47 protein-coding genes, 1 pseudogene and 1 riboswitch (1 of these 49 running past the window's edge) are annotated in these 57,671 nt (G+C 44.8%); of the genes and pseudogenes, 35 read left to right on the forward strand and 13 right to left on the reverse strand.

The genetic code is table 11. The annotated features are described in order from the left end of the window. The first annotated feature begins 220 nt into the window (after window positions 1–220). Complete coding sequence (msrB, locus tag ACESLK_RS18245) at window positions 221–1,201, forward strand: peptide-methionine (R)-S-oxide reductase MsrB (RefSeq protein ID WP_373231129.1); 981 nt, start codon at window positions 221–223, stop codon at window positions 1,199–1,201. A 51-nt stretch (window positions 1,202–1,252) separates the two neighbouring features. Here msrB and ACESLK_RS18250 read toward each other — a convergent pair whose 3' ends face one another. After that, a complete protein-coding gene (locus ACESLK_RS18250) occupies window positions 1,253–2,152 on the reverse strand; it encodes a DNA-3-methyladenine glycosylase family protein (protein ID WP_373231130.1) in 900 nt (299 codons plus the stop codon). A gap of 190 nt (window positions 2,153–2,342) precedes the next feature. On the opposite strand from ACESLK_RS18250, the gene ACESLK_RS18255 reads away from it, so the two are divergent. The 4 genes and pseudogenes from ACESLK_RS18255 to ACESLK_RS18270 all read left to right on the forward strand — a co-directional run bounded on the left by ACESLK_RS18255 (window position 2,343) and on the right by ACESLK_RS18270 (window position 5,330). Then, entirely contained in the window at window positions 2,343–3,275 is a 933-nt protein-coding gene (locus tag ACESLK_RS18255) for a manganese-dependent inorganic pyrophosphatase (protein WP_373231131.1), read from the forward strand. A 46-nt stretch (window positions 3,276–3,321) separates the two neighbouring features. After that, a pseudogene (locus ACESLK_RS18260) lies at window positions 3,322–3,675 on the forward strand (MsnO8 family LLM class oxidoreductase); the annotation flags it as partial. 191 nt (window positions 3,676–3,866) lie between these two features. Then, window positions 3,867–4,373, forward strand: coding sequence for a metallophosphoesterase family protein (locus ACESLK_RS18265; RefSeq protein ID WP_373231132.1), 507 nt, complete (start codon window positions 3,867–3,869; stop codon window positions 4,371–4,373). A 78-nt stretch (window positions 4,374–4,451) separates the two neighbouring features. After that, entirely contained in the window at window positions 4,452–5,330 is an 879-nt protein-coding gene (locus tag ACESLK_RS18270; RefSeq protein ID WP_373231133.1) for a radical SAM/SPASM domain-containing protein, read from the forward strand. A gap of 298 nt (window positions 5,331–5,628) precedes the next feature. Here the strand turns inward: ACESLK_RS18270 and rsgA are convergent, their stop codons facing one another. Beyond that, the gene (rsgA, locus tag ACESLK_RS18275) at window positions 5,629–6,741 is read right to left on the reverse strand and encodes a ribosome small subunit-dependent GTPase A (RefSeq protein WP_373231134.1); all 1,113 of its coding nucleotides are present in this window, start codon (window positions 6,739–6,741) and stop codon (window positions 5,629–5,631) included. Between the two features lie 354 nt (window positions 6,742–7,095). On the opposite strand from rsgA, the gene ACESLK_RS18280 reads away from it, so the two are divergent. Both ACESLK_RS18280 and ACESLK_RS18285 read left to right on the forward strand, forming a co-directional pair. Next, window positions 7,096–8,148 carry a M42 family metallopeptidase gene (locus ACESLK_RS18280; RefSeq protein ID WP_373231135.1) on the forward strand — a complete coding sequence of 351 codons (1,053 nt, stop codon included), beginning with the start codon at window positions 7,096–7,098 and terminating at the stop codon, window positions 8,146–8,148. Between the two features lie 113 nt (window positions 8,149–8,261). Then, complete coding sequence (locus tag ACESLK_RS18285; RefSeq protein WP_373231136.1) at window positions 8,262–9,503, forward strand: DUF445 domain-containing protein; 1,242 nt, start codon at window positions 8,262–8,264, stop codon at window positions 9,501–9,503. A gap of 59 nt (window positions 9,504–9,562) precedes the next feature. Here the strand turns inward: ACESLK_RS18285 and ACESLK_RS18290 are convergent, their stop codons facing one another. Continuing rightward, window positions 9,563–10,423: an AraC family transcriptional regulator gene (locus ACESLK_RS18290; protein ID WP_373231137.1), complete on the reverse strand. Its 861-nt coding sequence runs from the start codon at window positions 10,421–10,423 to the stop codon at window positions 9,563–9,565. 135 nt (window positions 10,424–10,558) lie between these two features. Here ACESLK_RS18290 and ACESLK_RS18295 point away from each other — a divergent pair, with 135 nt between their 5' ends. The 5 genes from ACESLK_RS18295 to ACESLK_RS18315 are packed head-to-tail and all read left to right on the forward strand — an operon-like array spanning window position 10,559 to window position 16,362. Continuing rightward, window positions 10,559–11,389: an amidohydrolase family protein gene (locus ACESLK_RS18295; RefSeq protein WP_373231138.1), complete on the forward strand. Its 831-nt coding sequence runs from the start codon at window positions 10,559–10,561 to the stop codon at window positions 11,387–11,389. Next, the gene (locus tag ACESLK_RS18300; RefSeq protein WP_373231139.1) at window positions 11,386–12,879 is read left to right on the forward strand and encodes a tagaturonate reductase; all 1,494 of its coding nucleotides are present in this window, start codon (window positions 11,386–11,388) and stop codon (window positions 12,877–12,879) included. The genes ACESLK_RS18295 and ACESLK_RS18300 overlap by 4 nt, the downstream gene beginning before the upstream one ends. Beyond that, entirely contained in the window at window positions 12,876–14,369 is a 1,494-nt protein-coding gene (locus tag ACESLK_RS18305) for a UxaA family hydrolase (RefSeq protein ID WP_373231140.1), read from the forward strand. The genes ACESLK_RS18300 and ACESLK_RS18305 overlap by 4 nt, the downstream gene beginning before the upstream one ends. Continuing rightward, on the forward strand, window positions 14,369–15,310 hold the full coding sequence (locus ACESLK_RS18310) for an aldo/keto reductase (protein WP_373231141.1): 942 nt from the start codon (window positions 14,369–14,371) through the stop codon (window positions 15,308–15,310). The genes ACESLK_RS18305 and ACESLK_RS18310 overlap by 1 nt, the downstream gene beginning before the upstream one ends. Before the next feature lie 38 nt (window positions 15,311–15,348). Continuing rightward, window positions 15,349–16,362 (forward strand): zinc-binding alcohol dehydrogenase family protein, encoded by a 1,014-nt coding sequence (locus tag ACESLK_RS18315; RefSeq protein ID WP_373231142.1) that lies wholly within the window; start codon window positions 15,349–15,351, stop codon window positions 16,360–16,362. A 47-nt stretch (window positions 16,363–16,409) separates the two neighbouring features. Here ACESLK_RS18315 and ACESLK_RS18320 read toward each other — a convergent pair whose 3' ends face one another. After that, a complete protein-coding gene (locus tag ACESLK_RS18320) occupies window positions 16,410–17,321 on the reverse strand; it encodes a DMT family transporter (RefSeq protein WP_373231143.1) in 912 nt (303 codons plus the stop codon). A gap of 173 nt (window positions 17,322–17,494) precedes the next feature. Between ACESLK_RS18320 and ACESLK_RS18325 the strand changes: the two genes are divergently transcribed. The 7 genes from ACESLK_RS18325 (at window position 17,495) to ACESLK_RS18355 (ending at window position 31,064) form a co-directional block, all read left to right on the forward strand. Continuing rightward, window positions 17,495–19,441 carry an ATP-dependent DNA helicase gene (locus ACESLK_RS18325; protein ID WP_373231144.1) on the forward strand — a complete coding sequence of 649 codons (1,947 nt, stop codon included), beginning with the start codon at window positions 17,495–17,497 and terminating at the stop codon, window positions 19,439–19,441. A gap of 116 nt (window positions 19,442–19,557) precedes the next feature. Further along, complete coding sequence (locus ACESLK_RS18330) at window positions 19,558–20,298, forward strand: YheC/YheD family protein (protein WP_373231145.1); 741 nt, start codon at window positions 19,558–19,560, stop codon at window positions 20,296–20,298. A 227-nt stretch (window positions 20,299–20,525) separates the two neighbouring features. Further along, the gene (locus ACESLK_RS18335; protein ID WP_373231146.1) at window positions 20,526–22,163 is read left to right on the forward strand and encodes a response regulator; all 1,638 of its coding nucleotides are present in this window, start codon (window positions 20,526–20,528) and stop codon (window positions 22,161–22,163) included. Between the two features lie 32 nt (window positions 22,164–22,195). Then, the gene (locus ACESLK_RS18340) at window positions 22,196–27,901 is read left to right on the forward strand and encodes a HAMP domain-containing protein (RefSeq protein ID WP_373231147.1); all 5,706 of its coding nucleotides are present in this window, start codon (window positions 22,196–22,198) and stop codon (window positions 27,899–27,901) included. A 161-nt stretch (window positions 27,902–28,062) separates the two neighbouring features. Then, window positions 28,063–29,802 carry an ABC transporter ATP-binding protein gene (locus ACESLK_RS18345; RefSeq protein WP_373231148.1) on the forward strand — a complete coding sequence of 580 codons (1,740 nt, stop codon included), beginning with the start codon at window positions 28,063–28,065 and terminating at the stop codon, window positions 29,800–29,802. Between the two features lie 75 nt (window positions 29,803–29,877). After that, complete coding sequence (locus ACESLK_RS18350) at window positions 29,878–30,774, forward strand: glycerophosphodiester phosphodiesterase (RefSeq protein ID WP_373231149.1); 897 nt, start codon at window positions 29,878–29,880, stop codon at window positions 30,772–30,774. Between the two features lie 17 nt (window positions 30,775–30,791). Further along, entirely contained in the window at window positions 30,792–31,064 is a 273-nt protein-coding gene (locus ACESLK_RS18355) for a YqkE family protein (protein WP_373231150.1), read from the forward strand. A 13-nt stretch (window positions 31,065–31,077) separates the two neighbouring features. On the opposite strand, the gene ACESLK_RS18360 is transcribed toward ACESLK_RS18355, so the two are convergent. Further along, window positions 31,078–31,263 (reverse strand): uracil-DNA glycosylase, encoded by a 186-nt coding sequence (locus ACESLK_RS18360; RefSeq protein WP_373231151.1) that lies wholly within the window; start codon window positions 31,261–31,263, stop codon window positions 31,078–31,080. 94 nt (window positions 31,264–31,357) lie between these two features. On the opposite strand from ACESLK_RS18360, the gene ACESLK_RS18365 reads away from it, so the two are divergent. The 4 genes from ACESLK_RS18365 (at window position 31,358) to ACESLK_RS18380 (ending at window position 36,948) form a co-directional block, all read left to right on the forward strand. After that, on the forward strand, window positions 31,358–32,110 hold the full coding sequence (locus tag ACESLK_RS18365; protein ID WP_373231152.1) for a M15 family metallopeptidase: 753 nt from the start codon (window positions 31,358–31,360) through the stop codon (window positions 32,108–32,110). A 29-nt stretch (window positions 32,111–32,139) separates the two neighbouring features. Further along, window positions 32,140–33,108, forward strand: coding sequence for a ring-cleaving dioxygenase (locus tag ACESLK_RS18370; protein WP_373231153.1), 969 nt, complete (start codon window positions 32,140–32,142; stop codon window positions 33,106–33,108). A gap of 207 nt (window positions 33,109–33,315) precedes the next feature. After that, window positions 33,316–35,589: an ATP-binding protein gene (locus ACESLK_RS18375; RefSeq protein WP_373231154.1), complete on the forward strand. Its 2,274-nt coding sequence runs from the start codon at window positions 33,316–33,318 to the stop codon at window positions 35,587–35,589. Window positions 35,590–35,967: 378 nt separating this feature from the next. Next, entirely contained in the window at window positions 35,968–36,948 is a 981-nt protein-coding gene (locus tag ACESLK_RS18380; RefSeq protein ID WP_373231155.1) for a glucosaminidase domain-containing protein, read from the forward strand. A gap of 48 nt (window positions 36,949–36,996) precedes the next feature. Here ACESLK_RS18380 and ACESLK_RS18385 read toward each other — a convergent pair whose 3' ends face one another. Further along, entirely contained in the window at window positions 36,997–38,928 is a 1,932-nt protein-coding gene (locus tag ACESLK_RS18385) for a heavy metal translocating P-type ATPase (RefSeq protein WP_373231156.1), read from the reverse strand. A 128-nt stretch (window positions 38,929–39,056) separates the two neighbouring features. Here ACESLK_RS18385 and ACESLK_RS18390 point away from each other — a divergent pair, with 128 nt between their 5' ends. The 3 genes from ACESLK_RS18390 to ACESLK_RS18400 all read left to right on the forward strand — a co-directional run bounded on the left by ACESLK_RS18390 (window position 39,057) and on the right by ACESLK_RS18400 (window position 42,271). Further along, entirely contained in the window at window positions 39,057–39,422 is a 366-nt protein-coding gene (locus ACESLK_RS18390) for an ArsR/SmtB family transcription factor (RefSeq protein ID WP_373231157.1), read from the forward strand. Between the two features lie 424 nt (window positions 39,423–39,846). After that, complete coding sequence (locus ACESLK_RS18395) at window positions 39,847–41,085, forward strand: outer membrane protein assembly factor BamB family protein (protein WP_373231158.1); 1,239 nt, start codon at window positions 39,847–39,849, stop codon at window positions 41,083–41,085. 45 nt (window positions 41,086–41,130) lie between these two features. Then, a riboswitch (purine riboswitch) is annotated at window positions 41,131–41,241 on the forward strand. A 76-nt stretch (window positions 41,242–41,317) separates the two neighbouring features. Beyond that, complete coding sequence (locus ACESLK_RS18400; protein WP_373231159.1) at window positions 41,318–42,271, forward strand: EamA family transporter; 954 nt, start codon at window positions 41,318–41,320, stop codon at window positions 42,269–42,271. A gap of 336 nt (window positions 42,272–42,607) precedes the next feature. On the opposite strand, the gene ACESLK_RS18405 is transcribed toward ACESLK_RS18400, so the two are convergent. Then, a complete protein-coding gene (locus ACESLK_RS18405) occupies window positions 42,608–43,051 on the reverse strand; it encodes a hypothetical protein (protein ID WP_373231160.1) in 444 nt (147 codons plus the stop codon). Window positions 43,052–43,267: 216 nt separating this feature from the next. Here ACESLK_RS18405 and ACESLK_RS18410 point away from each other — a divergent pair, with 216 nt between their 5' ends. From ACESLK_RS18410 to ACESLK_RS18420, 3 genes are all read left to right on the forward strand, one after another. Then, the gene (locus tag ACESLK_RS18410; RefSeq protein ID WP_373231161.1) at window positions 43,268–43,684 is read left to right on the forward strand and encodes a DUF2203 domain-containing protein; all 417 of its coding nucleotides are present in this window, start codon (window positions 43,268–43,270) and stop codon (window positions 43,682–43,684) included. A 44-nt stretch (window positions 43,685–43,728) separates the two neighbouring features. Then, on the forward strand, window positions 43,729–44,451 hold the full coding sequence (locus tag ACESLK_RS18415) for a hypothetical protein (protein ID WP_373231162.1): 723 nt from the start codon (window positions 43,729–43,731) through the stop codon (window positions 44,449–44,451). Between the two features lie 104 nt (window positions 44,452–44,555). Then, window positions 44,556–45,317: a MerR family transcriptional regulator gene (locus tag ACESLK_RS18420; protein ID WP_373231163.1), complete on the forward strand. Its 762-nt coding sequence runs from the start codon at window positions 44,556–44,558 to the stop codon at window positions 45,315–45,317. A 4-nt stretch (window positions 45,318–45,321) separates the two neighbouring features. Here the strand turns inward: ACESLK_RS18420 and ACESLK_RS18425 are convergent, their stop codons facing one another. From ACESLK_RS18425 to ACESLK_RS18440, 4 genes are all read right to left on the reverse strand, one after another. Next, window positions 45,322–46,749 (reverse strand): sensor histidine kinase, encoded by a 1,428-nt coding sequence (locus ACESLK_RS18425; RefSeq protein WP_373231164.1) that lies wholly within the window; start codon window positions 46,747–46,749, stop codon window positions 45,322–45,324. Window positions 46,750–46,865: 116 nt separating this feature from the next. Continuing rightward, the gene (locus tag ACESLK_RS18430; protein ID WP_373231165.1) at window positions 46,866–47,384 is read right to left on the reverse strand and encodes a DUF3231 family protein; all 519 of its coding nucleotides are present in this window, start codon (window positions 47,382–47,384) and stop codon (window positions 46,866–46,868) included. 92 nt (window positions 47,385–47,476) lie between these two features. Next, complete coding sequence (locus tag ACESLK_RS18435) at window positions 47,477–49,147, reverse strand: ribonuclease J (RefSeq protein WP_373231166.1); 1,671 nt, start codon at window positions 49,145–49,147, stop codon at window positions 47,477–47,479. Window positions 49,148–49,288: 141 nt separating this feature from the next. Further along, window positions 49,289–50,353: a permease gene (locus tag ACESLK_RS18440; RefSeq protein ID WP_373231167.1), complete on the reverse strand. Its 1,065-nt coding sequence runs from the start codon at window positions 50,351–50,353 to the stop codon at window positions 49,289–49,291. A gap of 142 nt (window positions 50,354–50,495) precedes the next feature. On the opposite strand from ACESLK_RS18440, the gene selD reads away from it, so the two are divergent. Both selD and mnmH read left to right on the forward strand, forming a co-directional pair. Further along, window positions 50,496–51,548 carry a selenide, water dikinase SelD gene (gene selD, locus ACESLK_RS18445; protein WP_373231168.1) on the forward strand — a complete coding sequence of 351 codons (1,053 nt, stop codon included), beginning with the start codon at window positions 50,496–50,498 and terminating at the stop codon, window positions 51,546–51,548. A gap of 20 nt (window positions 51,549–51,568) precedes the next feature. Further along, window positions 51,569–52,609: a tRNA 2-selenouridine(34) synthase MnmH gene (gene mnmH, locus ACESLK_RS18450; RefSeq protein WP_373231169.1), complete on the forward strand. Its 1,041-nt coding sequence runs from the start codon at window positions 51,569–51,571 to the stop codon at window positions 52,607–52,609. A gap of 189 nt (window positions 52,610–52,798) precedes the next feature. Here the strand turns inward: mnmH and ACESLK_RS18455 are convergent, their stop codons facing one another. Next, window positions 52,799–53,815: a cytochrome d ubiquinol oxidase subunit II gene (locus ACESLK_RS18455; RefSeq protein WP_373231170.1), complete on the reverse strand. Its 1,017-nt coding sequence runs from the start codon at window positions 53,813–53,815 to the stop codon at window positions 52,799–52,801. Window positions 53,816–53,827: 12 nt separating this feature from the next. Then, complete coding sequence (locus ACESLK_RS18460) at window positions 53,828–55,162, reverse strand: cytochrome ubiquinol oxidase subunit I (RefSeq protein WP_373231188.1); 1,335 nt, start codon at window positions 55,160–55,162, stop codon at window positions 53,828–53,830. Between the two features lie 309 nt (window positions 55,163–55,471). Between ACESLK_RS18460 and ACESLK_RS18465 the strand changes: the two genes are divergently transcribed. From ACESLK_RS18465 to ACESLK_RS18480, 4 genes are all read left to right on the forward strand, one after another. Next, window positions 55,472–56,011: a cupin domain-containing protein gene (locus tag ACESLK_RS18465; RefSeq protein ID WP_373231171.1), complete on the forward strand. Its 540-nt coding sequence runs from the start codon at window positions 55,472–55,474 to the stop codon at window positions 56,009–56,011. A gap of 205 nt (window positions 56,012–56,216) precedes the next feature. Continuing rightward, complete coding sequence (locus ACESLK_RS18470) at window positions 56,217–56,375, forward strand: hypothetical protein (RefSeq protein WP_373231172.1); 159 nt, start codon at window positions 56,217–56,219, stop codon at window positions 56,373–56,375. Next, on the forward strand, window positions 56,372–57,259 hold the full coding sequence (ligD, locus tag ACESLK_RS18475) for a non-homologous end-joining DNA ligase (protein ID WP_373231173.1): 888 nt from the start codon (window positions 56,372–56,374) through the stop codon (window positions 57,257–57,259). Before ACESLK_RS18470 ends, ligD begins: the two co-directional genes overlap by 4 nt. A 202-nt stretch (window positions 57,260–57,461) precedes the next feature. Continuing rightward, a protein-coding gene (locus ACESLK_RS18480; RefSeq protein WP_373231174.1) for an ArsB/NhaD family transporter crosses the window boundary here: on the forward strand, window positions 57,462–57,671 show its 5' portion. It continues 1,071 nt past the right edge of the window; the window shows 210 of its 1,281 coding nt (coding positions 1–210); its start codon is at window positions 57,462–57,464; its stop codon lies off the right edge, out of view.

Below are 57,671 nucleotides of genomic sequence, written 5' to 3' on the forward strand. Positions count from 1 at the left end.
CCATCTGCAAGGGTTTTATCCGTTTTTCACGGTTTTCTTTGCATATGAATTCGACGAAAAGTGCCGGAAACCCTTGTGGATACAGGGATTTTTGTTTGTTCAGCAAGCCCTAAATAGGTGATACTCGAGCACTCTCGCTTCCGAATTGGAATCGGGAGTGTTTTTTATTACAATGGAGGAAGGCAAACGATTATCGAATTCGAGAGGTAGGGGAATCTGAATGAACGAGATGCAGGATAACAAAGGATCAACTCAATTAGCTACGTTCGCTGGAGGATGTTTCTGGTGCATGGTTACACCGTTCGAAGAGCTTCCTGGTATTAAAGGAATTGTGTCCGGGTATACAGGAGGACATACGATAGATCCAACTTATGAAGAGGTATGCTCAGAGACGACCGGGCATGCAGAAGCGGTTCAAATTACGTTTGACCCTGAGGTATTTCCCTATAAGAAGCTCCTCGATATTTTCTGGCGTTCCGTGGATCCTACGGATGCCGGAGGACAGTTCCATGACCGAGGCTCATCTTATCGACCTGCAATATTCTATCACAATGAAGATCAGCATAGGGAAGCAATTACCTCGAAGGAAGCCTTACAGAATAGCGGCCGTTTCGACAAGCCTATTGCTGTTATGCTGGAGCCCGCAGCTGTTTTCTATCCAGCCGAGGAGTACCATCAAGATTATCATCACAAGAATCCGCTTCGTTATAAATACTACCGCAGCGGCTCCGGTCGGGAAGCATTCCTTCAGAGAAGCTGGAATACCAAGAAAGACATGGAAGAGCTGCGTAAACGGCTGACTCCCATGCAGTTCGAGGTAACACAGAATAAAGGGACCGAGCCGCCGTTCCGTAATGAATTCTACAACAATAAGGAGCAGGGACTCTATGTCGATATCGTCTCAGGGGAACCGTTGTTTAGCTCCCGCGATCAATTCGATGCAGGCTGCGGCTGGCCTAGCTTCTCGAAGCCGCTGCACGGCGGCATAATCAAGGAGCATCAGGATGCTACTCATGGCATGATCCGTACCGAAGTGAGAAGCAGAGAGGCTGACTCGCACCTTGGACACGTATTCGACGATGGGCCAAGAGAGACAGGCGGTTTACGGTACTGCATCAATTCCGCTTCCATGCGTTTCATCCCGAAGGACCAAATGGAGCAAGAGGGTTATGGCAATTATTTGCCGATGTTGAATGATTAAATATAACAAAGAGCAACCGCTTGCTGGCTGCTCTTTTTATTGTTAGCTTCACTAATAAAGTACCCGCCACAGGTAGAAAGTCGCGTAGGCTTCCCAGTTTTTCCAGCCGGTCGAGAGCTCGCGAATTTCAGCCAAGGTCGGCTTTTGTTGTAGCTCTAATACAGATTTGATGGCATTGTGCAAGCCAACATCATCTATGGGGAACGCAGCGGGGAACCTCAAGCAACGCATGAGCACGTAGTTAGCCGTCCAGGGTCCGATACCCCGGATCGAGACGAGCATTTTCTCCGCAGACTTAAAGCTATTTGCCTCTAGCAGCATTTCCTTGTTTAGCTTCCCGTCTACGATCAGACGGGCTACGCCAATCAAATACTCCGATTTCTTAGTAGTCAGCTGTAAACACGACAATTCCTGAACTGTTAAAGAGGCAATCCTCTGCGGAGTCGGGAACAACCAACAGGATATCCCCTCCTTGCGGACTTGTACTCCGAACGATTCAACGAATCGTCTCTTAAGAACATAGGCGAAAGCTAAGTTAATTTGCTGACCCATAATTCCCCAGCATAAAGCCTCGAACAAATCAGGAATCCCCATTGTGCGAAGTCCATATAAGCGTTCGACGACTTTGTTTAGTATGGCATCCTGCTTCGACATCGCGTAGAAGGGCGTTAAGTCGGTATCGAGATCAAACCATTCTCTTACATATTCAATAACGTCAGCTTGAATGTCAGGATTCCAAGACCCCGTATCATCCATTGATCGGATTCCAAGGAATCCAGGTTCATCGCCGCTGATTTCAAACATGAGTTGGTTTAATCCTGCAGAAATGGCTTTATATAGCTTGGCATTCTGAATGTGATATAAACATTCATCAGGCGATCTAGATAAATAGTTTAGATTTATGGCAAAATCGAATTCAATGGGCACAGCAACTTTAATTATAGGATTCATTGGATTTGTGCTCCTTTGCTTAAAAGCTCACTATATAGTTGTATCATAAATAGGATAAGATGGACTTTTGTTTTCTTGCTGTTTCATTCTGAATAGCTAAGATTGTGGTTTAGTTACTGAATTTCTTGATTATACCCGCCCATTTGAGTTATACTTTTCTCGCCAAAATAACTAAATAAGGAGCAAGAAAATGAGCAAAGTACTTATCTTCGGTCACAAGAATCCAGATACGGATACGATTTGTTCCGCTATTACGTATGCAGATTTAAAAACAAAGCTGGGTGTAGATGCCGAGCCGGTACGTCTAGGTTCCGTCAGCGGGGAAACGCAATTTGCACTCGATTATTTCAAGGTTCAAGCTCCTCGCCTAGTAGAGACTGTCGCGAATGAAGTGAAGGACGTTATTCTGGTCGATCATAACGAGCGTCAACAAAGCGTATCCGATATCGATCAAGTGCGCGTCATCGAGGTTATAGACCACCACCGGATCGCCAATTTCGAAACAAGCGGACCTCTTTATTACCGCGCAGAACCGGTTGGTTGCACGGCTACCATCCTTAACAAACTATACAAAGAGAACGGCGTTTCGATTTCCAAGGAAATTGCCGGTCTTATGTTATCCGCTATTATCTCGGATTCTCTGTTGTTCATATCTCCGACCTGCACCGCTGAAGATGTAGCTGCTGCTCGTGAGCTTGCCGAAATTGCTGGTGTTAATGCAGATACTTATGGATTAGACATGCTGAAAGCCGGAGCTGATCTGAGCGACAAAACAATCGCACAGCTAATCTCGCTAGACGCTAAAGAATTTCAAATGGGCAGTGCTAAAGTGGAGATTGCACAGGTTAACGCCGTTGATGTGAATGACGTTCTCTCCAAGCAAGGAGAATTAGAGGACGCTCTTACAAACATCATCAATGAAAAAGGGCTGGATCTGTTCCTTTTCGTTGTAACGGATATTCTGAACAATGATTCCGTCGGCCTTGCGCTTGGTCGTGCAGCAGATGCCGTTGAGCAAGCTTATAATGTTAAGCTTGAGAATAATAAAGCGGTTATGAAAGGTGTCGTATCGCGCAAATCGCAAATCGTACCTGTTTTGACTGATATTTTCAACAAACGCTAAAGAGTTGCTCGATACCCGCGTCTGATCGCGGGTATTTTTTTACTCCTCGAGCCCGGAGGTGCTCATCGCGCATTTAGCCGCTCACACGAAGCAGATTCGTGTGGGTTCCGGAGGCGTCATGCTGCCCCACTACAGCTCTTATAAAGTCGCTGAGAACTTTAAGTTGCTTGAGGCCTTACACCCTGGTCGGATTGATGTAGGTCTTGGACGTGCACCGGGCGGCTTTCCCATTGCAACGCGTGCCCTACAAGAGAACAAACGGGTCGATATCGACCTTTATCCCCAGCAGGTATCGGATCTGAATGATTATTTGCATGATATCGATCCCACTAAACATCGTTTCGCCGGCTTGCGTGCTTTCCCGGAGACGGAGACGATTCCAGAGCTGTGGTTACTCGGATTTCGAAGCTCGATTAAAGTCTTTTCGGTATGTCGCCGAAGCTTTTGGTCATTCCTAAGCCTAAGGATCATCAGAATCGTTCTTGGAGGCGAATTTTTATTTTGGCATTAAATGTTGTCTCGTTGGTCTATATGATGAATAAATGAAATACGGATTAAGGATAAAAGGTTAAGGAATCGAGGTCGGTGAGGATGAAAATCGTCGTCGTATCCGATACGCATATGCCTAGAATGAACAAGAAGCTCCCTGATCGATTGCTTCGTGAATTAAAAACATCGGACGCCATCATTCATGCTGGTGATTGGACGAACCTATCCGTGTATGAAGCATTGGCTCATTTTGCCCCAACCTATGGAGTTGCCGGGAACAATGATGGAGCAGACATCAATCGTAAGTTTGGCTTGCGTAAGCAGCTGGTGTTTGAGGAGGTTCGAATCGGAATCGTCCACGGACATGGCGATGGGAAACGAATGGATACTGAAGCACGGGCGATAGAAGCTTTCAAGAATATTCACTTGGACGCGCTTATTTATGGACATTCGCATATTCCGGTTCATAAGCGTACCGCAGGTATGCTTATATTTAATCCCGGTTCGCCAACGGATAAGAGGAGGCAACCCTTATATTCATTTGGAATTTTTAAGGTTGCTGAAGGCTCATTGGTTGCCAAACACATCTTTTACGAGGACAAATCGTAGGAACTGTTCACCTTCTGTATGGTATAATAACTCCAACTTAATCCTATATGGCTTTATCGATTGGAGTATTTGAATATTATGAAGAAATTCAAGAAATTTTATATTGAGATAACGAGCATATGCAACCTATCTTGCACCTTCTGCCCGCCAACGAAGCGACAAGCGAATTTTATTAAGGTCGATGCTTTTACGAACACGTTGGATCAGATCAAGGGGCATGCCGAGCATATTTATTTTCATGTTAAAGGGGAGCCATTGCTGCATCCTAAGATCGATGAATTACTGGATATCAGTCACGACAAAGGGTTCAAGGTTAACCTGACGACTAACGGGACGTTGCTGCACAAAGCTAAATTCAAAATTCTAGGTAAACCGGCGCTCAGACAGATCAACTTCTCTTTGCATAGCTTTGATGGACATGAAGGATCGGTTGACAAGGAAGGGTATGTTAATAGCGTGCTTGACTTCGCTAAGGAAGCTGTGGCGACCTCAAACGTTCTTATTTCCTTAAGGCTATGGAACCTTACCCAAGATAATGCAACGAATATGGATCGGAATCGAAATCGCGAGATTTTAGAGAAGATCGAGAAGGCGTTTGATCTGGATTATCGAATCGAGGAGAAGTTCGTTCGGGGCAGCGGGTTAAAGCTGTCAGATCGGATCTACCTGAACCAAGACCATGAATTTCAATGGCCGGACTTGAAGGAGAAGGAAGACGAGAGCAAGGGCTTTTGCCACGGTCTACGGAATCAAGCCGGCGTACTTGTTGATGGCACGGTAATTCCTTGCTGCCTAGATGGGGAAGGCGTTATTAACTTAGGTAACATCAATAAAACACCTTTCTCCGAAATCGTGGAGGGCGAGCGCGCAAATAACCTGTACGATGGATTCTCCAGAAGAGAGGTTGTCGAGGAGCTTTGCAGAAAATGCGGCTACCGCCAAAGGTTCAGCGTGTAAATACAAAGAGCCGCCGAAACGCGGCTTTTTGTATTTATCCACCATCAACTAAATACATCCCGCCTCTAACACGCTCCGAGCGTCATAATCCACCCAGACTAGCTACATCTACTCCTCTAACACGCTGACAGCGTCTTAATCAACCTAAACTACCTACTTCTTCTCCTCTAACACGCTGACAGCGTCTTAATCAACCTAAACTAGCTACTTCTTCTCCGCTAACACGCTCACAGCGACTTAATCCACCCGAACTAGCTGTATTCAGACACTCACCGTCAAAGTGACTTTGTTCTGTAGATCAATCCAACTCTTCAAGGATATCGATCATATTTGACCTAGAACGTTTCTTCTTCTGTTGAGAAGAGGTTGTTTTTTTGCTTTTCTTCTGACTGCTTGATTCCTCTTTGCGCGCCAAATGAGCCAGTTCTTTGGCTGTTTTCTTATAGTTCGCGTAACGCTTAGGGTCGAGGGTGCCGTCATCAAGAGCTTGGATAATTGCACAGCCTTGATTGGATTCATGTATGCAGTCTCTATAACGGCATTGACCGGCGAGTGCTTCAATATCGGAGAACGCTTGCTCCCAGCCCTCATGCGAATCCCATAACTGCAGCTCTCGCATTCCCGGCGTATCCATGATTAACGCGCCGCCCTCTAAGAGAAATAGCTCGCGATGCGTTGTCGTGTGTCGGCCTCTTGCATCATCCTCTCGTATCTCCTGAATTCTCTGCTTCTCACTTTCCGCAAGCCAATTCAGCAACGTCGATTTGCCTACACCGGAAGAACCCGTAATGGCGATGGTTTTCCCAGCATGCAAATAAGGGGTAAGCTCGTTCTTTCCTTGGTCCAGCAGAGCGCTGATTAGATGCACGGGAACGCCTGGTGCTGCATTCTCTACAGCCGCGGCAAACTTGGGAGGGTCTTCACAGAGATCAGTTTTAGTAAGCAAGACTACCGGCTGTGCGCCGCTCTCCCAAGCAGCGATCAGATAACGCTCAATCTTACGAAGGTTGAAGTCTTGATTGAGCGCGTTTACGATGAACAAGTAATCCATGTTCGAGCCGATAATCTGGTCATCCATTGTATTACCTGCTGCTTTACGAACCATATAGGTTTTTCTTGGTAATACCGCGTGAATGACGGAGCGTGCTTCATTAGGAACAATCTCAACCATCACCCAATCTCCAACGGCGGGATAATCACTGCGATTAACGGCATTAAACTCGAATTTTCCGCTGACGCCTGCAGAATGCTCGCCGACTGGCGTCATGATTTTGTAAGAATGGGAGAATTGGGCGATGACACGTGCAGGTGACAGCTTCTGTGTCCATTCATTCTCCTGAGATCGAACGGTATCCCAGTAGATGCTCCAGCCAAATTCATACAATGGTTTAAGATCATAATTTGTTATCAAGTGAAAACTCCTCGAATTTAATATTTGTTGTAAAACAATAAACCGCAGGGAATCCCTGCGGCCGTTGAATGTTTGCTCCTTAAAGAAGCGCGCAAAAAAACCGCTTAGAAACCTGAGGGTCTCCAGCGGTTTGTATGCACCGTAGCGAAGAAATGTGCACGACATACACATTGTAACTTCAACTATTGAAGCTGTTTACAATACCGTAGAGACTGATCCATATGAGCTTGGACAAACCGCACTGCAATCGATAAGTTGTTCATATCACATCAGCCTCCTTGATGTTATTTAATGACATCATTATAATAATTCTAAAAGTCAATGTCAACGCAGCACATAAAAGGAGAGAAAGCGATGTCATCGCCTTTAAAGCCTCAACTAGATGGAGAATATATAATCGGGTTTCTGAAAAAGCTGCTATTAACACCAAGCCCAAGCGGCTTCTGCATGGAAATTATGAACCTGATCGGCGAGGAAACCTCTAAGCTTGGCTATGCTCTGGAAATGACACCTAAGGGAAACGCTATTATCACAATACCTGGTACTCAATCAAAGGAAACACTTGCATTAACCGCACATGTCGATACATTAGGCGCAATGGTACGCTCCATTAAATCAACGGGGATGATTCGTTTCACACCCATCGGCGGGTATGCTATGCATACCGTAGAAGGTGAATATTGCGTCATCCATACACGAGATGGGAGAACGTACGAAGGGACTGTTCTTTCCACGAAACCTTCCGTTCATGTATACCCGGATGTTCGTGATTTCAAAAGGGAAGAAGTGAACATGGAAATTCGCATTGACGAAACGGTGAAGACGAAGGAAGAGACGGAGAAGCTTGGAATTTCACCAGGCGACTTCATCTCTTGGGAGCCTCGTACCCGAATCCAATCCAATGGATGGATTAAATCTCGTCATCTCGATGACAAGGCAAGCGTAGCGGCATTATTCGGATTGATGGAATGGATGAAGCGAGAAGGACAAACGCCGGCAAGACCTGTGAAAATTATTCTGTCTACCTATGAGGAAGTCGGTCATGGAAGCTCCTATATCCCGCCCGACATTACCGAGCTAATCGCTGTAGACATGGGGGCCATCGGAGATGACCTTACTACGACGGAGCAAGATGTTTCGATATGTGCGAAAGACTCTACGGGTCCATACGACTACAATATGACTTCCAAGCTTATAGAACTTGCGAAACGCGAGAATATTCCCTATGCAGTCGATATCTATCCTCAATACGGCTCCGATGCTTCAGCGGCATTAAAGGGGGGAAGTAATATTCGTGCAGCTTTAATCGGTCCGGGCGTACACGCTTCGCATGGAATGGAACGAACACATACGGATGCCGTAATGAACACGACCGTTCTATTACTTGCCTACATCATGGACAACTAAGCAAATTTAGCGAAATTATCCGCGAGAAACGGCTAAAGGGTCATTCCATGGGTAATTCGGTTATACTTATGATATAGAGATCACCATGTCACGAAAAACGAGGAAATACACACATGAGAACTAGATATATTGCAACCTTATCATTAATTGTTATGGGTATTGGTTTTATAGTCACCCTGTTCCTGCCGCATAACATTTGGGTTGACCTTCTAAAGGGAGGGTTCGAAGCAGGGCTTGTCGGAGGCTTCGCGGACTGGTTCGCCGTAACGGCGTTGTTCCGTCATCCGATGGGGATACCCATTCCGCATACTTCTCTGTTGCTCAAGAACAGGAACAAAATCGCCAATTCCCTTATTTCAGCGTTGGAAAATGAACTCCTGAACAAAGAGAGCATTACACGTAAGCTTAAGCAGTTCCAATTGCTCACCATCATTAGCTCAGGCGTTGTAAAAATCATGAGTAAAAAAAGCAATCGGACAGGGATGATTAGCTTCATCCAAGCCATCCTGACAAAGCTTCCGCTGGATCGGGTGGCTGCTCTCATCCAAACTGCAGTCGCAGATTATGTTAGTAAAGTCGAGGTTAAATCCCTAGCTGAGAAAGCTTTGCATACCGTTATGCAAGAGGGCATGGATGAGACGGCTTTCGATTACGCGCTTAGTCAAGGCAGAGCTTGGATTAGCAAGGCGGAAACTAGACATATGCTCGGAGCGATGGCGCAACAGAAAATTTCTGAGGCTAAAGTAAGCGGAATAATGGGCTTTGCCGTCCAAGCATTCGCGGGTTTCATGAACGAGGATAAGCTTGGGACGATGATCCAGCAGCTTCTCTTGTCCGGAATTGAGGATCTGGTTCAACCGAGTAATCCGAACCGCGAGAAAATCATGTACGAAATACGCAAACAATTGCATATTGTCGCTAATGATGAAGAGTTGCTAGCTCGCGGCAAGCAGTGGATCGCGAATAAGGCGCAACATCCGGATAGCGGAGCTTTTCTACTCCATCAGCTTGAGGGTATTCGCAGTCGCCTTGTGGAAACACTTGAACGTGATAAGCAGAAGGGCGGCCGCATAGTCGTAACCGGAACTAAGTATGTCATACGTAAGCTGCAAGCAGAGAAGGATTTAGTCGATAACATGGAGCAGAAGCTGCTGACCTTTATTGTCAACACGGTTGAAGCGAATCATTATCGATTGGGTGTTCTGCTTAAGGATAATCTGGATCGATTGGATGATCGCGCTCTGGTGAAGATGTTAGAGGAAAAAATTGGAGGAGACCTCCAGTGGATTCGTGTTAACGGTGCTCTGTGCGGCTTTGTCATCGGTTTGATTCTAACAACAATACAGTGGATGTAAATCATAATTTCAATGAATAAAAAATGCCCCTGAGTCGTTCAGACTCGGGGGCTGTTCGTTTATCTTTTTCGCTTGTAAGCACCGGGAGTCTGACCTGTCATTCTCTTGAACATGCGATGGAAATGGGGAAGACTTTCGAATCCGCAGCGGTCTGCAATCCAGCTTAAGCCTTCGTCTGTCGTACGTATAAGCTCTTTGGCCTGAGCAATTCTTTTGGCATTTACATAATCCGTTACATTCATTCCAGTCAGCTGCTTGAAGACACGAGAGAAATGAGCGGGTGTCACCGATGCTTGTTCGGCTAGAGCAGACAGTCCTAGATTCTGATCCGGGTGTTGAGCAATATAATGAAGAATTTTATTCATCCAAAGCGGTCCAATCCTGGCATCATCAAGCTCGCTTACATGCATAGACATCACCAATCGATTTAAGCGAAGCAACACCTGCTGCAGCTGAAGTGAAATCGCATAACGGTAACCCGGATTCTTCTGATTAAGCTCTAGATGGATGTCCTCAAGTGCCATCACCATGTGCTTCTGAAGCTGAGCAGAGGTTTCGATTTTATAATGCTTCCATTTACGAGCAAGCTCAAAGCAACGCAAGCTGCTGTAGGAATCGTCTAAATTCTCATGGGAAATTAGACTTGGCGCGAAGAAAATTGCCGTTGACGTAACGGGTTCTACTGTATCGGGCAAGGCACGGTGAATCGAATTTCCCGGGATCAAGAATATATCGCCTGGACCCATATCATAAAACTTCTGATCGATAAATAGCGTCCCCTTACCCCCGTATACATAAATGAGCTCATAACGGTCATGCAGATGATCCGGCAGCTCTCGTTGCGGGCTTTTGGTGTCTTTATAGACGAAGTCGAAAGGGAAAAGCGGGTCGTCTGAGAACGATTTGCGAATAGGGTTCAACGGGATAACCTCCGATGTTTAGCGCTGCCTATTTAAAATATCAAAATAGAGTATGTTTACGCAAATATAAACTCTTTATATGTAAATTCTAGCTGTTAGAATAGATATTAAAAGATACAAAGGGAGCAATGAAGGATGAGAATTGACGCCCATCAGCATTATTGGAAAATTGATCGCAATGACTATGGCTGGATTACTCCCAAGCTTCCCGTGCTTTATCGAGACTATTTGCCAAAGGATCTTTTACCGCATTTAAATACTCACCAACTAAATGGCAGCATCGTGGTTCAGGCGGCTCCAACCATAGAAGAATCCAACTACATTTTATCGCTCGCTGAACAAGAACGTACCATACTGGGTGTCGTTGGCTGGCTGGATCTGAATGATCCCGAGCATCGTAAGCATTACGAACAGTTTCGCAAACACTCTAAGTTCGTAGGTTTTCGTATTATGATACAGGAGATGATGGATGCCTCAAGCATTCTGAAGCCGCAATTTGTGGAAGCGCTTCGTTATTATGTACAAGAGGACATCCCGATAGACCTTCTTGTTGTCTCCCATCAGCTTGAGCCGCTAGTGAAGCTGCTTAACGAAGTTCCAGGTTTACGCGGAGTCATTGATCACATCGGCAAACCAACAATCGCAGATCGTACTCTTGAGCCTTGGTTAAGTCATATGAAAGAAATTGCTAAGCATACGAATATTTATTGCAAGCTCTCTGGCATGGTGACCGAAGCGGATCATGAGAACTGGAGACCTGAGCATTTTACTGGATATATCCGCCTTGTCCTAGAGCTGTTTGGATCAAAGCGAGTCATGTTCGGGAGCGATTGGCCGGTCTGCCTGCTGGCTGCAAGCTATGATCAGGTAGTTGATGTGCTTGAGCAAGCTTTACCTCAGTCCTGGGGTGAGAAGGAACGCGAGCTTTTATTCGGGTCAAACGCAAAGGAGTTCTATAAGCTATGAGATCATTAAATGGTGCTGCCCTCAACCCCACAGAAGCAAAGCGGCTTGAGAAGTTGCAAGGAAGCCCGGTTACTGTTCTGCAGATAGGAGAAGGTAATTTCCTTCGCGGATTTGTGGATTGGATGATTCATGAATGTCGGAAGCAAGGATTATTCGAAGGAAGTATTGCAGTCACGCAGCCTCGACCATCCGGCAAGCCTAAGATCGAAGCTTTTGCTAGTCAGGAAGGTTTATATACATTAGTCATACGCGGAATGGAAAATGGAGAGAGCGTTGAACGCAAAGAGCTCGTGACGGTCTTCTCGCAAATATTCGATCCTTATTCAGAATGGAATCGAATGATTGATTTGGCTGAAAGCTCTGATTTGCAATTTATTGTTTCGAATACGACAGAAGCTGGGCTTGTCTATCGTCCAGAGCCTTTGATAGAAGGCAAGGCAATTGAATCTTTTCCCGGTAAAATCGCTTATTTACTATACAGGAGATTTATGCAATTTAGCGGAGCGGCTGACCGAGGACTTATCCTTCTACCCTGTGAACTGATTGAACGAAATGGGGACGTGCTCCGCGATGCTGTTCTGCAGTATGCGAAGGATTGGGAATTTCCGGAGGTTTTCCAAGAGTGGGTGATAGCTCATAACCGTTTCCTGAATTCACTTGTTGACCGAATTGTTACCGGATATCCCGACAAGGAGCAGGCGGATGCTTGGTTTACGGAATGGGGTTACAAGGATGATATGCTCAGCACGGCAGAGCCTTATCATCTGTGGGCGATCGAAGCGGAGTCAGGGATGGATAAGCTTCTTCCCTTCCGGCAGGCTGGATTAAACGTCCATTGGGTAGATGACTTAAAGCCCTATCAGCAAAGAAAAGTGCGTATTCTTAATGGCGCTCACACGTTAATGACACCGCTTGGCTTGCTTCATGAGATCGATCACGTTCGCGAGCTGATGGAGAATAAGCAAATAGGCTCGTTTGTCAGAGAAACGGTGCTCGAACATATTATACCGACGCTTCCTTATCCTGAGGATGAGATGAAGGAATATGCGGAGGCTGTATTCGAACGATATTTGAACCCTTATATTCGTCACAGGCTTTCCGATATTGCCATGAACAGCCTAAGCAAGTTCAAGGTACGAGTGTTACCCTCGTTAGCCTATTACGCGGAACGCGGAGAAAGTATCCCGAAATCGTTACTGACAGGGTTCGCGGGACTGCTGCGTTACTACAAAACGAAACGCAAGGGCGACAGCTTCGAAGGTTATACCTTGAAAGGAAAAAGCTATATCCTGCGTGACGATGCGAAGGCTTTGGAGACGATCGCGGGGATTTGGGACGAAGCGGATCGAGGAAGTCAACCAATAGCTAAGACAGTAGAATGTTTGCTTAAAGAGGAGTCCTTGTGGGGACAGAATCTATCTGCTTGGAACGGTTTAACTGAAGAGGTTACAGCGAATTTGATGGAGCTTATGAAGGGGGAACTACAATGAGCGATTGGATACGATTAACCAGTAGTGACCAGGTTGCGATTGCCTTAAAGCCATTCTCCGCTGGAGAAGCCTTGACGATCGAGGATGGCAGCCAGCTCATCCTCACGGAAGATGTGCCTAAAGGACATAAAATATTGACGCAGCCTGTTGCTAAGGGCCAAGATATATTGAAATTTGGTTATTCCATCGGTAAAGCGAAGGAGCAATTGGCACCTGGGGCGTGGGTGCATACCCATAACCTTGAAACAGGCTTGAAGGGCTTCTTAGAGTACAGCTATGAACCGACACCTCCCGTTCTTTCCAAGCCAGCTCCGCAGAGACAAACCTTCCAAGGATATGTAAGAGAAAATGGGGATGTGGGAATCCGCAACGAAATATGGATTATTAATACTGTAGGCTGCATTAACAAAACCTGTGAAATTCTATCCAAGCGGGCAAACACGCTTTACGAGGGTAGAGTGGATGGCGTCTATCATTTCTCCCACCCATTCGGCTGCTCACAGCTAGGAGACGATTTGAAGCATACGCAGAAGTTGTTGGCATCCCTGGCCAATCATCCGAATGCAGCAGGGGTACTCGTGGTCGGACTTGGCTGTGAGAACAATCAGATCGATTCGTTCAAGCAGGTCATCGGAGATTTTAATCCGGAGCGAATCAAGTTCATGAAATCGCAGGAGGTCGAAGATGAGCTGGAGGTTGGACTTTCGCTCATTGAAGAGTTAGTCGAATATGCCGAGAATTTCCGCCGTGAGCCGGTATCTGTATCCAAGCTGAAGCTGGGACTGAAATGCGGAGGCTCAGATGGCCTTTCCGGTATTACAGCGAACCCGCTTGTGGGCTCGGTGTCGGACCAGCTCATTGCGGCTGGGGGTACGGCAATCCTGACTGAAGTGCCCGAAATGTTCGGTGCCGAGACCATTCTGATGAACCGTGCGGCAGATGAGGAAGTGTTCGATAGAATCGTAACCCTTGTGAATGATTTCAAGCAGTATTTCATTAAGCATGATCAAGAGATCTATGAGAATCCATCGCCAGGCAACAAAGATGGCGGAATTAGTACTTTAGAGGAGAAATCGCTAGGTTGTACGCAGAAGGGCGGTCATGCGATTGTGCAGGATGTCGTCCCTTATGGAGAAAGGGTGCGCAAGCAAGGCCTAAATCTGCTGGAAGCGCCCGGTAACGACCTTGTATCCGTAACCGCGCTAACGGCTGGCGGCGCGCATATCGTCCTCTTCACAACAGGAAGGGGTACACCGTTCGGCGGTCCCGTTCCTACCGTTAAGATTTCTACGAATAGCGAGCTGGCTGCGCGGAAGAAAAACTGGATTGATTACAATGCCGGACAACTTCTGGAAGGAAAGAGCATGGACGATATTACAGCTGAGTTATGGGATCGACTGCTGGATATCGCTTCCGGTGAGGTTCAAACAAACAACGAGGCGAATGGGTTCCGCGAGATTGCAATATTCAAAGATGGAGTGATTCTGTAATGAAATATCGTAAACTAGGAAAAACGGGACTGGATGTATCCATCCTTAGCTTCGGAGCTTCCTCCCTCGGATCGGTATTCCGAGAGACGAATGAAGAGGAAGGCAGAAGAACGGTTCATGCTGCTATCGATTCCGGTATTAATTATATTGATGTTTCGCCCTACTACGGCTTGACTAAGGCAGAAGCAGCCCTCGGGAAGGCGATAAGAGAAATTCCGCGCGATAAGTTTCTTCTTTCTACAAAAGCAGGGCGTTACGGTGTGGATGATTTCGATTTCTCGAAAAAGAGGATTGTAGACAGCGTAGAAGAGAGTCTGGCTCGGTTGAATACAGATTATATTGATATTTTGTACCTGCACGATATCGAATTCGTTTCGTCTGACACTATCTTAGAAGAAGCGATTCCTACGCTGCAGCTATTAAAGGAACAGGGTAAAATACGTTTTACCGGGATATGCGGGTTGCCGATTCAACTTTTTGAAACCGTACTTCCTCGTGCAGAGGTTGATGCGATCATCTCCTATTGTCATTATTCATTGAATGATACGGCTTTGCTGGGTTTACTCCCGCTCCTAGAGTCACAGAACATTGGACTTGTGAACGCCTCTCCGCTGTCTATGGGACTGCTCAGTACACGCGGAACACCCGAGTGGCATCTAGCGAGCGCTGAGCTGAAGGCGACTTGCAAACGTGCAGCTGAGCATTGTGCCAGCAAAGGTCAAGATATCGCTAAGCTAGCTGTGCAATATTCGACTGCAAGTGAGCGGATTCCGACGACATTGGTGAGTACGGCGAATCCAGATAACATTAGGAACAATGCTTTATGGACAGATGAGCCGATGGATGAGGAGCTTTTACAGGAGGTGCTGGACATTCTAGCTCCGGTACACAATCAAAGCTGGGTTAGCGGTAGACCGGAGTACAACGAAAATATAACTTGAGTAGAAAATAACTCGGAGTAAGAGAGGGGACTGCCTTCATGTTAGGAATTGTATGTGAGGAAATTGAACAGTTTAAGCTAATCGAGCTTCCAGAGCCCGCCGTTGTCGAGGGAGAAGCGATTGTACGAGTAAAAAGAATCGGGATATGCGGAACGGATCTTCACGCTTTTAAAGGGAATCAGCCCTTCTTCAGTTATCCAAGGATTCTCGGCCATGAATTGGCAGGTATTATTGAACAAATCGGAGCCAATGAAGCAGGACTGGCAGCTGGAGATCAAGTTAGCATTATTCCTTATATGCACTGTGGTCAATGCGTCGCTTGCCGCAGCGGTAAAACCAATTGCTGTACATCTATGAAAGTGCTGGGTGTTCATATTGATGGCGGAATGCGCGAGTTTATTTCCGTACCTATTACCCATCTCATCCAGACGAACGGGCTGACTTTGGATCAATCAGCCGTGTTAGAGCCTTTGAGCATCGGTGCTCATGCCGTCCGCAGATCCGGACTGGCTAAAGGCGAAACGGCACTTGTTATTGGCGGCGGCCCTATCGGTCTTGGAGTCATCGCATTCGCCAAATATGCGGGTGCGAACGTCATTGCGATGGATATCAATGATGAAAGATTAGCATTCTGTCGTTCTTGGGCGAATATCGACCATACGGTTAATGCTCTGCAGGATGCTAAGGAAAATCTTTCTCAACTTACGAACGGAGATTTCCCGACCGTTGTATTCGATGCAACTGGTAATACGAAATCCATGATGGACGCCTTCGGAATGGTCGCACACGGAGGAACTTTGGTTTATGTGGGACTTGTGAAGGCAGACATCGCTTTCCACGATCCTGAGTTCCACAAACGCGAATTGACGCTCATGGGCAGCCGCAACGCAACGAAAGAGGATTTCGATCTTGTATACGAAGCGGTCAAGAGCGGAGGGATAGATGTGGACAGTTATATCACGCACCGCTCTTCATTTGAGGGAATGATCGGGGAATTCGAGAGCTGGCTGAAGCCGGAGTCCAAAGTGATCAAAGCTATGGTGGAACTATAGAGAGTATGTGATGCCGAGAGCCTGCGATTTGCAGGCACTTTTGATTCTTAGCTCGAAAGTTTAGAATCGCTTATTCGTATCTGTGCCCGTTGCTCGGATTTCAAATATAGAAGAAGCCCGATCATGATAAACACTCCTCCAACGAGTTGGAAATCCGTTATCATTTCTCGGAAGATTATCATGCCTAGAATACTTGCACCTACGGGCTCGGCGAGGACGGACATCGAGATGGTGGTCGGCTTTACGTATTGGAGCAGCCAGTTAAAGATCATATGACCGAAAACGGTAGGGACAATGGCGAGCAGTAGGAAAAACAGCCACTCTGTGCTCGGATAATTCGTGAGCGATGTTCCTAAGGCAAGATTGTAAACAGCAAAACAGGCAAATGTAATCGTAAAAACGATTAAGCTATAAAGGTAAGAGGGAATCCGCGACAAAATCCGTTTTGCGATTAGCATGTTAATGGCAACCGCCAATGTTCCTAGGAACGATAAGACATCTCCGGTAAATGCCGTTTGTGAAAGCCCTATGTCTCCGAAGCCAACGCAGAAAGCACCTGCCAGCGCGATAACCAGACCAAGTATTGCAATTTTATTCGCACGGTCCTTGAAGACCATGTAGGCACCGACCATGACGAAGACAGGTTCTAAGGCTAATATAATGGTTGAGCTTGCGATTGACGTATAACTCAACGATTCCATCCAAAGAAGAAAATGCAAGGCTAGGAAGAAACCTGCTAAACTCAGCAATAACCAATCTCTTCTTGTTATCGTCCGTATCATACGAATGTGCTTGTTTCCAAAGGGAAGCATAAGCAGAACCGTAAATAACATCCGGTACATGCTCTGAATCGCTGCGGGTGCATCTGAATATCGGACTAGAATAGGGGAGAAAGAAATAGCAATCATACCAATGATAAGAGGGATGACTGGGGAAATCGGGGGCAGCGTTTTATTCACGTCTATTTTCCTTCCTAAGCCAATGGGAATTTAGCAATTGTAATCCCGTTTGCAGCAAATTTCAATTCCTTTACTTTTTTACTCACAAAGAGTGCTGATTGGCTCTCTCGTTGCTTTTAGACGATTATCATGTGATAATGTCTCGACAAGAATCGCGTGGAGGCACATGAACATTGAATCGATACCCTTTTGAATATGAGCACAACAAACCCTTTCTGCAACAGGTAGGCGAATGGATCGCCGATGTCTTCTACGACATTTTACCGGAAGCGGGCTTCGAGGTTCGTGACGAGCAGATTTATATGGCTTTCCAATTGGAGCGTGCTTTCGCGGAGAAGCAAACCATCTTCGCTGAGGCGGGGGTTGGAACCGGCAAAACGCTTGTTTATTTGCTGTATGCGATATGTTATGCCCGGTATACCCGTAAGCCTGCAATCATTGCATGTGCCGACGAGTCTTTAATTGAACAATTGGTCAAACCGGAAGGCGATCTAGCCAAGCTTGCAAAACATTTAACGTTAGCTATTGATGCCAGGTTAGGCAAATCTCAAGACCGATATCTTTGTTTGGTTAAGCTTGATAATGCAAGATCAGATTATGAAGATGTGGATTTATACAAAAGCTTATATGAAGATTTGCCTGCCTTCGTCAATAAGAATGAAGGGATGCAAGCCTTCTATGCTTATGGCGACCGCAAGCAATATCCTCACTTAAATGATAACCAGTGGGATCGAGTGAGCTGGGATTCGTTCCAAGATTGCTTCGTATGCGACAAGAGACACCGATGCGGACAGACTTTATCCCGTGAGCATTATAGACAATCCACTGATTTAATTATTTGTTCCCATGATTTCTACATGGAGCATGTATGGACGTATGAGGGACGCAAGCGTGAGGGACAGCTTCCCTTGTTGCCGGATCATTCCGCGGTCGTGTTCGATGAAGGCCATCTGTTGGAATCCGCTGCTCAGAAAGCACTGACATATAAACTGAAGCATAATGTTTTCGAGGAGCTAATTACTCGATTGCTAAAGAATGAGATTCGCGAAACATTGGCCGTCCTCATCGACGAAGCCATCGAACGCAGCGAGTCTTTGTTTGAGCTGCTCGAACGACATAGCCAATCCATTCCCGGCTCTGATCGCAAACAAATAATAATCGACGACCGCTTGCTTCAAGAGGTAGCCTTGTTCCGCAAGGTGCTCGATGGCATAGAGGAGGAGCTAGTGTTTGAAAGTGAGCTCTACACCTTGAATGATTATCAGCTGCGAATTGTCGAGGAGCACTTGGAAATGATGCAGAAAGCCCTGAGTCTTTTCCAACATTCGCGCTCCTTAATTTGCTGGGTAACGGACAGCTCGACAGGACTTACTCTTGTTATCATGCCAAAGGCTGTCAAAGAAGTGTTGCAAGAACGAGTATTCGCGTTAAACATTCCGATCGTTTTCTCATCTGCAACTTTATCGGTGGGCGGTTCTTTCGATTATTTAGCCTACAGTCTCGGAATCGAGAACTATTTATCTTTTAGCGTTGAGTCACCGTATGAGTACAATAATCAGATGGAAGTCATTGCGCCAAGTTGGACCAAGGGAGCATCCTTCGAGGAGAAGATGGCTGCCGCTGTTCGTATGCTCGCTCGTACGGAGGGCAGAGCTCTTGTTCTATTCCCTTCCAGAGAAGAGCTGCAAGCCTTCAAAGAAGCGATCTCACACTTTAAGGAATGCGGGAGCATGAGGATTGGCTTTGAAGGGGATCGAGAGATAAGCGATCTGATCTCAACCTTCCAGCAGGATGAGACAAGCATTCTTTGCGCGGTTACCTTGTGGGAAGGGCTCGACATACCTGGTCCGTCTTTATCGAATGTGATCGTATGGTCGCTGCCTTTTCCTCCTCAGGACCCTGTGTTCATGGCTAGGCGCCAAGAGGCAGATTCACCGTATGAGGAAGTCGATTTACCTTACATGCTCCTACGTTTGAAGCAAGGTATTGGTCGCTTGATACGTTCACGCGAGGACTCAGGGATCATTTCCATTCTAAGTAAAGAAATACACGAGGATGCTCATTTACGCGTACTCGTACAGGGCTTATTACCTCAGGGGGTTGATCTCAAGGATGAATGAATGCCGCTTTCAAAGCTATTTAACTTTGATAGCCTGATTTTGTCTCCACATAAAAACTTGCCACATAAACTGAATTCGGATGACAACCATGAACGAATTCGGGGGGAGGTTATAAATTGCCTCAGCATGTCGGCAGTAAATGGAGGAAAACAAGTGTACTTCTTCAAAGCAGATCGTTACAAAACATAGTTCCCAGAACCGTGCGTTTCAACCGAAATACACTTATGAAGATGCTTCAGCATTATGGGATGGTATATATTAAACCAGACAAAGGCAGACATGGTAAAGGCGTCTTTCGGGTAGAGCGGGCAAACGGGCAATATCGTTTTCAAGCAGGAAAGGTGAAGAGAAATTATCACTCTTATCTAACCATGTTTCAAGCCATTCGGAAAGAGACCAAAGGCAGAAGCTATTTGGTGCAAAGAGGAATTCATTTATTAAAGTACAAAGGTCGTCGTTTCGATCTTAGAGTTATGGTACAGCTAAATCCGAGAAGAAAATGGGAAACAACTGGAATAATTGGAAGAGTTGCGGCTCCAGGCAAAGTTGTCACCAATTATCACAACGGTGGAACGCCAATGTCAGCCAACCGGCTTTTAGGCAGACATTTAAGTAAGTCCGCAGTTGCGAATAAGGTTCGTTTTCTTGAGAAGATGGGTGTAAAAACAGGGAAGGTGATGCGCAAAGCTTTTTCTGGGGTCAGTGAAATCGGAGTTGACATTGGCTTAGATCACTCACTCACACCATGGATCATAGAAGTTAATACCAGTCCAGATCCCTTTATCTTTAGAAAGTTGCCAGACCCCGCTGTATTCAGAAAAATCAGACGTTACGCTCAAGTATACGGCAGGCTGTAATTATTTAATATTTACCTAAACAGGTACAACCTTTCAGCTTCGTGCTGATTGGTTGTACCTGTTTTTTTCTTTTTACAACACTTCCTACATAAGAAATAAAAGATGTTTCAAATGATTCTAGGTTGGGTATTTAACTCTGTACAATAGAATGAAACAAGACAAAATAGTCTTTTCTTTTTATTTCCAACCCCATCATTATTGAGAGATTTGGATTAAGGAGGACCCATATGGATTTTCCCGTCAACATCCTAATTGTTGATGATCATCCAGAAAATTTGGTAGCTATAGAGGCCGTCCTCTCCGGAGAGCCGTATCGACTGGTCAGAGCCTATTCCGGCTTGGAAGCTTTGCGTTTTCTCTTGGAGGGAGAATTTGCAGTCATCGTTATGGATGTGCAGATGCCAGATATGGATGGATTTGAAACAGCTAGTATGATTAGAGCCCGCGAGAAAACCAAATACATTCCGATTATCTTCTTATCCGCATCAAACAAAACACCCGAGTATTATTTCACCGGTTATTCAGTTGGTGCTATTGATTATATGTCGAAGCCATTTATTCCGCAGATCTTCAAATCCAAGATAGAGGGTTACGTGAGTATGTATGAAGCTAATCACGCTCTGCAAGTTCAGAGTGAATTGCTTCAAAAACAAACTAAGCAGCTTGAGAGAACGAATCAGGACTTAATTCAAGCAAAGGAAACAGCTGAAATCGCTTCTAGAATTAAATCAGAGTTTCTGGCGATGATGAGTCACGAAATTCGGACGCCGTTAAACGGGATTATTGGGATGTCGGACATACTTCTGGCTTCTAATCTTCCTGAAGAGTACAGCGAAATGGCGGAAATCATCCATACGAGCGGGAACGCGTTACTTTCTGTAATCAATCATATCCTAGACTTCTCCAAGATGGAGTCCGGCAAGATGGACTTAGAAGACGAACCGTTCGTATTAAAATTCTGTTTGGAGGAAACGGTCGACTTATTCACAGCCAAATCGCGTGAAAGAAATCTAGAGATGATCGTTGTCGTAGACCCATCGCTGCCATCCTACATCAAGGGCGATATGCATCGCCTTAGGCAGGTGCTGATTAATTTAGTCGGGAATGCTGTCAAGTTCACAGATCGTGGAGGAGTATATGTCGTTGTCAACAAGCTTGAAGATCAAGAAAACTCGCTAATTATCGAGTTTGTAATTAAGGATACCGGTATTGGAATCCCAAAAGAAAAGATCAGCCAGTTGTTTCAGCCCTTCTCACAATTGGATGCCTCGACAAATCGCAAATTTGGCGGTACGGGACTCGGACTATCTATTAGCAGATCGTTGGTAGAGCTCATGGGTGGGACCATAAGCGTGGAGGAGTCGGAGGAGCAGGGATCCACTTTCAGTTTTACCATAAAGGTGAAAAAGTGCTCAGAAGATGAAATATCAACTGACATCTTTATGGAAATGGCGGCGCTACCAGCGAAGTTTGAGACAGTTTCCGTTGATGTTCCTTCCAATCCAATGAGAATTTTAGTTGGCGATGAGGATTCAGTGAATCGGAAATTGATGCAACACATGCTGGGAATGCTGGGTTTCAGCGCGAATCTAGCGGCAAGCGGAGCAGAGGTTATTGAAGCACTAAAGCGCGAGGAATATGAACTCCTATTCATGGATATCGGGATGACCGATGATAATGGATGGATCATCACACGAGAAAGCATAGAGGAGTATGCAAACAAGTGCCCGATAATCGTTAGAATGATTGAAAATACTGCACAAATTACTTTGCACAAAGGATTACCCGTCGGAATGAATGGATTTTTACTCAAACCCATCCGACTTAAGCATATGGAAGAACTCATTCAGAAATTGACAAAGTAACATAAATTCAAACGGGTGGAGAGGTTGAGCTCATGACAGATCGAGAGCGTACAAAAGTATCTATCGATGAACAGCCTAATGCCGGTGAATTGTTAAATGCATTAATGGCCTTAAAAAAAGGGGACTTCTCCTATCGCATGGGCTACGATCATACGGGGTTAGCAGGTAAAGTGGCCGATACATTTAACGAGATCATGGATATGCAGGAAAGCTTGGTCCACGAGGTTCAGACCGTCGCCAAGGTGGTGGGTAAAGAAGGGAAACTTAGCCGGAGATTCTCCCATAAGAATACGGGGGGATCATGGGTAACGGTTATTGATTCACTAAATGGACTCGTTATTGATTTAATTCAACCGACTAGCGAGATGGTACGTGTTATCAATGCGGTTGCCAAAGGAGATCTCTCCCAGAATGTAGAGCTTGAGTTCGAAGGTCGGGCTCTGACGGGCGAGTTCCAGAGAACGGCAAGCAATATTAATATGATGGTTAATCAACTCAGTATATTCGCATCCGAGGTTACGCGCGTAGCGCGCGAAGTGGGTACCGATGGTAAGCTGGGAGGTCAGGCGGATGTAAAGGGCGTATCTGGAACTTGGAAGGACCTCACAGATAGCGTTAATAATATGGCGAGCAATCTAACGGACCAAGTTCGCAATATCGCGGCAGTTACGACAGCGGTCGCGAACGGGGATCTCTCTAAACAGATTACCGTTAATGCCAAAGGGGAAATATTAGAGCTCAAAAACACAATAAATACAATGGTGGATCAACTGTCCATGTTCTCCTCCGAGGTTACGCGTGTTGCACGCGAGGTAGGTACGGAAGGGAAGCTAGGTGGACAAGCTGATGTTAAAGACGTATCCGGTACTTGGCGTGACTTGACGGAGAGCGTTAACTATATGGCCTCCAACTTGACGAATCAGGTGCGTAATATAGCGGTCGTAACAACCGCGGTTGCGAATGGAGACCTATCCAAGAAAATTACCGCAGACGTACAAGGGGAGATTCTTGAGCTTAAGAACACGATTAACACAATGGTGGATCAGCTTTCAACGTTCGCTTCCGAGGTTACGAGGATGGCTCGCGAGGTAGGTACGGAAGGCATTCTCGGCGGACAAGCCGAGGTTAGCGGAGTTGCGGGGACATGGCGCGACTTGACGGAAAGTGTTAACTATATGGCTTCCAACCTGACGAATCAGGTACGTAACATCGCGGAGGTTACGACAGCGGTTGCCAAAGGGGATTTATCCAAGACGATTACCGTTGATGCCAAGGGCGAAATATTACAATTAAAAAGCACGATTAATACGATGGTAGACCAGCTAAGTAACTTTGCGTCCGAGGTTACGCGTGTTGCACGCGAGGTTTCAACGGAAGGGATTCTAGGAGGACAAGCTGACGTTAAAGACGTATCCGGAACATGGAAGGACTTAACCGATAGCGTTAATTTCATGGCGGGTACGTTAACTGATCAAGTTCGTAATATTGCCGAAGTTACGACAGCCGTTGCCAAGGGTGATCTATCCAAACAAATCACAGTAAATGCGACAGGAGAGATTCTCGAGCTTAAAAATACGATCAATACGATGGTGGACCAGCTCTCCATGTTCTCCTCCGAGGTTACTAGGGTTGCGCGTGAGGTAGGAACTGAAGGTATGCTAGGAGGACAAGCTCAGGTTAAGGGCGTTGCCGGCACATGGCGCGACTTGACAGAGAGCGTTAACTATATGGCTTCCAACCTGACGAATCAGGTACGTAACATCGCGGTTGTTACAACTGCAGTTGCGAATGGAGACCTGTCGAAGAAAATTACGGCAGACGTTCAAGGAGAAATTCTCGAGCTTAAGAACACCATTAATACGATGGTAGATCAGCTCTCCATGTTCTCCTCCGAGGTAACGAGGGTTGCGCGCGAGGTAGGAACCGAAGGGAAGCTGGGCGGCCAAGCTCAGGTTAGAGGCGTAGGCGGAACGTGGAAAGACTTGACTGAAGGCGTTAATAACATGGCTCGTAATCTAACCGATCAGGTGCGTAATATTGCCGATGTTACCACTGCGGTGGCAAAAGGGGATCTCTCAAAGAAAATCACTGTAGACGTTAAGGGTGAGATTCTCGAGTTGAAGATCACGATGAATACGATGGTGGATCAGCTAAGTAACTTTGCTTCCGAGGTTACACGCGTAGCCAGAGAGGTTGGAACGGAAGGGAAGCTGGGTGCTCAGGCCGATGTTAAGGATGTATCCGGAACGTGGAAAGACTTAACGGATACGGTTAACTACATGGCTAGTAACTTAACGATCCAGATGCGTAACATAGCGGGCGTAACGACAGCGGTAGCAAATGGCGATCTTTCCAAGAAAATTACCGTTGACGTTAAAGGAGAATTGTTCGAGCTCAAGAATACGATCAATACGATGGTGGATCAGCTCAACTCCTTCGCATCCGAGGTTACGCGCGTTGCCCGCGAGGTAGGTACAGACGGTAAGCTAGGCGGTCAAGCGCAAGTAAGAGGCGTTGGCGGTATTTGGAAGGATCTTACGGATAACGTTAACATCATGGCGACCAACCTTACGGATCAGGTCCGCGGAATCGCGAAGGTCGTTACCGCAGTTGCGAACGGTAATCTGAAGCAGAAGCTGACGGTTGAGGCCAAGGGTGAGATTGCAGAGCTTACCGATACCATCAATAACATGATCGAAACATTAGCTACGTTCGCAGATCAAGTAACTACGGTTGCCCGCGAGGTTGGTGCGGAAGGGAAGCTGGGAGGTCAAGCCAGCGTTCCGGGTGCGGCAGGAACATGGCGGGATTTGACCGATAACGTCAACTACATGGCAAGTACACTAACCACTCAGGTACGCGCCATCACGAACGTTGCGACAGCCGTAACGAACGGAGATCTCTCTAGAGCCATTGACGTGGCCGCTGCCGGAGAGGTTGAAACGCTCAAAGACAACATCAATGAGATGATTCTAAACCTCAAGGAAACGACTCGAATCAATACGGAGCAGGATTGGCTCAAGACTAATCTTGCGAAATTCTCTCGCCTGCTGCAAGGTCAGAGAGACCTGTATGCGGTTAGTCGTATGATTCTATCGGAATTAGCACCCCTAGTATCTATGCAGCACGGTGTATTCTATATCAACGAGCCGATCGACGGAGATCAAGTTCTGAAGCTGTTTGCCAGCTACGCTTATCAACAGCGCAAGAATCTGGCTAACGAATTCCGCGCGGGGCAAGGTTTAGTTGGTCAGTGTTTAATTGAGAAGCAACGTATTCTTCTGACTAACGTTCCAGGAGACTATGTCGTCATTTCTTCCGCTCTAGGAGAAGCGATACCTCTGAATATCGTTCTATTGCCGATTATTTTCGAAGATCAGGTGCTAGCGATTCTAGAGCTGGCTTCATTCCGTTCCTATAGCGAGATTGACCTTGCTTTCTTGGATCAATTGACAGAGTCCATTGGTATCGTAATCAATACGATGCAAGCAAATCAGCGGACGGAGGAGCTCCTCATTCAGTCTCAATCGCTGACGGAAGAGCTGCAAAAGCAACAAATGGAGCTTCAGAACACGAATGATGAACTTGAAGATAAAGCGAAGCTTCTCGTTATTCAGAAAGCGGAGGTGGAGAGCAAGAACAACGAGGTTGAGGTTGCGAAACGCTTCTTGGAAGAAAAAGCTGAACAGCTTGCGCTTACTTCTAAGTATAAATCTGAGTTCTTAGCGAATATGTCGCATGAGCTGCGTACACCTCTGAATTCCTTGTTACTCTTGGCTGAACAGCTTGCTGAGAATCCAGACGAGAACTTAAGCAATCACCAAGTGAAATTCGCCAAAACTATTCAGGATTCAGGCTTTGAATTGCTTAACCTCATTAATGATATTTTAGATTTATCCAAGATCGAATCGGGAACGATTACTCCGGATTACAGCGAGTTCTTTCTAATCGAGCTTACGGACGGATTGGATCGGACCTTCCGCCACATGGTCGACGAGAAGAAGCTGGAGTATAGAATCAAGATAGAGCCTGAGGTTCCGGGCAGCATCGTCATGGATTACAAGAGATTACAGCAAATCTTGAAAAACCTGCTTTCGAACGCTTTCAAATTTACGGAGAAAGGACAGATCATGCTCCTCATCCGTAAAGCGACTGAAGGCTGGAGTTCGAACAATGATAGATTAAACCGTGCGAACAGAGTGTTATGCTTCTCTGTTAGCGATACGGGTATCGGTATTCCACAGGAAAAGCAGCAGATCATATTCGAAGCCTTCCAACAGGCGGATGGCAGCACGAATCGTGAATATGGCGGCACGGGCCTAGGTCTTGCTATATCCCGAGAGATTGCCGAGATGCTGGGTGGAGAGATCTCGGTCTATAGCGAAGTGAATAGCGGAAGTGTCTTTAATCTGTATTTACCAGTTGAAGCTGTCTTTCCCGAGAGGGAAAACAAACCTAAGCATGTGCCCGAAGTCATTGATGTAACTCCTCCTAAACGGACGCGCAGCTTAACTAAAGGTACAGATATTGAGGGCAGCGACGACAGGGATCACATCCAGCCGGGAGATCGTGTTTTCCTTGTTATAGAGGATGATCTGAAATTTAACGCAATTATATTGGAGATTTTAAGAAAACGGGGAATTAAAGTCGTCATTACCACCAAAGGAATGGACGCTTTGGAGCTGGTACACAAGTATAATCCGATAGCTATTACGTTAGATTTGCATCTTCAGGATACAGATGGCTGGCTTGTCATCGAGCATTTGAAAAATGATATCAACATTAGGCATATCCCTGTATGTGTCATTACGGTGGATGACGATGAAGTTCACCTATTACAGAAGGGCGTCTACGAATACTTCTGCAAGCCTGTAACAAACGAAGAATTGGAACATGCTTTGGATAAACTCAATCAATTTGCCGATAGAACTGTCCAAACCCTTCTTGTCGCAGTCAAGGATGAACAACGACGGAAGCAGATGGTGGAGCTCCTGGATAATAAGGATCTTGAGATTATCGCAGTGGATACGGGTCGCAAAGCATTAATTCAATTAAATTCCAAAGCGATTGATTGCGTACTCGTGGATAACGATTTAACCGATTTGAACGTCACTCAATTTGTGCGTAATATGCAGAAAAACGTGAATAACAAATATTTGCCAGTTATCATTAATCGAAGTAACAAGATAACGCCGCAGGAGGAGACTGACCTCGATGAGTTACTGAAGTCTGCTGTTATTAAGATCGTGAAGTCACCTGTTCAAGTGATGAATGAAACGACCTTGTTCTTGCACAGAAAAGCCGAGAACCTTCCGGCCGTGTCAAGGGATGCGCTTGTTAAGCTTCATAAATCCGATGATATGATTGAGTATAAGGATGTTCTTATCGTGGATGACGATATTCGAAACATTTTTGCTCTCACAACGATTTTGGAGCGCCATCATATGAAGGTTCATTCATCAGAGAACGGGCATGATGCGATTTCTATCCTCGAGCAGACACCAGATATCCAGATTGTCCTGATGGATATTATGATGCCTGTAATGGATGGGTATGAGACCACGCGAGCTATACGTGAGAAGCCCCAATTCAAAGATCTGCCAATTATTGCGTTAACTGCCAAAGCCATGCAGGGAGATCGTGAATTGTGTCTGGAGGCTGGAGCTTCAGATTACATTACTAAGCCCGTTAACAGCGCACAATTGCTGTCTATGATACGGGATTGGTTAGACAAGTAAGCTTTGAATGAAACAAGCTATAACCAATAAAACACAAAATCCTAGCGATCCCGCTAGGATTTTGTGTTTTAAAATGGACACAGAAAATCAATCATGCGACAATAGTGGTGTTCTTATTATGGTTTACTCCGTCTGCGACGGTTACAGAAAGGATCAGACGGATGAAAGAATTCCGCTTGTATTTCCGGTTCGTGAAGCCCTACCGTTGGCTGGTGGCGATCACCCTATTAATCGGAATGATAAAATTTGCTATACCGCTAGCGATTCCGCTTATACTTCAGTACGCTGTGGATGATATTTTGCTTGCTGAAATTACGAAGGAGGACAAAATTTCACGGCTGATGAACTTAGTCGGGATATCATTTCTTCTATTCGTCGTATTTCGGTATCCAGTTGAGTATTTCCGTCAATATTTCGCGCAGCTTACGACCAGTAAAATTTTATTCGATTTAAGAAATAAATTGTACGGTCATCTACAGCGTTTATCTTTACGCTTCTATCAAGAGCGAAAGTCCGGAGAAATTATCTCCCGTATGATGAACGACGTAGAACAGACGAAGGCGATCGTCGAGACCGGAATGATGAATGTTTGGCTCGATATATTTACCCTAACCATAGCTCTCGCGATCATGTTCCATATGAATGTGACATTGACCATCATCGCTATCTTAATTTTGCCTTTCTATGGGATTGCGGTCGTGAAGCTTTATAGAAGATTAAGATCTTATGCTAGATCCCGATCGGCCGCGCTTGCGGATATGCAAGGTTATTTAACCGAGCATGTGAATGGCATCCCAGTCGTGAAAAGCTTTACCCTCGAAGAATACGAGCAGAAACAATTCGGCATTAAAAATGGTAAATTTCTTGATCGGGCGCTGGCGTTATCACGATGGAACGCGTTGACGAATGCTATCATCAATACCCTCACGGAAATTGCGCCGTTACTCATCCTTTTCGGTGGAGGGTATCTTGTCATTACGGAAGGTCTGACTGTAGGGGGATTCGTGGCCTTCTATGGCTATCTAGATCGGTTGTACACACCTCTTCGCCGACTAGTGAATGCATCAACGGAGCTCACGCAAGCGTCGGCTTCCCTGGAGAGAGTCCTTGAGCTGCTCAACGAGCCAGAGGATGTTAAAGACGACAAAGATGCCAAACCGTTACCTAAGGTAGTGGGGAGGATCGAGTGCCATAGCGTTTCATTCCGCTACAGGGAAGATAACGAATGGGTTCTTCGTTCCATTGATCTCACTATTGAGCCAGGTCAGACCATAGCTTTCGTAGGGATGAGCGGAGGCGGGAAATCCTCCCTCATCAGTCTTCTGCCAAGATTCTATGATATTCAGCAGGGCGAAATCCGAATTGACGGCTTTGACATCTCGAGGGTTACCTTGCATAGCTTACGTTCTCAGGTCGGTATGGTGCTGCAGGACAATATATTATTCAGCGGCAGCGTTAGGGAGAATATTATGCTTGGAAATCCAGATGAGACAGAAGCGAATATGATAGATGCTGCCAAGAGGGCAAACGCGCATGAATTCATTATGAATTTACCGCAGGGTTACGATACGGAGATTGGGGAAAGAGGCGTGAAGCTGTCCGGTGGACAGAAACAAAGGATTGCCATTTCCCGTGTATTCCTTAAAGATCCGGCAATCCTAATTCTGGATGAAGCAACCTCTGCGTTAGATCTCGAATCCGAGCATTTGATTCAGGAATCGTTGCAGGCTTTATCTAATAACCGTACAACACTTGTTGTCGCACATCGACTCTCTACAATAACACATGCGAACCAAATTATCGTGATCGAGCATGGAGAAGTCGTAGAGAGGGGAACCCACGAGCAACTAATGGAGTATAATGGAGCTTATGCCAGGTTGTATAATGTACAAAATTTGTAGGGCTTTATTATAACTTTAGAGACTTCCAGTAATATTATTCATAGTAGGTTAATTCAGTCATCAGGAGGCGCAGCTATGAAGAAAATGGAGTTATCGGCTTTATATTTTTACTCCTTGCACATTCTATTGGCCTTGTCTTTGATCGCACTGACGATAAGCTTAACAGGCAGTAAACTTGTACTCAGCCAGCTTTACCCGTCGGAGATGAAGATTGCTACGATTGCACATCGCGGAGCCTCCGGTTATGCGCCGGAGCATACTCTTGATTCCTATCGAACAGGAATTCGAATGAATGCGGACTACATCGAAATCGATCTCCAGATGACCAAAGACGGCGAATTGATTGCTATGCACGATGAGACGATTAACCGTACAACGAATGGCCGCGGCTTCATCAAAAACTTAACGCTTGCAGAAATTAAATCCTTGGATGCCGGCTCTTGGTTTAATGAACGATATCCTATATATGCAAGAGAAGAATACACGAATGAGCGAGTGCCTACCCTTCGAGAGATCTTCGAGACCTTCGGGGACGGAACGCAATATTTGCTGGAAACCAAATCTCCTGAAGCTAACCCGGGGTTAGAAGAGAAAATGTGGGAGTTAATCGAGGAGTTCAAGTTATCGGATCATGTCGCAGTTCAATCTTTTAGCAAACAAAGTCTTAAGAAAATTCGAGAATGGAGTAAAGAAATGAAGCTATTTCAATTACTCTGGTATGACAGACCTGCCTATATCTCAGATTCTTCTCTAGCGGAAATCAGCAGTTATGCGAACGGAATCGGCGCAAACTTCCTGCAGATTAACGAGAACTATGTTCGGTTGGTGAAAAATGCAGGGCTTCTAATGTATCCCTATACCGTAAACTACCAGGTAAATATGGACAAAGCCATGAAATGGGGAGTAGACGGGATTCATACTAACTACCCAGACCGTTTCAAAGAGGTGATCGAGGAGTTCCAAAATAAATAGCACGGAGGAGAATTGTAATGGCTAATCATAAGAATAAACGGGGTCAGAATGCTCCGCAGGGAGCAATGGATTCAACAGACAAACCTGTTACTTTAAGAGATATGCTTGGAGCGGCAACCGTAGCAAAGCTAAAGGAGCATGCGGAAGCGCTGAAGCAAGAGGAGGTCGATCAGCAGGAGAAGAAACGCTTAGAAGTGGAAGCCGCTCGTATTGCTCAGCAGAAGCTGAATGAGAAGGACTTCGAATATTTATTGAACAATAGTTCAATGGATTGGAAGAAACATAAGTAATGGTTGCAAGCTACTAGCTTTGAGGCCGTTCCTTGGCCTCGAAATTCATGCAATGCTTACCGGATGAAGAGAATACAGTAACACTTGGCATCGTCTGAGACTTGAATCCGAAGGCTCTGCAGCCTTTAGGGAACCTCGTATCCCAAGTTACATAGAAGTGACGGCATTTCATGCAATCTATTCGCTTAGCTTCGGTCATTTCGATCCCTCTTAGTCCGTTTGATAGTTATATTATAACCGAATAAGCCATGCTCCGTTAGGATGAGGATGTATTGGCGAAAGGGGGAAGAAGTATGATCTATCTTATAGCGAAGAAGCTAATAGCCGTTACCCTTTCATTGATTTTACTATTACCAGGTCTCGAAAAGCCTGCAGACGCAATCCAATCCGACAATCAACTTTCGTCAGAAGACGTGACTTATACAAAGCAGCGGAAGCTTCCTAAGGGCTTTGTTTATGTTGATGAAGTGATACCCTCTGCGGAATTTGATATACGCTACTTTAGTGACTATAACTTTATCGGAACAAGAATTGACGGATATGAGGCACCCTTCGCGATCCTATCAAGTGAGGCTGCTAAAGCTTTGAAGGCAGTCAGCGATGAGTTGTCTCCAGAGGGTTTTCGGCTTAAGATATATGATGCCTATCGACCTCAGAAAGCCGTAAACCACTTTATTCGATGGTCCAAGGAAGCTAAGGATGAGAAGATGAAGGATGTTTTTTATCCTGATCTAGAGAAGTCGAAGCTTTTTAAGCTCGGATACCTCGCCTCGAGGTCTGGGCATTCTAGAGGCAGCACCGTTGATTTGACACTTGTGATTATCAAGACGGGCGAAGTGTTGGACATGGGAAGCGATTTTGACTATCTAGGTCCTATATCAAACCATGGTACTAAGTTGATTACTGCTAAACAGACGGCAAACCGCGATCTGCTTAAGAACGCAATGGTGAAGCATGGCTTCAAGCTTTATAGTAAAGAATGGTGGCATTATACTCTTAAGGATGAACCCTTTCCCAAGAAATACTTCGATTTCAGTGTTGAGTAAACGAGAGACAACCGAGAGGATGGCTTTTAATGATCGTAAAAGGAATTCACCACCTATCCGCAATGACAGGAAATGCGCCGGGAAACTTCAAGTTCTACACACAGGTACTTGGTATGCGATTAATCAAAAAAACCGTAAACCAAGACGATACGACTGCTTATCATCTGTTCTATGGAGATGAGCGAGGGAATCCGGGTACAGAGCTTACTTTCTTCGATTTCCCGGGGATAGGAGAAGGGAAAGACGGGGTGAGCAGTATATCAGGTACTTCCCTTAGAGTTGCTACCGATGATGCGCTTCGTTATTGGATTAATCGTTTCACGGAACTTAGCGTTAAGCATTCGCCCATTACGGAATTTGCCGGTCGTAACGTTATTTTCTTCGAGGATCCAGAAGGGCAGAAGCTTGCGCTTGTTTCAGATGAGACGAATAAGGGAGTTGCAGCAGGTATTCCTTGGGACAAAAGCCCTGTTCCTACCGAGTACGGCATTACTGGTTTAGGACCGGTTAAGTTAACCGTGAGAAAGCCTGAATCAACGATTGCCGCACTTCGATTGATCGGCTTCACGGAGAAGAAGCGTGTTCCCGCACTTACCGCTGGACAAGATGAAATTATCGTCATGCAAGTGGGCGAAGGAGGATCAGGCGCTGAGGTGCATGTTGAGCCGCGCAGCGATTTGCCAGCGGCTAGCCAAGGGAAGGGCGGCGTTCATCACGTTGCTTTCCGGGTGGAGAACAAGGAAGAGCTGCTAGCCTGGATCGATACCTTAAATCAGGTTGGCTTACCTAATTCCGGATTTGTAGAAAGATATTATTTCCGCTCTTTGTACTTCCGCGAGCCTAACGGAATCCTGTTCGAGCTTGCTACGGACGGTCCTGGATTCGTTACCGATGAACCCTTCGAGACACTTGGAGAATCACTTGCCCTGCCTCCGTTCTTGGAGAGCAGGCGAGCATCCATTGAAGCCAATCTTAAACCGTTGCAGACGAAGCAGTAGATATAGTTACTCGTGCTTATCGTAATGATCGTCGCTCTGGCGAACAGATCAAGGGGTGGATGATCCACGGTAAAACCGGAAGTGCCTTCACGGCGCTTCCGGTTTTGTATGTATAGCAATAATCCTGAACCTTCAAGCAGGACTTTGGAAGTAACTTGTTTAATTAGTATAAGATCAACTTAGAAAGAGCTTGGAGGAATAACTAAATTGTCCATCAAGGCAAAGCTGGCACTTCTCATATCATTCATTGTTACGATCATATTATCGTTAAACATTTCCATCTTTTATTACACCACCAAAAATGAGCTGCAAGTAAGCGCAGAGAAGCAAATGGTGACCATTGCCAAGCAGATCGGGACTAGCTTGGATGCTGCCGAGAAATCTAAGAAGTTCATGGAGGACACTCTTGGAGAGAAGCTTCGTTCAGTTGCTATCGCGGCCCAAAGTGAGCTTGATCCCCGCATCGATCATGTTCGGAATGAGGAGCTCGCCGCGCTCAGCCTCAAGCTTGGTGTCGACGATATAACGTTATGGAAGAGAACGCATAACGATATCATTGCTCTTAAATCCTCTGATCCCAATGAGTTAAACCAGAGCTCGAAAACATGGGACTATTGGTACACTGCTTTTAATCAATTATTCGATTTGCAGGAGGTTACGATTCCTCAAGGCCAGAAGCTGCTGAACTACTGGTCAGGACCGTTTCAATTCGCCACATCGGACCCCAATAGCATTAAGAAGTGGGGTAATTACTATGACGGTAAGACGGATTACATGATTAACCCCTACATTGACGCTCAGGAGTTCTTAGATTTCGAGAACCAGATTGGTACTAATGCACTCATTAATTATCTCATGCAGGATAATCCGGATATTCTCGAGATTACAGGATTTAACCCTGAATTTTTCGGAGAACCGGTGTTTCTTAAACTTAAGAAGGGACAGCTTGTCCACAATTTGGACGTGCGAGCAATCGAATTCGGTCAGTACACTTACAAGGATATGGGCAAAGATGTCAAATATGTTAAGGAAACAGCCCAATTTGGGACCCTATTCACCACGACAGGATACTTGAACGGTAAATCCGTTATTAGAAGCTTTGTCCCCTTGAAGGAAGGCTCTAAATTTGTGATTGGCGTCAGCTTCGATCGAAGTGCGATTGATCAAATCCTGAAGCATCAGCTGTTCATTCACTCCACGATTTCCATTAGTCTAATCCTATTAGCTTGGATCGCCAGCTATTTCATCGCAGGGGTTCTAATCAAACCCCTTCGTCATATTCTGGAAAACATTAACGAGATGTCCGAAGGAAGATTTGGCCGACAGCTTGTGATCCAAAGCCATGATGAGCTTGGACTTCTCTCATCCCGGGTGAATACAATGGCGGATAACCTTCAGACGTATATGGGTAAGCTCCAAGCTTCGGCGGAAGAACTCAGGATTACGAAGGAATACCTGGAATCGTTCGTCAACCATACCTCGGACGCGATCCATGTAACCGATCTTCAGGGCAACATAACGCAAGTCAATAAAGCGTTCGAGAACATGTACGGTTTGAACGAGGCAGAGGTACTGCATGAGAAGAATCATCATATTCCCAAGGAGCTGCGCAAGGAATACACGGATATCCTAGAACGTATACTGTCGGGTGAATCCGTTGCTGACTATGAAACAACTCGTTCCATGAAAAATGGGAAATCTATAGATGTAAGTATCACAGTGTCACCAATTCGGAATCAAAGAGAAGAGATCGTCGCAGTCGCCGAGATTTCCCGGAATATCACTGCCCGTAAACAAACGGAGGAGATTATCCGACGTTCAGAGAAGCTATCCGTTGTCGGACAGCTGGCAGCAGGTGTTGCCCATGAGATTCGGAATCCACTTACAACACTTAAAGGATTCATGCAATTGCTAAAAGAAAAGGCATCGCTCCCTGACTACCATCTAGATATCATGTTGTCCGAGCTCGACAGAATTAATTTTATCGTGAGTGAGTTCCTTGTCTTAGCCAAACCACAAGTCACACGTTATCAACCCGTTAATATTCCAGGTATTATAAAGGATATGATTATGCTTTTAGACCTCCAAGCCAGCATGAGTAATGTAAATTTCGAGCTGCAAGCTCCAGAGGTTATCCCTGCCGTTGTATGTGAGGCTAACCAAATGAAGCAGGTGTTCGTCAATGTCTTGAAAAACAGTATAGAAGCCATGCCGGATGGCGGAACCGTTACAATAAACCTGCAGTATAACGAAAAAAAATGCGTAGTCATTATACAAATCCAAGACCAAGGAGTTGGAATTTCTGAAGAAGACCTCCCAAGGATCGGGGAACCCTTTTTCTCGAACAAGCAATCAGGAAATGGGCTGGGCCTTATGGTCAGCCAGAGGATTATCGCTAATCACAAAGGAACGATGGAAATATTCAGCACGCTTGGACAAGGAACTTGTGTAAGGGTACAGCTTTCAGCTCTAGCAGTTTAGTAAATAAGAGAAAACAGATTACAGAATCTCTGTAGTCTGTTTTTTTGTTTTTTTGTAACTCCTTGGGAATATAGAAGCTTCACTTCATGAAGCAGACTGTCAGATAAGAGGCGGGTATGTCGAAATTGTTTAGGCCAAAAGAAGTGTTTTTATGTTGACGGAATGCGACAAGGCTGAAGTCTGTATCGTCATGAAATCTGACATATCAAGAGCTTTAGCATCTTTGTTTTTAGACACTTAATGGTATCAATGAGTAATCGACAAAAAAACAACTCATACTTACAGAGAGTTTGACAAGCTTTGCAGCTAATCCTATGTACAATCTAACCTATATCAAAGAGCGCTGCCATAACGACACTAAGAGAGAGAGGTGTAGTCATGCGTAGGAAATATAACAAGCAATTGTGCATTTATGTATTGATCGTGGCCTTGTTTATTACTTTTGGGACCTCTTTTCAGAAAACGAATACACCTGTGGCCGAAGCAGCACCCTATCCATCGGATACACTTGATTTTCTAGATCAAACCATGAGCTTGCCACGATCACCCGTACTCCACGCTTTTACTGATGGACAAGCTCCAATCGTCTTTGAGACAGCCCAGCTAGTGAAGGTTAATGCGGAAGTACATAATGCATCGTATAAACCTATTAAAGTAGTAAGCCAGGAAAAAGAAAAATCGAATACATACGAAGTGACAGCCCATTTACTTAATGTACGCGCTAATCCGAGTAGGAAATCCGATATTATTAATGTCATTAAAGAAGGTGATTTACTCGAAGTCCTGCAATCTACCGATAATGGCTGGCTTAAGATCAAGAACGGTGGATATGTCCATGGCGGTTACGCCAAGAAGGTACATCATCCAATTCCAGCAAGAGAAGAGAAGTATTCGAATCCCATTCCAACCTCTACTAAAGAACCCGGGAAACCAACCACTAAAGTAAAGTCAGAATCCGGACTTACGGAAAATCATATTTCAACGATCTTTAAGGGAACTGCGCTTGAAGACGAGGGGCTGGAGGAAGTGATTCTAGAAATTGAGCAGGAATACGGGATTAACGCCTATTTTACAATTGCAGTTCTTAAGCTTGAAAGCGGAAATGGCAAAAGTCGATTAGCCAAAAATAAAAATAATCTATTTGGTTTAAATGCAATCGACGGGGATGCGCACAACAAAGCCTTTAGCTTTAAGACAAAGGGAGACAGCGTCCGGAAGTTCGGACAGCTTATCTCAAAGAATTATGTTGCTAAAGGCTATACGACGATAGAAAAGGTTGCTAGCAAGTATTGTCCTGCCAATGATGATTGGTCAAGCCTCGTGTCTTCGATAATGAAGGGTGATTATAAGAAGCTGTAACCATTCCAGCCAAAGCGGTTAAACGCTATTGGAGGGAGCGGTCACTGGTTATGATTTTTTCTGCACGAGAATAGTCAAGCTGATTAAAGTGACAAATATCGTAGCGCCCATATCCGATAGAATGGCGACCCATAATGTTAGCCAGCCGGGAATCGTTAGAAGTAACGCAAGCAATTTCAGCCCCATCGAGACAGCGATGTTAAAGCGAATAATCCGATTCACCTTGCGCGCGATCTTGATAGCTGATGGGAGTTTGCCCAAGTGATCCTGCATGAGAACGATATCAGCAGTTTCAATTGCGCTATCTGTTCCTTTACCCATCGCTATCCCTAGCTGCGCGGAGGCAAGTGCCGGCGTATCGTTAATTCCGTCTCCGATCATACCAACGATGCCTTTCTCGGCAAGCTCTTTCACTTTGGCGACTTTATCCTCTGGCAACAGATTTCCATAGTAATCCTTAACACCAATTGCTTTGGCGATCTTCTCGACTGTTTTCTGGTGATCTCCCGATAACATAACTGTACGGCGAATGCCGTTTCTGTGCAGCTCTGCGATAACGGCCTTGCTTTCTTCACGGAGCTCATCAGCGATCCCGAACATCCCGAGTATTTTGGTTTGGTCGGCGACCAGTACAAGTGTTAAACCTTCATCCTTCAAACGATTGATGGATAAGAGTACGTCCTCCTGAATAATGAGATGCTCTATACTCTTCTCGTTGCCTAACCAATATTTCTCCCCTTGATATCTAGCGTGGATGCCCCTTCCTGGCACCGCTTGGATGTCCTCCGCAGTTTTAGGATTAATCCCTAGACGTTTAATCTCTTTCATAACCGCTTTGCCTATTGGGTGTGATGAGGATTTCTCGATAGCTCCGGCAACTTCATAGAAAAGCGGTTCTTCGTATACCACAGTGTCCTCCACATAAGGCTCTCCCTTGGTTAACGTTCCTGTTTTATCAAAAGCGATGGTATCCAGCTTTCCAAGCTGTTCAAGGAAGAGGCCGCCCTTGATAAGAATCCCATTCCGCGCATTGCGCGTAATACCGGCTATGATCGCAATAGGAGAGGAAAGAATTAATGAACAGGGACAGCCGACGATAAGCACCGCAAGGCCTTGATAAAGCCAGGATTTCCAATCCCCTCCAAACAGAAGAGGGGGGAGAATGATGATGAATAGGGCAGCTGCTATAATGAATGGCGTATAATACCTGGCGAATTTGTTGATAAAAAGCTCTGTAGGGGTACGGGTAGCCTGTGCTTCTGAAACGAGATGAAGAATTCGTGCTAAGGAAGAATCTTTATACGCTTTTTCTATTCGAATTTGCAGCACGCCTTCATTATTCAAGCTCCCGCCATATACATGATTACCTGCCGTTTTCTCGACAGGGAGAGATTCTCCCGTAATGGCAGCTTCGTTTACGGAGCTATTACCGCTGAGAATGAGGCCATCGGAAGGGATTTTCTCACCTGGCTTGACGATCACTGTGTCTAATACCCGTAAACTTGCTATGGGTACTATGGTTTCTATTCCGTTAACTAAGGTTGTCGCTTCTTTCGGTGCCGCTTTTAACAGAGATTCCATAGAGCGCTTTGCCTTCTCCATTCCAATCCCTTCAAGGAGCTCGTTCAAGCCGAATAGTATAGCAACCAAGGTTGCTTCTTTCCATTCACCAATCGATATTGCACCAATCAGAGCAATAGTCATCAACGTATCGATATTGAATCGCAGCTTTAATAAATTACGCATTCCGCGAAGGAAGGTAGAGTAACCGCTTAATGCTGAAGCTATAAGGTAAAGAGCAACAACAACCCAGCCAATTACCCCACCTTCCATAAGCAGCGCAATCAAATACAGGAGTGTCGAAGTAATAAGAATAGCTATCATCCGTTTACTCCCATGATTATGGGTGTGGGATTGACCGGCATGATCTTGGTGCTCATCACAGCACGCATAGCTGCTCTGTTTATTTTTATCATTCATGAGCTCACCCTCTTCATCATATGAATACTTGCTCATATATTATTCTAAGCGCTAAAGTTTGTCAACGATTGTTGCTCAACCGTTCATGTGTTATTTTTATTACAACATAGCTCGAAGGGTGATGAAGGATGACAGAACAAGCAACCGAAACATGCGATGACTTGTGTGCAGGATCTGAGACGGATTTAACCTCAGTCAAACAACGGATGGTGGACGAATCATCTGCATCTGAGTTAGCTGAACTCTTCAAGGCCTTAAGCGATCCGACAAGAGTAAAGCTGATTAGCGCCTTGCTGCAGCAAGAATTATGCGTACATGATTTGTCTGTCGTTCTTGGCATGGGTCAATCGGCCGTGTCCCATCAATTGAGATACTTGCGAAACATGAGAATTGTCAAACGCCGCAAGGTTGGCAAAACCGTATATTACTCCTTAGATGATTCCCATATCGAAGAGATATTTCTCCTCACCTTGCAGCATCTTAAGCATAAGTAGCCAACCGAATATTAGTGATAAACTAGAAACCGCGCTGGGCGCGGTTTTTTTGTGTTTTCGTATCTTAAAACGACAAATAAAACTTTTATACGCTCCTACCGTTTGACATGTTTTTCGACGACTAATCTGTACAATCTATTTATCCTTAACTTGGAGGAAATAGATCTCTATGCTTCATAGAAGAAATATTGTTATTTTAACCCTCGCCATCTTCTGTTTTTTGTATAATGGGAACGCTCTGGCTGACAGCCGAATTACTTATAAATGGAACAAATTGCCTTTGCAGACCATGTCTTTTCCTCAAGTTTATAGCGAAGTCGAAGGAATTTTGACGTTTCGTGGATCAAGTGATCGCAGCGCACCTTCGTTCGGGAATGTAGATATGATACGATATAGGCCGAAGGTTATTTGGGAGAAGACGACTATGAAAAGCTCATGGGGAGGCGGAGCAGGCTGGACAGGGCAGCCTGCCATTGTCAAATGGGACCCGCAAGTACTCCGCACGATGAATGTGAAGGGTAAGTTTCTTGAAAAGCCTAATTTCACGGAAGTCATATACGCCTCTCTTGATGGCCATGTTTATTTTCTTGATTTGGAGACGGGTGAAGAAACTCGGAATCCAATTCGGGTTGGCAATCCCCTTAAAGGAAGCGTATCGATAGATTCTCGAGGGTATCCCTTATTGTATGTCGGAGAGGGTATACCTGAGGATGGAACAATAGGATTCAACCTTTACAGCTTAACGAATCAGAAGAGGCTCTTCCGGATGGAAGGCATTGACCCGTTCGCACACCGGAAGTGGGGTGCCTTCGATGGTTCAGCGTTATTCAACAGGCAGGAAGATTCGCTGCTGGTGGGCGGTGAGAACGGAATGCTTTATCAGATCAAACTGAACACGAATTATAAACCAGAGTCAAAAACCATTTCAATAAACCCTGTCGTTAACAAATATCGATATAACATCAAGAATAACCCCTATCAAGGGATAGAGAATTCCGTGGCTGTAAATGGTGATCTAGCTTACTTTGCCGACAACGGAGGGAGCTTGCAGGCTTTGAACTTAAAGACACATAAACCAGAGTGGTCTCTCTCTTCAACAGATGATACGGATGCTACGATTGTTATTGAAGATGAGGGCGGAACCCCATTCCTGTATACGGGTACTGAGGTCGACAAGCAAGGCACCATAGGTGATTCGATCATTCGGAAGATCAATGGCTTAACGGGAAAGGTCGTATGGCAGAAGGAATATCCATGCTTCTCCTTGCTTGGCGATCATCCCGTCAATGGGGGACTATTAGCAACGCCGGTCCTTGGGAAGAAAGAAATCGTTAATCTTGTTATCTTCACAATAGCTCGCTATGACACCTTAAACGGCGGACTAATGGTAGCACTCGATAAAAGCACTGGCAAGGAAATATGGAAGCTGCCAATGAAAAGCTACAGTTGGTCATCACCAGTAGATGTTTACGACAATAAAGGGATTGCATATATTGTACAAGCGGATTCAGTTGGGAATATCTTTGTTATTAATGCTCTTGACGGCAAAATAAAAGGAAAAATAAATATCGGCTCGAATATTGAAGCTTCGCCTGCTATTTTTAACGATTATGTTGTCTTGGCTACTCGTGAAGGTAAATTCTATGGCTTGAAGTTGGAGTAAACTCTTGACTATTCATACCACTCTGTGTAATATAAAAAATTGTGAATTGAACAACAGAATATCAATCGTATAACCTCACGGCTCGAATGAACAAGCAGGGTGAGGGTATCTACAGGAAGCCGTTACTTCCTAACTACGAATATCGGATCATTTTTGAGATGGTTCTGTATTTGCAGTTAGGAAGTTTTTTGTTGTTTTATAGCTAGGAGAAATGAGGAGGACAGCTAAGAAAATGAAATATTTATTATCAGTGTTGTTTGGTGCTATGAGCTACGGCATTTTATCGACAATTGTCGTTACAGCTTACGGTGAAGGCTACAAGCTTGGAGAAGTGGTGGGAAGTCAGTTATTGATCGGTTTTTTGCTGGCTTGGGGGTTAGTTTTGTATACGAAGCGGCGCGAGAAGAGGAAGATAGGGGCAATAACCCACAGTGAATCTACACTTACTGGTACTCCTGCGAAGCTGAATTGGAAAAAAAGAGGTACCCTTATGGCTGCAGGAACACCTGCGGTGATTACTGGGCTTCTATATTACGAATCCCTTCGATACATTCCCGCATCATTGGCAATCCTTCTTTTATTCCAATTTACATGGATCGGTGTACTTATCCAGGCTATCAGACAACGTAAACGGCCTAACGGGGTCATCTTCCTAACGCTTCTACTCTTGTTCGGAGGAACTTTACTAGCCGCAGGGATCGTTGAACAAGGATTCACCAAGTTCAACTTTATTGGTGTGGGTCTAGGACTTCTCTCTGCCATTAGTTATGCTCTGTTTATTCTATTCAGCGGAAAAGCAGTACCAATGGTACATCCAGTATATCGGAGCGGGTGGATGCTATCGGGAGGTATGACACTTGTTTTCATTTTATTTCCTCCTCATTTTCTGATTAACGGACTCCTATGGGGAGACTTGCTCATGTACGGATTTCTACTCGGTCTGTTCGGCGCCTTTATACCTCCGGTGCTTTTTGCTTTCGGAGTTCCTCATATCGGAGAAGGAATGGCTGGAATACTCGGTGCATCCGAGCTTCCCGTTGCGGTATTATTATCGTCCTTCGTCTTGCATGAGCATGTAAGTCTTCTTCAATGGACAGGGGTAGGATTCGTATTAATTGGTGTTGCTCTTCCAGAGCTTCTTCAATGGATAAGACGACCAAAAACGAATCAAGCATGTTCCATATAATTATCGCTAAACCTCGAATAATCTACAGAGGATTGGGAACCTTACCTAATAGTGCGTAAATATGCCAGGTGATTTTGCAACTTAGGGGGTTCGGATCTAGCTTGAAATACCCGGCGAAAATGTTGATATTGCTGCTGATTACCGTTCTTTGTGCATTGGTCATTGACCCGACCGAAGCGATTGTAATACCTATTATTGAACAGGATTCGGGGGTATCGAGTCCATATCAAATGAATCTCAGCTTCAACAATCTCGAGTGGAATTCCAATACCCAAAAATTAACACTAAAGGATCGCCTAATGATGATTAGGCGTTCCTTTTTTTTGAACTCATTTTTTATGAATTCCAAGCCCCCTTTAACTGGTTCCTTTCCATAAACTTTCTTGCGTCATAACTTAGAACCACAACAATAGGACGCTGTTTAGCGGCAAAGAAGATAAGAGCTCTTGGCTGCTTGTCTTGTTCTAGAAAGATATAGACTTCTTGGATTGCGCTCGGATATAGTTCATGTTTAATTTGAACTGGGGTTGGGAATGGAACATGTAGGACCATGCCATCCTGAGGATCCATGGAGAAGCCGCCGTAAAGAATAGGAGAGGATCGAAGCAATTCTAACACGGAATCCTGCAGTTCGGATGTGAGAGGGACTACTTTGACGACCTTTTCTTGTTTCACATCGAATATAGAAACATTTGGTTTTTCTTCAGCCCGTACCCGATTGTTCGAAAGTACGAAACAAAAGGATAATAGAAGCAGTAAGATACTTACTCTTCGATACATATGGTTCCCTCCAGCTTTCAAAAGTTGAAATTAATATGCGGTTTCCTGTACAAAATATACATGTTATCGAAGTTGATTAATCTCAAGGGTATTGATCTAGGTATTGAATTAGTCTTAAAATGGGCAATAGCTAATAAATTTGATTTTACGTTAGGACAGACGATTGGATATGGGTATCGTATTCTAATATATTTTAGGGTAAGGAGTGGATGCGTCGTGGAAGATAAGTTATTTACGCTAAGTGAAGCGAATGCGCTGCTGCCACAGTTAAATGAGGACTTGCTTAATCTTCAAGCTTTGGCGAAGCAATTCGAAGAGAAGTACGTTGAATTACATAAGAATAAGACCATACATGAACAGTCCTCGGCTCACGTGGTAAGCGTGAAGGATCCTTTCTTTGAGGAGGAAGTAAAGCTTGATTTCATGCGGGCAGAAGCTGACCTCTTAATTGAGAACTTCAAACGTAAAGGTGTTCTTCTTAAGACGATCGAACCTGGGTTAATTGATTTCCCTGCAATAGTAAACGGCCAAGAGGTATTAATCTGCTGGCAGCAAGGGGAAGATCAAATCACTCATTATCATGGGTGGAATGATGGATTTATGGGGCGGAAGCCACTGCCTGAGAATCAATAATAAAATATGCCGCAGATTACATGAAAAGAGGATGAATATATAGGATGGACGAGAATAAGGGAACTGGTGTTATCTATTATCCACCGCACGAGGAATATAAAACCTTTGATAATGAAGACGATTATGCTGAACGCGGCAGAAGCTGGGGCTTGTTCGGTAAAGCACCCAAGAAGGAATTCTGGTATAAAGGACAATCCTTTCAGAATCTGGTAACCATTCAAGGGTACCAACAATACGGCCACACGAATGTACTCGTCGTCGCCTTCGAGAACGGAAAGCTGACTTGTATCCATCCTTCCTATTTGAAGGAGATGCAGAGCAGCAGCTTTGGCAAAGAGCTCGTCGCGGACAATGATGAGGACGCGGGTACTCCAATCGCAGAACAAGAATTCGTAATGGCAGATGCACCGGTTAAGAAAGAGAAAACAGCTGAAAAAAAAGCGCCAAAAAAAGAAAAGGAGAAGAAAATAAAGCTAGAATTGCCTCTTGATAAGGTCAAATTTACAGCTAAGGTAAAGGAATTTACAACAAAGCCTAATCCCTTCTCGGATACGGATGACGAGGTCTTGCTCTTCGAGGAGGTTGTGGTACAGATTGATCCCCCGATCATAATCGGAGATGCTTGGTGCGGGTACAGTAATACGCTTAAGGGAATCGGTCTTGAAAGCGGAGAAAGCTTAGCTTTTGAGGCCAAAGTCGTCGACAAGAAGTTCAATAAAGAAATTCTGTATAAAATTAATAATCCTTCCAAAATCACAAAGGTTTAGAGAAGAAGGGCCCGTCGGCGACGGGCTCTATTTTATACTCTATATTAGGTGTTGACATTAACGCAACGTAAAGGTGTACGATCAATTTGTCAGGAGGAATGAACTTGGAATATACCGTGCAAAAGCTTGGGCTCCTGGCGGGTGTCAGCACCCGGACACTCCGATATTATGATGAGATTGGTATTCTCAAGCCGGCAAGGATCAATTCATCAGGATATCGAATCTATGGTTTGTCAGAGGTTGATCGGTTACAGCAGATCCTATTCTACCGCGAGCTGGGTGTGAGCTTAGAAGAGATTAAGGAGATGGTAACCTCACCTGCCTTTGATGCCGATCAAGCACTGCGGAAGCATCGCAAGAGGCTCCTCGAGAAAAGAGAGCAACTAAATTTACTAATCGCCAATGTCGATCTGACATTAGCTGAACGAAAGGGGACAATAACCATGAGTGACAAGCAGAAGTTCGAAGGCTTCAAACAAAAGCTGATTGACCATAACGAGCAGCAATACGGAGTAGAAATTCGAGCCAAATATGGTGCAGATCAAGTCGATATGTCTAATAAGAAAATCAAAAACATGAACGAAAAGGAATACGCCGAAATTGAACGGTTGGCCGAGAACATACACTCAACCTTAGCCAAGGCCTTTGCCGCAGGGGATCCGGCAGGAGATCTGGCCCAGAAGGCCGCAGACCTGCACCGCCAATGGCTGAGCTACTATTGGGACAGTTATAGTAAAGAAGCCCACGCGGGAGTTGCACAGATGTATGTAGAAGACGAAAGGTTCAAAGCTTATTATGACAAGGATCAGCCAGGTATTGCAGAGTTTCTAAGGGATGCTGTAGTTATTTTTACTGGAGGCAATTAAACCGTTAATCCGTATAAACGTGTTCAACAGGGTGTAGAGGAAGATGAAGGGAGAACCTGCTCCCTTCACCTCTTTTGCTTTGTAAGCTGAGAGCTCCTCCAAGGAGTTTAGCAAGCTGTAAACTGATAGAGAGCCCAAGCCCCGTCCCGCCGTATTTCCGGTTAATTGCTCCGTCTTCTTGTTGGAAAGCTTCGAAAATAAATTGTTGCTTGTCCGAACTGATTCCAATTCCCGTATCGTAGACAGTGAAGACAATGTTCTGAGATGAACCTTCTGAGCCGGCACTTCTGTCTATGTCGACCGATAAACCAACTTTACCTTTTTCAGTAAATTTAATAGCATTCATCAGAAGATTGCGTAAAATTTGCCGAAGTCTGAATACGTCTGTAGTCAAAACGACGGGCACGTCTGAGGCAGTAGAAATTTCGAATAAGAGACCCTTCACACTCGTCATGGGCTCGAATTCCTGCTGCACCATTTCAATCAAGTCTTCTGTGGAGGTCCTCTCAAATATAATATCCATTTTCCCCGCTTCCACCTTGGATAGATCTAGAATATCCTCAATGATTTTCAGAAGCTCTTGACCTGAAGTGTGTATGAGCTCTGCATATCTAGATTCCTGGTCCCGATCCTGATCTTCATTGTTTTCCAGTAAAAGCTGCGATAACAAGATAATGCTGTTTAATGGAGTCTTCAATTCGTGAGACATATTCGCTATAAACTCGGATTTGTACTTAGACGACTGCATGAGCTGATTAGCTTTTTCTTCAAGCTCTCGCTTGGTTCGTCGCAGATCTCTCGTTTGCCGATATAAGATTTGGTTCTTATTGCGAATATCAGCAGCTCGAAGCTGTTCTTTGTAGAAATCATTAATGATGAAGACGAAAAACAGACTAACGAGTACGCCGGCTGGATAGGTGTATGGAAACACACCGGTCAAATAATATTCCGTCGGCAGAGCACCGAAAGCGGCTATACAAATGGATTGCGTAGTTATAATTGAGAATACCGATACTAATGCTTTAGACGTATAGCTTAACGCATTCCTCTGGTAGAATTGGACAAGCAATGCTCCTAAACAACCGAGAATTAAAACATTAATCGAGCCTGTAATCGCTTGTGGTGTTATATCAGCAATGACTAGCCGGCCTACGGCGATACCAGAACCTATTACAAGCAAATGACGCGGATTCCGGAATACAAGCGTTCCGAAGATGATGGGGACTGCTCGCAAATCGAATAGGGTAAAGCTCTGTCCTTTTAGTGCAAATATAATAGAGAGCCAGCCGGAAATAATAAAGATGATGATCAGAGCGGTTTGTTTAACTTGGGATGAAGCATTCTGGAATATATATTTAAATGCTAAATTAAATAAATAAGTGAAGGTAACTAATACACTAAGGTTCATTAGAAAGCTTTTTAAGATCTGCATGTTTTCGCCTCCTTCACCTATTGTACATTAGGGTTGAAAATATGGGTACTTAAGTAGGTATAAACGCTAAAAATGGTTGAGCAGAGGTTCCGCTCAACCATTTTTTTATATATATTTTATGCTTCAACAAACTCAGGTCTTTTGACTTGAAGAGGAGGAGGGATAATCCATCCTTTTTCCTTGCTCATCTCTAACGCCTTAGCACCCGCTGTCAATTTTAAACTATGATATTTGACGAAAAGCGCAATGACATCCTCTCTAACCGAGACACCGATGCTTTGGCTGCAGGCAGCTAATCCTAGCGCAATGTCTTGAGAGATTTTTGCGGAAATTTCAGGGTCGGAGAATCTTGCCCCCACTGGAATGTCCTCTAATTTTACCGGAGGTCTTTCCGGCAATAAGGGAGCTGGTGCAATGCCATTATCGTTAAGCAGCTTATCGCACTCCTTGATTTCATTGTTCGCTTGATCAATAAGATCGCCGAGCAGGTTTTTTAACTCATGATCACCAGCATGATTTTTGTAAGCTTGATAACAGGACAGAGCTCCTTTTGCTACAGTAGAAAATTGCCACACACAGAAAATCTCTCCATAATGCATGGGTTCATCTTTTGGATTACCACTTAGAACTCCCATAAAATCACTCCTTTAGTGTCATTTAATGATTTGCTTCAGATAGTTACTTATTGACTAACATGGTTTTCCCTCTGTTCAGTATTGCTATTCAATTATACTTCGATAATGATTGGCAGAATCATTGGTCTTCTTTTGGTTTTGGCATACAGGAATTGTCCAATCGACTCTTTGAGGTTGGTTTTGAGTATAAACCATTGGTTTACATTGGCTTCTTGCAAGCTGTTTATCGTTGCGATTACTTGCTGGTTCACTTCATTTATGAGTCCTTCAGAATCCCGAACATATATAAATCCCCGAGAAACCGTATCCGGACCCGATACGATTTTTCCTTCTGATTTACTGAGCGTAATAACGATGATGAGGATACCATCGCTAGAGAGCTGTCTGCGATCACGAAGAACAACGTTTCCAACATCCCCAATGCCAAGACCGTCTACGAGGATGCTTCCAGCGGGTATTTTTCGAGTCTGCTTGGCAGCTTGATCGCGAACATCCACGACATCTCCATTATTGATAATAAAAATATTATCCTTCTCCACGCCAACCGATTCCGCTAACAGGCGATGCTGATGCAGCATTCTGAATTCACCATGAATCGGAATGAAGTATTTGGGCTTCATCAAGGTAAGCATGAGTTTCAGTTCTTCTTGACAAGCATGACCGGATACATGCATCCCAGTAGAGCTGCCTGAACCATAGATAACTTTAGCCCCCAGCATATACAAATTGTCAACGATTCGCGCAACATTCCGCTCGTTCCCAGGTATAGGGCTTGCAGCGATAATGACGGTATCCCCAGGCAGAATCTCTGCTTGCCGAAAGTTCGAGCTGGCTAGGCGTGATAGCGCGGCCATTGGCTCGCCTTGACTCCCAGTACATAAGATCGCTAACCGCTCAGGAGCCATACGATTAACATCATTAACGTCAACCATCATCTCATCGGGAATCTTTAGATAACCCAGTTCTTTTGCAACCGACACCACATTCACCATACTTCGACCAAGCAAGACAAGCTTACGATTAGTCTTCGCTGCAGCATCGATGACTTGCTGTACTCTGTGAACATTAGATGCGAAGGTGGACAGAAACACCTTCTGCTTAGCTTTGCTGAAGGCTTCTTCAATATGCTCGCCTACAAGCCGCTCTGACGGGGTAAAGCCAGGGCGTTCTGCATTGGTGCTTTCCGATAATAGAACTAATACACCGTTCTTACCGATATCAGCCATTCTGTGAAGATCAGGATATTCTTTGTTTACAGGAGTGAGATCGAATTTGAAATCACCCGTATGCACAACCGTTCCTTCGGGGGTGCGAAATACAACACCAAGGCAATCGGGAATACTATGGTTTGTTTTGAAAAAAGTCAGGCTTATAGCTCCAAACTCAATTTGCGAATCAGAGTCAATGGGAACGAGGGTAGAGTCCCTGAGAAGTCCATGCTCCTTTAATTTAACCTCAATTAAGCCAAGCGTTAAACGAGTAGCATAGATAGGCAAATTTAATTGCTTTAATAAATAGGGAATTCCCCCTATATGATCCTCATGACCATGGGTCACGACCAATGCACGAATCTTATCCTGGTTATCCAGCAAATATCTGATATCTGGAATAATTAAATCAATTCCTAACATGCTTTCATCCGGAAACTTAGAGCCGCAATCAATGACCACGATATCGTTTAAATATTGTACCGCATACATGTTTTTGCCAATTTCGTTGACGCCTCCTAAGGCGAAAATCGACAATGTGTTTTCCTCGCTCAAATTAAAAATCCTCCTAACAATGCCTTTATTGCCTTGTTTTTCCCTCCTCAAGGAAAAGTTATTCCAAAAGGGGCTGTACCATTAAGATCACCTTATGGCACAGCCCCTCTTTATTTGGTTATATTTTTCTGCATAATCCAACTACTTAAGCAAGAACATTCCGATGAGTCCGCTTAATATACCGCAAACAATAACAGAAACAGCTACAAATAGAACGATTTTGTTGGAGAAGGATTTCCTTACCATCAATAGAGAGGGTAAACTTACTGCCGGCAATGTAAGCAATAGAGCTGTGGATGGACCTGCTCCAACACCTAGAGCCAGAAACGATACTATGATTGGAATCTCGGCTGCAGTTGGAATTACGAATAATGTGCCAGCAATCGCAAATATCAGAATAGCGAGCAGGCTTGAATTCATGGATACGGGGAACATCCACCCTTGGAAAGCTCCCAACACGAGTACCGCAATCAAGTAAGCTGGAACAACCTGTAGAAACAATAGTCCCAAGCTTTTCATCCAACGAATCAGGAAAGGGCTGCGGTCTTCCGGTTTGTGTTCGGAGAAATCCTTAATCTCCTTATTCGTTGCGATAGGCTTGTCCGCTATTCGATTCGCCAAAAAACTAACCCCGAAAGTAAGCAGCACTCCGAATACAAGGCGAATCAGCGTGAATTTCCATGATAGTACGAAGGTCATAAAGATCAAAGTGGCTGGATTTAGAACCGGATTACCGATCCAAAAGGCAAGGCTCGCTCCGACGGAGACGTTACGCTTACGCATGCCCGCAGCAATTGGAGCCGCACAGCAAGAACACATCATACCTGGAAGAGATACCATTCCTCCGATAAGCGTAGTTCGGAAAGTCGATTTTCCTAGGACTCGCTCCAGCCAATTATAAGGCAGCAGTACTTGGACCAAGGAACCAAGTAGAATGCCAAACACAGCCGCTTTCCATATAGAAATAAAGTATTTCTCTGCATACTCTAACGCACTGCTCCAGCTTAACGCGCCATTCTCACTGCCCGTGAGGATGGAAGACCCAATCGTATGTTCAGAGATAGCTTTCAAAGCTTTGTGATAATAAGGCCACCATTTAACGTAAGTTAATCCGGCAATAACTACAATAATGAATATGACAATCATTAGAGCCGTTTTATAAATATAATCTTGGTTAGGCTTAGTTAGCCGATCTGCCGAAGTCATGCTTTATTCCTCCTATAAAACAAATCTGAATATGGATTATAACATAAAATTCAAACCAGCTGGTTGAATTCGACAGTTTGCGTTAATGCTCTTCGATCGTGTACGATCAAGTGAAAAGAAGTAGAAAGGACGTGCTTTATTTATGGAAAGCCATCATTCGAAGATCAAACTCACATCATTATCCAGCAAGGGCGGCTGCGGTTGTAAAATAGGTCCAGCAGATCTTGGGGAAGTCCTTCGGAATCTTCCTTCAGCACCTCATAATCCGGATTTGTTGGTTGGTTTGGATAAAAGCGACGATGCGGGGGTATATCGATTAAATGACGAGCTTGCGCTCGTTCAAACGGTTGATTTCTTCACACCTATCGTTGACGACCCATACGATTTTGGCCAAATTGCGGCGGCCAATGCGCTTAGCGACATCTATGCCATGGGCGGCAAACCATTAACGGTGTTAAATATTGTTGCTTTTCCCATTGCAACTTTGGATAAGCTTATCTTATCCGATATTCTGCGTGGTGCTGCGGATAAAGTGAATGAAGCAGGCGCTACACTCGTCGGAGGCCATTCCATCGATGATAAGGAACCGAAATTCGGTCTTGCCGTTACCGGCCTTATTCATCCCGGGAAAATTCGAACGAACGCAGGAGCTAAACCGGGAGACCGACTGATTCTAACTAAACCCATTGGTGTAGGTATCTTAACAACATCCATAAAGAAAGACCAGTTATCACTAGAAGAAACCAAGAGACTCACGCAAGTGATGACCACGCTCAATAGGAAATCTGCAGAGATCATGGAATCCTATGACGTTCATGCTTGCACGGATGTAACCGGGTTCGGCTTATTGGGACATGCTCTAGAAATTGCGAAAGGAAGCGAAGTCGGGCTTCGAATTTCCCAGCCAGATGTGCCTTTGCTTCCAAGAGTTCGGGAATTAGCGGATTTGGGCTTTGTACCGGGCGGTACAAAGAATAATTTTATTCATGTCCAGAATGACGTCGTCTTTCCCGATCATTTGGATCAAGTAGGAAGATGGATTATGTGTGATTCGGTTACCTCCGGTGGGCTCCTAATTTCTGTAAACGGAGAACAAGCAGAGGAGCTATTTCAAGAATTAAAGCGTGCAGGTATCGAGGCAAGCTTGATTGGCGAAGTCACCCGGGATTATCCAGGTCGTATTATCGTTGAATAAGACTGAAGGAGCAACTAGATATGTTTCAGGATCTGACTCTTGATGAGCTCATGGAGCTTCGAAAGAAAAAGGAATATGTTCTTATAGATGTAAGATCCCCATCGGAGTACGAAGATTCGACAATTCCCGGAAGCCTGAACATTCCTTTTTTCGATGATGAGGAACGAGCCGAGATTGGTACCCTATACAAGCAAGTCAGCGCTCAGGCGGCCAAAGAAAGAGGGCTTGAGATTGTTTCTGCGAAATTACCAAGCTTTATTAAGCAATTCTCCGAAATAGGCGAACAAAAAGTGGTCTTCTGTTGGCGCGGAGGCATGCGCAGCAAAACGACTGCGACGGTTCTATCCTTGATGGACATCCATGTTCATCGATTAACGGGGGGTATCCGTAATTACCGTCAATGGGTTGTCTCGGAATTGGAAAGGGTAGCAGCCTCGTTTTCTCCAGTTCCAATCGTGCTGAACGGGTATACCGGAAGCGGAAAAACCGAGCTTCTGAGACGTCTTGCCGATCGAGGCCACCCTGTACTGGATTTCGAAGCGATGGCCGGGCATCGTGGATCCATCTTCGGGCACATTGGACGAAAATCAAACAACCAGAAGAAATTTGAGTCTATACTGATCGAACAATTAATCCATCATGAACTAGCTCCATATATTTTATTCGAAGCTGAAAGTAAGAGAATAGGAAAGGTCGTGCTTCCTAATCCGATGGTAGAAATGAAGGAAAGAGCGCATCAATTATGGCTGGAGCTGCCGCTTGCAGTTCGAGTTCATCATATCATGGATGACTATCAGCCGTGGGAACATCACGAAGAATGTTTGAAATCGTTTGCTAAGATTAAATCCCGCATTCATACGCCGATAGCCATCCAAATAGAATCAGATTTGAAGCAAAGCAAATATCCTGAAGCAATCGAACAATTGCTGCTTCACTATTATGACCCGCGATATGCCCATACAATTGCCGAATATGAATCTGAACAAAGAACTCTTATCAAAGCAAATAATTTAGATGAAGCATTAGAACAAATCGAGAGATTTATTCTAAAATCCTTTTGATTAAAAACGGACAGGGAGTTAACGAATGCCTTTAACACCTTTAACACCTATGTCACCTATACTCACTGGTATGAATAAGTTCTCATTCGCAGTTTTCTTAAATCATGTATCGTATCACTGATAACAGCATCAAAACAGCAATTCCGAAACAAAGCCACATCAGCCATTTATCCTGACGATCAAAGATATTCATGACGGTTCTCCCTTCACATACTTGGCATTAAATAAAAACAATCTGAGCAGCAGCACAAGCGCCGGAATTAACAGAACGAGTCCCGCTACAAACGATATGACTAACGCCCGCCCCATTACCGGATTTGTTATACTGCTGGAAATCGTCAAGTAAGGGTAAAGCAAATAAGGAAGATGAGAAATCCCGTAACCGAAAAAAGCAAATGCGAACTGCAGCATAACCATTATAAAGGCTGTGCCATAGTTCTTTCGACGCCAAACCAGCCAGATGGCAATGACAAAGCTAATTAAGGACAGGCCAAACATCCACCATACCTCAAGCGTGTTTTGGAAATGTTCCCGATTATGATTGCGAAGTGCGATGAAGACAAATAGGCTGGAGATAATCGTCGGAACGGCCCCCCACAAAGCAAATGAGCGAAGCCATTCGAGCGCCCTGCTGTCTTCTGCACGACCGGCGTAATATGTTAGGAAAGTCGAACTGATAAACAGTACACTCGAAACAGCAAGGAGAACGACAGCCCAAGAATAAGCGCTAAAGAACAGTTCCTGCATCAGTAACGAAACGGTATTTCCGCTAATGGACAAAAAACCACCCTCTGAAATAGTAAACACGGTAGATAAGGACGCCGGTATGAGAAGTCCCGTCGATCCATAGGCGAGAAGATAAAGATTATTTTTCTTCGCGCCGTAATTGGCAAATGCATAGAAAGATCCCCGGATAGCGAGCAGAACGAGTGCAATGCTTCCTGGGATCAGCAACGCGGTTCCATAATAATAAGCTGTTTCGGGAAAAAAACCGACGATACCTACGAAAAAGAATACGAGAAAAACATTCGTAACTTCCCAAACCGGCGACAAATATCTGGAGATAACAGGCGAAATTATCGATTCGATTCCGATAACTCTGCTATAATAAGCGTAAAACCCGGCCCCGAAATCGATGGAGGCAACGATTAAGTAGCCGTACAGAAATATCCAAAGCACGGTGATTCCAAGCTGTTCAAGCGACATTCCAATGACCTCCTATAAAATAACTCGACGTTCTTCGAGTTCGATTTCAGCCGGTTTATTGCGGAACAACCGGCTGAGTACGAACAAGCAAATAATACCCAGCAAGAGGTACAAAGCAGCGAACAGCCAAAATGTGATGCTGACATTAGGATTTGTTGTGGCCGCATCGGATACGCGCATGTATCCCCTTAGAATCCATGGCTGTCTGCCTACTTCCGCATAAAACCAGCCCAGCTCGATGGCGAGCAAAGAAAAGGGTCCCCCCGCAAGGATTCCAACAAGCATCCAGCGATTATACGCATTCCATCGCTTCATTCGAGTCAAGATGAGGAACAGAATGGGAACGGCCAGTAAGTAAAATCCGATGCCAACCATAGAATCAAAAAGGTAGTGTACATACAACGGTGGCCACTCGTCCTTCGGAAAATCGTTTAACCCGATAACCGTTCCGTTTGGATCGTGCGTTGCAAGAAGGCTAAGCGCCCAAGGAATTTGTATTGCCCCTGTTATCTCCATCGTGTCCGGGTTCAATTGGCCGCCAATAACAAGTGAAACTCGATTCCCAGTCTCGAAATGCCATTCGGCCGCAGCCAATTTCTCAGGCTGTTCATCAGCTAAAAATATGGCGGAAATATCCCCTATCCAGATCGTAGCTGCCGCAAGGATCAGTCCGGTAATCATGTTGAGTCGGATGGACTTTTTGTAGTAATCATGATTTCGTCCTCTAAGCATGGAAAATGCGGCAATCATGGCCAGCAGAAATGCTGCGGTTAAGTAAGCGGAAGACAATACGTGAGCCACTTTGGAAGGCGTAGCCGGATTGAACATAGCAGCGAGCGGATCAAGATTTGTCAGCTTCCCATTTTCTAACGAAAACCCTTGCGGCGTATTCATAAAAGCATTAACCATCGTAATAAACAACGCGGAAGCGGATGATCCGATGACAATTGGAAGGGTCAACAACCAGTGAAAATATGGATTGGAGAATCGATTCCATGTATACAGATAGATACCAAGAAAAATGGCTTCAAAGAAAAATGCAAAGGTTTCCAAAAAGAGAGGCAAACTTATCACATTGCCTGCAAATCGCATAAATTCCGGCCATAACAGGCTAAGCTGAAGACCGATACACGTACCGGTAACAACTCCGACCGCTACCGTAATGACAAAGCCGCGTGTCCATCTTCGTGCCATGAGTGAATAATGAGGATCTCTTTTTCTTATCCCCATCCATTCGGCGATGGAGATGAAGATGGGTATGCCGACTCCAACTGTGGCGAACAAAATATGAAAAGCAAGTGTCATTTCCGTCAAACCGCGGCTCCAATCCAACGCATTCAACTTAATCCCTCCGGCTTACACAATTTTGGACTTCGATTAACATTCCTTATATTACCAAAAATTATACTAAGAAATTGAGTGGCCATTCCTTAATACTGTATTTGCCGGGCAGCTTCTAGTCTTCTTGCAGCAGCACTCGGGATCATGGTCCAACGGTGAGTTATCTTCAACAACTATAAAATACATGCTTGGATTGTTTGTTTTTCTTGTCGTCGTTTATAGGCTCTTGCCCAATATTGCACATTTTGCATTCCATTAAATAGGCAACCGCATAGGATACAAAGTTAACAATGTAACCTTGAAAGGGGGATGAATATGTACCGTAACCCATGTTATAACTATCAATGGTCTAATCCTATGCATAACAACTGGAATAACAACAATTGGAGTTATATTTGGAATCCTCATTATTACAATTGGTACAACAACAATCGGAATACTGGAAACATCAAATTAGGTGATCATGGACCAAGACCGTTTGTAGTGAATATTGACCAAGCTTCTAAACAAAACAATAATTACCGCACCGCTTTATGGACAGGAAAACACTTTCAAGTGACTCTGATGAGTATTAATGTTAGAGATGATATTGGTTTAGAAGTCCATCCGACAACTGATCAATTCATTCGTATTGAAGAAGGTCAGGGTCTTGTTCAAATGGGTGATAGCAAAGATAAATTAGATTTTCAAGAAATGGCCTATGATGACTATGCAATTATGATACCTGCTGGAAAATGGCACAATTTAACCAATACAGGTAATACACCACTTAAAATTTATGTTATCTATGCGCCTCCTGAGCATCCATATGGTACAGTTCATGAAACAAAGGCAATTGCCATGACTGCTGAATAAAAACAACATTACTAATCAATCGAGTGAAAAAATGATGGGGTTGTAATAAAACAGCGGCAGTCTTGGACTTGATTTTCTTGTCCATGGATGCCGCTGTTTCAATTATTGGGACAGTCTTAACGATTGTTTAACCGTCATTGGAGTATCTTCTAGGCTGAATGGAAAGATTAAGATCGAGCTTGAGCGTTTAGTAATAGACGGTAAAATGGAACGTTATTTCCCTTCGCTGCCTGAAGGGCTAAGAGGCATGGATATCCGCTGGCTGCGAGAACCGCTTACGCTAGAAGTAAATGGGCAGAAAATCACGGAGGGCGGAACACTTCGGCATCCCAAGCTCCTGACGATAGGAGGAAAACAGCTATGACCGCAACTAAATCGGGTGTCATAGTGGTGGAAGACAATGAGATTACGGTCTCAAACCCCCAGAAATTACTGTGGACAGAAGCCGGAATAACGAAAATTGAATATCTACAGAAGCTTATCGCGCTTTCTCCCTATCTGTTAACTTACAGCCGCAACCGATATATGACGGTCATTAGGTACCCGAACGGTGTGGACGGGAAGTCCTTTTATCAGAAAAATGCTCCAAACCCCTTACCCGATTTCGTGAAAACCGCTGTTCATAACGCGATAGAATATATTCATATGGATTCTTTATCCACTCTTTTGTGGTTGGGAAACCTTGCCGCGCTCGAATTCCATCCTTCCTTCGAGTATATAGGGGGAGAGGAACCCGCGGAATGGGTGCTGGATATCGACCCCAGTCAGGAGGAGGAGCCGCGTTTAATGGAGGCTGTGGCGATTATCGGAGAAGCGCTGACCTCGATGGGCATCGAATCCGTTCCCAAGACCTCAGGAGCAACAGGAGTGCAGATTTTCGTGCCGATCCTCAAGGGACACACGTTCGAGCAGCTTCGCCGTATCGGTAAATTCATCGGGAATTACCTTACGCAGAAGCATCCGGAGCTTTTTACGATCGAAAGACTAAAAAAAAACCGGGAGGATCGGATTTATATCGACTATGTCCAGCATTGGGCAGGCAAGAGTCTTTCGGCGCCATATACCCCCCGTGCCAGAAAAGAGGCGACAGTCTCTACACCGCTCACTTGGGACGAAGTAAGGAAGGGCATCAGCCCCAAACAGTTCACCTTACAAACGATCGAAGCTCGACTGAAGGAAAAGGGCGACCTAATTGCAAAGGTAAAAAAACAATCCCTTGAATCGGTTATCGAATTCATCGGACTTTAGAGTTACCATTTTGACAACTAATCAAGTACACGATATACTTACGTCTGGACAATATCATATGGGTTTTAACCGGAGGAGCCTGCCAACAGCGGGCTCTTTTTGCGTTTTTTTAGGTTTGCGTTACCAGATACCGAATTGGAAATATTAAAGACCTAATAAAACAATGTGTTACAAAGCAGTTTATACTCAGGAGGAATTCATTATGGAGCAACAAGCGATTTGGGCAATTGGAATTTTTCTCGTTATCTACGCACTTATTATTTCAGAAAAGGTTCACCGCACGATTGTGGCCATGATTGGCGGACTGCTTATGGTTACGCTAGGAATTGTCGAACAAGAAACGGCATTGCATCATATTGATTTCAATACCCTAGGCCTTCTTATAGGCATGATGATCATTGTGAGCATAACT

It is taken from the genome of Cohnella sp. (assembly GCF_041640265.1).
Lineage (GTDB): Bacteria > Bacillota > Bacilli > Paenibacillales > Paenibacillaceae > Cohnella.

What these genes read in the sequence shown, in the direction of transcription:
- msrB (WP_373231129.1), top strand. Translation starts at nt 221, where the DNA reads ATGAACGAGATGCAGGATAACAAAGGATCAACTCAATTAGCTACGTTC.
- ACESLK_RS18250 (WP_373231130.1), bottom strand. Translation starts at nt 2,152, where the DNA reads ATGAATCCTATAATTAAAGTTGCTGTGCCCATTGAATTCGATTTTGCC.
- ACESLK_RS18255 (WP_373231131.1), top strand. Translation starts at nt 2,343, where the DNA reads ATGAGCAAAGTACTTATCTTCGGTCACAAGAATCCAGATACGGATACG.
- ACESLK_RS18265 (WP_373231132.1), top strand. Translation starts at nt 3,867, where the DNA reads ATGAAAATCGTCGTCGTATCCGATACGCATATGCCTAGAATGAACAAG.
- ACESLK_RS18270 (WP_373231133.1), top strand. Translation starts at nt 4,452, where the DNA reads ATGAAGAAATTCAAGAAATTTTATATTGAGATAACGAGCATATGCAAC.
- ACESLK_RS18280 (WP_373231135.1), top strand. Translation starts at nt 7,096, where the DNA reads ATGTCATCGCCTTTAAAGCCTCAACTAGATGGAGAATATATAATCGGG.
- ACESLK_RS18285 (WP_373231136.1), top strand. Translation starts at nt 8,262, where the DNA reads ATGAGAACTAGATATATTGCAACCTTATCATTAATTGTTATGGGTATT.
- ACESLK_RS18295 (WP_373231138.1), top strand. Translation starts at nt 10,559, where the DNA reads ATGAGAATTGACGCCCATCAGCATTATTGGAAAATTGATCGCAATGAC.
- ACESLK_RS18300 (WP_373231139.1), top strand. Translation starts at nt 11,386, where the DNA reads ATGAGATCATTAAATGGTGCTGCCCTCAACCCCACAGAAGCAAAGCGG.
- ACESLK_RS18305 (WP_373231140.1), top strand. Translation starts at nt 12,876, where the DNA reads ATGAGCGATTGGATACGATTAACCAGTAGTGACCAGGTTGCGATTGCC.
- ACESLK_RS18310 (WP_373231141.1), top strand. Translation starts at nt 14,369, where the DNA reads ATGAAATATCGTAAACTAGGAAAAACGGGACTGGATGTATCCATCCTT.
- ACESLK_RS18315 (WP_373231142.1), top strand. Translation starts at nt 15,349, where the DNA reads ATGTTAGGAATTGTATGTGAGGAAATTGAACAGTTTAAGCTAATCGAG.
- ACESLK_RS18335 (WP_373231146.1), top strand. Translation starts at nt 20,526, where the DNA reads ATGGATTTTCCCGTCAACATCCTAATTGTTGATGATCATCCAGAAAAT.
- ACESLK_RS18340 (WP_373231147.1), top strand. Translation starts at nt 22,196, where the DNA reads ATGACAGATCGAGAGCGTACAAAAGTATCTATCGATGAACAGCCTAAT.
- ACESLK_RS18345 (WP_373231148.1), top strand. Translation starts at nt 28,063, where the DNA reads ATGAAAGAATTCCGCTTGTATTTCCGGTTCGTGAAGCCCTACCGTTGG.
- ACESLK_RS18350 (WP_373231149.1), top strand. Translation starts at nt 29,878, where the DNA reads ATGAAGAAAATGGAGTTATCGGCTTTATATTTTTACTCCTTGCACATT.
- ACESLK_RS18355 (WP_373231150.1), top strand. Translation starts at nt 30,792, where the DNA reads ATGGCTAATCATAAGAATAAACGGGGTCAGAATGCTCCGCAGGGAGCA.
- ACESLK_RS18360 (WP_373231151.1), bottom strand. Translation starts at nt 31,263, where the DNA reads ATGACCGAAGCTAAGCGAATAGATTGCATGAAATGCCGTCACTTCTAT.
- ACESLK_RS18365 (WP_373231152.1), top strand. Translation starts at nt 31,358, where the DNA reads ATGATCTATCTTATAGCGAAGAAGCTAATAGCCGTTACCCTTTCATTG.
- ACESLK_RS18370 (WP_373231153.1), top strand. Translation starts at nt 32,140, where the DNA reads ATGATCGTAAAAGGAATTCACCACCTATCCGCAATGACAGGAAATGCG.
- ACESLK_RS18380 (WP_373231155.1), top strand. Translation starts at nt 35,968, where the DNA reads ATGCGTAGGAAATATAACAAGCAATTGTGCATTTATGTATTGATCGTG.
- ACESLK_RS18385 (WP_373231156.1), bottom strand. Translation starts at nt 38,928, where the DNA reads ATGAATGATAAAAATAAACAGAGCAGCTATGCGTGCTGTGATGAGCAC.
- ACESLK_RS18390 (WP_373231157.1), top strand. Translation starts at nt 39,057, where the DNA reads ATGACAGAACAAGCAACCGAAACATGCGATGACTTGTGTGCAGGATCT.
- ACESLK_RS18395 (WP_373231158.1), top strand. Translation starts at nt 39,847, where the DNA reads ATGAAAAGCTCATGGGGAGGCGGAGCAGGCTGGACAGGGCAGCCTGCC.
- ACESLK_RS18400 (WP_373231159.1), top strand. Translation starts at nt 41,318, where the DNA reads ATGAAATATTTATTATCAGTGTTGTTTGGTGCTATGAGCTACGGCATT.
- ACESLK_RS18405 (WP_373231160.1), bottom strand. Translation starts at nt 43,051, where the DNA reads ATGTATCGAAGAGTAAGTATCTTACTGCTTCTATTATCCTTTTGTTTC.
- ACESLK_RS18415 (WP_373231162.1), top strand. Translation starts at nt 43,729, where the DNA reads ATGGACGAGAATAAGGGAACTGGTGTTATCTATTATCCACCGCACGAG.
- ACESLK_RS18425 (WP_373231164.1), bottom strand. Translation starts at nt 46,749, where the DNA reads ATGCAGATCTTAAAAAGCTTTCTAATGAACCTTAGTGTATTAGTTACC.
- ACESLK_RS18430 (WP_373231165.1), bottom strand. Translation starts at nt 47,384, where the DNA reads ATGGGAGTTCTAAGTGGTAATCCAAAAGATGAACCCATGCATTATGGA.
- ACESLK_RS18440 (WP_373231167.1), bottom strand. Translation starts at nt 50,353, where the DNA reads ATGACTTCGGCAGATCGGCTAACTAAGCCTAACCAAGATTATATTTAT.
- selD (WP_373231168.1), top strand. Translation starts at nt 50,496, where the DNA reads ATGGAAAGCCATCATTCGAAGATCAAACTCACATCATTATCCAGCAAG.
- mnmH (WP_373231169.1), top strand. Translation starts at nt 51,569, where the DNA reads ATGTTTCAGGATCTGACTCTTGATGAGCTCATGGAGCTTCGAAAGAAA.
- ACESLK_RS18455 (WP_373231170.1), bottom strand. Translation starts at nt 53,815, where the DNA reads ATGTCGCTTGAACAGCTTGGAATCACCGTGCTTTGGATATTTCTGTAC.
- ACESLK_RS18465 (WP_373231171.1), top strand. Translation starts at nt 55,472, where the DNA reads ATGTACCGTAACCCATGTTATAACTATCAATGGTCTAATCCTATGCAT.
- ACESLK_RS18470 (WP_373231172.1), top strand. Translation starts at nt 56,217, where the DNA reads ATGGAACGTTATTTCCCTTCGCTGCCTGAAGGGCTAAGAGGCATGGAT.
- ligD (WP_373231173.1), top strand. Translation starts at nt 56,372, where the DNA reads ATGACCGCAACTAAATCGGGTGTCATAGTGGTGGAAGACAATGAGATT.